This is a genomic window from Lysinibacillus sp. OF-1, assembly GCF_028356935.1.
GTDB lineage: Bacteria > Bacillota > Bacilli > Bacillales_A > Planococcaceae > Lysinibacillus > Lysinibacillus fusiformis_D.
Genome location: NZ_CP102798.1, coordinates 3,229,176 through 3,286,846, shown reverse-complemented (window position 1 = coordinate 3,286,846; position 57,671 = coordinate 3,229,176). Strand labels below are relative to the sequence as shown.

The window sequence follows — 57,671 nt, the reverse complement described above, 5'->3', positions numbered from 1 at the left end:
ACCTCATGTAAAACTCACTTCACATATATGGATATTTCATTTAGATGCTATTGACCAATGGTTGCAAGGGGAGTGGAAAAAGGAAGGGTGTGAAACCAAATGAACACAACCAACCTACAATGGCTAGCAATGTCGGGTGAGGATAAGCAGGCTGAGTTGAATAAGCGAGTGAAAAGGAGGTCATTAAGGTGAATCCAGTGAACATTAAATCAGTTCCAGTTGCATTGGTTGGTGAAGCATTAACATGCAACGTTAGCCCGCTGTATGAATTACACCAAATCGCCTATGAGTTACCTTTAAACGTTTTATCAGATGTGAAACAGCGTATAGGCGATTGGCTTGCCAGCGGTGGCAAAGAAACAGATCCATACATTAAGCAACAAGTGGCCTATGCCAAAAATGTTTACCAAGCCCTGAAAGGCGGTGGGATTAATTGCGGAACACATTAGGAGATTTAAACAACCATTTATTTGCACAGCTTGAACGCTTAAATGATGAAGATTTAAAAGGTGATCAGCTAGTAGAAGAAATTAATCGTGCGAAGGCTGTTACAGATGTAGCTAACCAAATCATTGCTAACGGTTCATTAGTTTTAAAGGCTCAAACTGTATATGATGATCATCTTAACGCAGATGCCAAAAAACCGAAGCTATTGGAGGGGTAAAACGTGCATTGGTGGTCGAAAGAAGAGCTTGAATATTTAAGGGAACATTATGTTTCACATTCAAAGAAACAATTACTTGAAATGTTCAATACTCATTTTAATTTAGCTATTTCAATGGGACAACTCACGGGAGCATTAAGTCGCTATCAGATTCTTAGCGGAAGAACTGGATGTTTTAAAAAGGGTCATGTTCCAGCTAATAAAGGGTTGAAGGGCGTTACAACAGGTGGCATTGAAACTCAATTTAAAAAGGGCCATCAGCCGAAAAACTATAAGCCTGTGGGTACTGAGCGAGTTGATCGAGACGGTTATGTACTAATTAAAGTTTCGGACAAAGGTGCTTGGCATGAACGTTGGCGCCATAAACACAAAGTCATTTGGGAAGAAGGGAATGGGCCAATACCGAAAGGCAGTGTCCTGATTTTTCTTGATAGAGATAAGCAAAATATTACTTTAGAGAATTTACAATTGATTACTCAAGCCCAGTTGGCAAGAATGAACCAAAATAAATTATTCTATCAAAATCCAGAGCTAACTAAGACTGGTGTCGTAATTGCAAATATTTATGCAAAAATGGGAGCTCTAAATCGAAAGGGGAAAGCAAAATGAAATCAACAGGTATTGTTCGCAAAGTAGACGAGTTAGGTCGTGTGGTTTTACCAAAAGAATTACGCCGCACATTAGGTATTGAGGAAAAGGATCCAGTAGAAATCTACATTGATGGTGACAAAATCATATTAAAAAAATATCTGCCAAATGCTGAAAAAGAGGATGTAATTTCATCTTTAGAAAAAATGGCGGCTGGTGCAAAAAATCCAAATGTTATTGATGTTATTGATCGCGCTATTAAATTAATTCGGTAGGTGAAAAGAATGAATGATTGTCTTTTAGAAGTCTTGGGAGATTACTTTGTAAAACATGATCTGGTCAATAAAGGATGGGAGTTTCATGAATTTGTTGCCGAATGGCAACGAGGAACCATCGTGTTGGACCAAAAATAAAAGCCCATTACCGCAGCAACGGTATTAGGCTCAAAGGTAATACACCAATATCAACATTATAACATGAAAAGAGGTAATAACATATGAATTTTACATTAACTATCCAAGCACCTGGTCTTGAAAAGGCCCTAAATAACTTAGCTTCTGCACTACAAGGGAATAACCTTGTAAATAGTGCATCTGTGGTTAGCGAACCTCAAACGATGCCTCAACAACAGGTAATGCCTGAACAAATTCAACAGCCTGCAGCTGTTCCAACTTCTATGCCGCCGGTACAGCAACCAATGCAACAGGTTCCACATCAGCAACAACAACCTTTGGCTCAAACAGCTCAACCTGTACAGCAACAACAGCCAATGCCTCAACAACCTGTACCAACAACTCAAACAGCGTATTCGATGGATCAATTGGCTGTAGCTGCAACTCAACTTATGGACGCAGGAAAACGAGATCAATTAATGCAACTGTTAGCTTCATTTGGTGTACAAGCTTTAACGGCTTTACCGCAAGAACAGTATGGCGCTTTTGCAACAAAATTACGTGAGTTAGGTGCAAACATATGACAACAGCAATTAAGCACGCTGAGAGGGCGCACGCGTTACTCTCAGCCTCCGCATCGTCTCGTTGGTTGAATTGTACGCCTAGCGTTCGTTTGGAAGAACAGTTTCCGGAATCAACTTCTACTTATGCAGAAGAAGGAACGCTTGCCCATGAAATTGCCGAACTAAAGCTTCGAAAATATTATACCGAGCCTATGAGTCAACGTACTTTTAACACTCGCTTGAACAAGATGAAAAAACATGAATTGTACCAGGAAGAAATGTTAAAGCATACAGACACATACTTGGAATACCTGCAGGGCCTAACAATTGGCATGAAATCAACGCCATATGTAGCAGTAGAAAAAAGGATTGATTATAGCGCCTATGCACCGGAGGGCTTTGGTACGGTTGACTGCTTAATTATTAGTAGTGACACGCTTTATGTAACTGATTTTAAATACGGCAAGGGTGTTTCAGTGAGTGCCGAAAACAATCCTCAAATGAAGCTTTACGCGTTAGGTGCTTTGATTGAATATAGCTTTTTGTATCCAATTAAGTCTATTAAATTGGCAATTATTCAACCCCGTTTAAATAGTATTTCAGAGTTTGACCTTACAGCTGATGAATTGCTTGCATGGGGCGAAGAAATAAAACCGACTGCTCAACAGGCTTTTGAAGGTACAGGAGAATTTGTACCAGGTGAACACTGCAAATTCTGCAGGGCTAAAGCACAATGCCGAGCAAGAGCAGACCAATACAGCGCCCTGGGCGATTTTAAACAGATGAAACCGCCATTGTTGAGTAATGATGAAGTTGGCCACATCTTAGAAAAGGCACAGCATATTGAATCCTGGGTCAAAGCTTTAAAAGACTATGCGCTAACGGAAAGTTTAAAAGGTACAGAAATAGCAGGATGGAAAGCTGTTGCTGGCCGAGGTTCAAGATCCTTTACAGATTTAGACTCAGCATTTGCTTACTTGAAAGACAATGGCATTGATGAAGCATTGCTTTATGATCGTGTTCCATTAACTGTTTCACAAATTGAGAAAATCTTAAAAACTGAACAATTTAGAAGTTTGCTAGAAGAACCTGGTTTTGTTCAAAAGTCTGCAGGTAAACCAACACTTGCGCCAATAGGTGATAAACGAAAGCAGATCCTCAATGCCCCAGATGCTTCGGAGGATTTTGCTAATGGGTGAAATTGCAGATTACCATGTTGAACAGTTTACCTCTGGTAGATGGGGCATGAACACAAATGAAAATAAAAGGAGAAATGAAATTATGACAAATCAAAATCCAACTCGTGTTGTTACAGGTGAAGTTCGTTTAAGCTACGTGAATTTATTACGTCCTCGTGAAAATCAATATGGAGGCGAACCAAAATTCAGTACGACGATTCTTGTTCCGAAATCTGATTTCGCTACTAAACAAAGTATTGATGCCGCAATTGAAGCTGCAAAACAAATCGGGAAATCAAAAGTTTGGAACGGTGTAATTCCTCCTATGGTAGCTATTCCAGTTTACGACGGTGACGGAGTAAAACCTTCAGATGGAATGCCGTTTGGTGAAGAATGCAAAGGTCACTGGGTATTTTCTGCATCATCAAAAGTAGATCAACCACCTAAGATTGTGGACCTTAATTACAATCCGATTATCGACCCTACAGAGGTGTATAGTGGAATGTATGCTCGGATTGCTGTTAACTTTGCGCCTTATGCTCAAGCAGGAAAAAAAGGTATTGGTTGCTACCTAAGTACGAATGTACAAAAGACTCGTGACGGAGAGCCGTTAGGGGCGTCAGCACCAGCTGCTCAAAATGATTTCGGCCCAAGTGTTGGTGGACAGGCACCTTATGTTGATCCAGCGCAATTACCTTTTAACCAACATCAATATGGTCAACAGCAACAACCGATGCCGCAACAGGGATATGGCCAGCAACCACAATATCAACAACAGCCGCCAATGCAACAAGGGTATGGTCAACAGCAACCAATGCCGCAACAAGGATATGGCCAACAACAGCAACAACCTGCACCTCAGCAACAGCAATTTGATCCAATCACTGGCGCACCAATCGGTGGCGTTTATGGACTATGATTCAAACATTAAATATCGACATTGAGACGTTTAGTAGCGTTGATATTAAAAAGGCGGGATTGTACAAATATGTGCAATCCCCAGATTTTCAAATACTGCTTTTTGCGTACTCAGTGAACAGTCAACCTTCTCAGATTATTGACTTAGCGCAGGGAGAAACGATTCCGCAAAACATTATTCAAGCTTTAGCAGATCCTTATGTGACAAAGAACGCCTATAATGCAGCCTTTGAATGGTACTCATTAAGTAAGTTCTTTAAAACGCCTTTAGAACAATGGCGCTGTACGATGTTTCACGGCTTGTATTGTGGGTTTACATCCGGTCTTGGGCCAACAGCTGTCGCGCTGGGATTACCGCAAGATAAAAGGAAAATGACTGCAGGTACGGCCTTGATTAAACTGTTTTGCACACCGACAAAGCCAAACAAGAAAAACGGAGGACGTACTCGCACGTTACCACATCACGAGCCAGAAAAATGGTTGCTTTTTAAGGATTATTGCTTGCAGGACGTTGAAGTTGAGAAAGAAATTGCGAGGCGGCTATATCGTTTTCCAGTACCGCAAGCCGAACAGCAACTTTGGGAGTTAGATCAACGAATAAACTTGCGAGGTGTAAAGATCGACCAAGAGCTAGTAAATGGCGCTTTGTATGTTGATGATTTAACAACCTCGGCATTAACAATTGAAGCTTCAAATATTACAAAATTATCGAATCCTAATAGTACACAGCAGTTAACTGAATGGCTTGAAAGTAAAGGAATCCAAGTTGAAAACCTTCAAAAAGAAACAGTTTCTAATTTAGTGAATGAAACTACTGGTGAAGTAAAACGAGTATTGGAAATACGACTAGAGCTTTCCAAAACAAGTGTTAAAAAGTATCAAGCAATGGTAGAAGCTTTGGGGGAAGATGGTCGAGTAAGAGGGCTGTTACAACACTATGGAGCCAACCGGACAGGAAGATGGGCCGGGCGATTAGTGCAGGTGCAAAACCTACCTCGAAATTACCTGGATACTTTGGGACTTGCTAGAGATCTTGTAAGTGCTAAGAAGGTTGAAACACTTAAACTCATTTATGGCAATGTGCCTGATACGCTTTCTCAACTTGTTCGTACAGCTTTTATTCCAAGTAAGGGTAATACCTTATTAATTTCAGATTTTAGCGCTATTGAGGCGCGCGTTATTGCCTGGTTAGCAGGTGAGCAATGGCGTTTGGATGTTTTCAATACGCATGGCAAAATTTACGAGGCCTCAGCTTCACAGATGTTTGGCGTTCCACTTGAACTGATTAAAAAAGGAAATCCGGAACATGAGTTACGACAAAAAGGGAAAGTGGCCGAGCTTGCTTTAGGGTATCAAGGGGGATCCGGTGCGCTTATACAAATGGGTGCCTTAAATAACGGTTTATCAGAAGACGAGTTACCGGACATTGTAAGGCGCTGGCGGTCTTCAAACAAAAGAATCGTAGATTTGTGGTACTCATTAGAAAATGCTGCTCTTGCAGTATTACGAACAGGGCAACCGGTGGGCGTGAAAGGCTTACTATTTGCCAGGGAAAGTGATATTCAAAACGGATTAGATTTCTTAACTGTCTTACTACCAAGTGGCCGCAAATTGTACTATGCAAAGCCTTTTCTTGCTGAAAATGATTTTGGTAAAGAAGCTATCCATTATTGGGGCATGGATCAAACAACTAAGAAATGGAGTAAGGTTTCCACTTATGGTGGCAAATTAACCGAGAACATTGTTCAGGCCATTGCACGCGATTGCTTGGCTGAAACATTAAAACGTTTAGAAATATCAGGCTATGAAACCGTAATGCACATTCATGATGAGGTTGTGCTTGATGTACCGGTGCATTTAGCTGATTTAGACAAAGTAGCAGCCATTATGGGCCATCCTATAGCATGGGCGCCCGGATTACCGTTAAATGCCGATGGATTTATTTCGGCTTACTATATGAAAGATTAGGAGGGTGAAAGTATGTCCTATGAAGATCATTTTAATTCTATCGTTAAAAAATTACGATCAGAGGCACAAAGCATTAAAGGGAAATTAAGAGCGCAAAACATTGACCGTGATAAAAAATGGAGGTTAGAAAATCAATTGGTCAATCTTCAAAATACAATTTCACAGTTTGACACCAAGAAAGTACAACCTCGAAAACTTTCAAATGGATCTGTGGTAAACGTGTTTATTCTTGATGCTTTCTTGAAGAAATTAAAACAGTTTGACCACGAGTTAGTTGAAACAAGCGATGGGCTAGAATTGCGCTATTGGTCTAAAAAACATCCGGAGCAGTCAAAAGGGAAGATGACTTTTTATGCCCTGGATCGATACTTACTCTTTGAAATTCCTCTCTTAGAAGAAACTTATAGAGTGGTAAAGCTTGAAAGGGCCCTGGCATAAGGAAGGATGAATGCTGCTATGCAAAATAACAGGCAAATAACAATATCGGCAGCTGGCAGCAGGAAAGCGACTGTATGGCCTGCTCAAAAATTATATTGGTCTGAATTAGTTGAACGGTTACGTACACCAATTAGAGGCACCGAAACACTTGAAGAATATCTGAAAATGGCTAAGTCACAACAGGACGAACTTAAAGATGTTGGGGGTTTTGTTGCAGGTGAATTATTAAATAACAGACGTAAAGCCACTAATGTATTAAGCCGCGACATTTTAACACTTGATTTGGACAATATTCCTTCTAGCGGTACGCAAGATGTGCTAAGAAGGTTAGAAGGTTTAGGGTGCGCTTATGTAACGTATAGCACACGTAAACACCATGAGAGCAAGCCACGTTTACGCGTGCTTGTTCCATTTAGTAGAACTGTTACAGCTGATGAATACGAGCCTTTAGCACGTAAAATAGCATCAATTATTGGGATTTCTTTTGCGGATCCTACAACGTTTGAAGCTTCAAGGCTGATGTATTGGCCGAGTTGTTCAGCTGATAGCCAATACGTATTTCAGTTTGGGGATAAGCCGTTTTTAGACGCTGATGGTGTGCTTGCTATGTACGGTGACTGGCGCAACATTCAGGAATGGCCAGAAGTACCAGGGGCAGGGCAAACGCATGTCCGTTTAGCAGCCAAACAAGGGAATCCATTAGAAAAGCGCGGTGTAATCGGTGCCTTTTGTCGTCAATACGATATTCACGCAGCCATTGAGGCATTTTTACCCGGTGTCTATACACCAACAGATGATGGCAGTGGACGTTATACATTTATTGAAGGATCAACCGTTGGTGGTGCTGTTATTTATGAAGATGGGCTATTCCTTTACTCGCACCATGCAACGGATCCGTGTAGTGGGAAACTAGTAAATGCTTTTGATTTAGTGCGCTTGCATAAATACAGCGAATTAGATGATGGAGCAAAGGCAGATACGCCAGTAAATAAATTACCTTCTTTCGTGCAAATGAGTTCATTCGCTTTAAATGACGCCGGTGTTGCGGCCATTATGAACCAGGAACGCTATGAACGTGCAGTTGCAGACTTTGGCCAACCGCAGAATGCAGCAACGACAGAGGATGAAGTGAGTTGGATTCACAAATTAAAATTAAATCCTGCAAATGGTCAACCACAGCGAACGAGTGAAAATGTGCTAATTACTTTAGAAGGAGATACAAATTTACGTGGCCGGATCAGGCTTGATGAATTTGCAAATGCAATTGTCGGTTTTGCACCGATGCCCTGGGCGCCCCGCGATCAGGAACAAGGTTCATTTCAATGGGGTGAAAACGATGATTTCGGCCTAGCAATCTATTTGGAAAAAGTGTTAGGTTTTCAGTCTAGAGACAAGATTAAACCGGCTTTAAATCAGTGTGCTGCACGTAACCGGTTTAATCCTGTTACAGAATACTTAAACAATGTTACCTGGGATGGCGTGAAACGATTAGAGGCACTATTTATTGAATATCTTGGTGCAGCTGATACGCCTTATGTGCGTGCTGTTACACGTAAATCATTTGTTGCTGCAGTATCAAGGGCAATGGTTCCAGGTTGTAAATATGACACAATGCCAGTATTAACAGGGGCGCAAGGATTAGGGAAAACTACCTTAATTCAAATAATGGGGAAAGCTTGGTTCAGTAACAGCATTGAAACGTTTGAGGGGAAAGAGGCTGCAGAGTTACTACAAGGTACTTGGATTGTAGAAGTGGGTGAAATGAGTGCCTACAATCGATCAGATTTAACAACCATTAAAGGTTTCCTGAGTCGAACATTTGACCATTACCGGGCAGCTTATGCAGCTAAAACAGAAAAGCACCCTCGAAGCTGTGTTTTCTTTGGTACGAGTAATAGAAGTGATTATTTACGAGATTCAACCGGTGGTCGAAGATTTTGGCCAATTGATGTTGGCGTGCAGAAGAATTTAAAAAGCGTGTTCCAGCATTTAAGTAGTGAAGTGGACCAGTTATGGGCTGAGGCCGTGATGTATTGGCGGCTGGGCGAGTCGCTGATATTAACTGGCGACTTGTTAGAAGAGGCGCAACGTCAACAGGAAAGCCATTCAGAACAGGATCCACGTGAAAGTCTTATTCGTGAATTTGTAGAACGTAAAGTGCCTTTAGATTGGCAGAAAAAAGATGTTAGTGAACGAAAATTGTATTGGTCAAGTGAGTTTGGCAAGTCTGATATTCAATTAGTAGAACGTGATCGGATTTGCGCAGTTGAGATATGGGTTGAGTGTTTGCAAGGCGAGATTCGCAACATGAAGCGTACAGATTCAATATCGATAAATGATGTAATCGGAAAAATAGAAGGTTGGGAAAAGCGTTCTAATCCTTTTAGATTCGGCCCTTATGGATTAGTAAAAGGTGGATATGTTAAAGGTTGAATGGTCGATTTTTGTATACTTTCCATCTTAAACATGCGTATACTTTGGCTATTTTGTATACTTACCTAAAATTTGTGAAATGTATACCTGTATACTTTGGAATTGTTAGAAAGTATACAGCAAAGTATACGTAAAAACCATTGATGAATAAGCATTTATTAGTATTAGTATACCTTGTATACCTTAAATATAACTATATTCAATATTAGGCATATTAGGTGGATTAGGCGTATATACGTTATGCCTAAATAGCCTAATTATATATATAGGTGAAAATAGCAAAAGAAAGTAAACAAGGTAGACAAAGAATTGGAGGCTAATATTTTGAGAGAAAGAGATATAGAAACACATTTACGAAATGAGATAAAGAAAATCGGTGGCAAGGCTTATAAATGGGAATCACCAGGCAATGCTGGTGTACCGGATAGGATTATCTTTTTACCAAATGGCCGAGTGCATTTAGTAGAGTTGAAAGCGTCAGGTAAAAAGCCAACGGCCTTACAATTAGCACAGCATCGAAAATTAGCACTGCTTGGCCAACAAGTTTATGTATTAGACAGCAAGGAAGCTGTAAACGGATTTATTCAGGATGTGATGTAAGCATGACAAAGTTTGTGCCGCATAGCTACCAAAAGTATTGCATTAATAGAGTGCTAAATACGCCAGCACTTGGATTGCTTCTTGATATGGGATTAGGCAAAACTGTAATCACTTTAACAGCTATTAACGATTTAAAGTATAACCGTTTTGCCATACACAAGGTATTAGTCATTGCACCAAAGAAGGTTGCTGAAAGTACTTGGTCAAAAGAAGCGTCTAAGTGGGACCATTTGCAGCTGCTACGAATTTCAACAGTTTTAGGATCTGCAACAAAACGGATGCGAGCTTTAAATACACCTGCAGATATTTATATTATTAACCGTGAAAATATTCCGTGGTTAGTAGATTACTATAGGCAAGCTTGGCCATTCGACATGGTGGTGGTAGACGAGTTTTCAAGCTTTAAAAACCATAACGCTAAACGTTTTAAAGCTTTGAAGAATGTAAGGCCACACATTCAACGTATAGTCGGTCTGACAGGTACGCCAGCACCAAACGGCATGTTAGATATATGGGCACAAATTTATTTACTGGATGGTGGCCAACGCTTAGGGAAAAATATCACAGGTTTCAGAGAAAGATATTTTGAACCGGATCAACGTACAAGAGATCGAGTATTTTCATACGCACCTAAAGCCGGTGGAGAGGATGCGATACAAAATTTAATAGGCGATATATGCGTTTCCATGAAAGCTGAGGATTATCTTGAATTGCCGGACATTACATATAACACAATTCCGGTAATGCTGGATAGCAAAGCACAAAAGGCGTATGAGAAGTTAGAGAAGGAAATGTTACTAGAAATCGATGAATCAACAATAGATGCAGGATCGGCAGCTGTTTTGACTAATAAACTACTACAACTTTGTAACGGAGCTGTTTATGATGAAGATCGAAAAATTGTTGACGTTCATGAATGTAAAATTGAAGCCTTTAACGAGTTAATCGAAGGACTAAACGGTAAACCGGCACTTGTCTTTTATAACTTTCAACATGACAAGGACCGGATCCTGAAAGCACTTAGCAAAACCGGTTTAAAAGTAAGAGAGTTGAAGACGCCACAAGATGAGACAGATTGGAACAATCGCCAAATTGATATTTTGTTGGCACATCCTGCTTCTGCAGCGTATGGCCTTAACTTACAACAGGGAGGGAATCATGTTGTATGGTTCGGCCTAAATTGGAGCCTGGAATTGTATCAGCAAGCCAATAAACGTTTACACCGACAAGGGCAAACAGAAAAAGTAATCATTCACCACTTAACTGTTTCAGGAGGCGTGGACGAGGATGTTATTTCTGCACTTTTAGATAAATCGAGTACACAAGATCATCTAATGAATGCCCTTAAAGCAAGGATAGAGAAAGTTAAAGCAGAATAAAGAGGTGAGGCAATGAAACAAGCTAAATTAATCGAAGAGGTAACACAAATCGCAACCTTAAAAGCTATCGAAGTGTTTAATGCCCAGAAGGAAGAAGAGCTGGAACGTGAAAAGGATAAACGGTTGCATAACACCAAGTTGTTACTGAAACATTATACGAACTTCCAAATATATGTCGAAGAAGAAATCGTGAACGATATGATAAATGATGAAGAGGATATACCGATTCACCAGTTAGTATTGAACGAAAGGGACATTGTTTCTTCTATCCGCATGTCAAAAGGTCGAACAATTGAGATGTTAAACCATTTAGACAACGCACTTGAAACTATGAAACAAATTTGCGAACAAGATGGCAGCAAGCATTACGACATCTTACAAAAAAGATTCATTGACGGCGAGTCGATTTCTAAGCTGGCAGAGGAATATGAGATTAACGAAAGATCGGTTTATAAACTGATTGATGCTGCTGCATCTCGACTTTCTGTCCTTCTTTTTGGCATCTATGGTCTAAAAATTGAGTAAGGGCAATTTTGGGACATTCACGAGGGCAATATGACCGTGTTAATATGATAGTATCGACAATTTATGAAAAGCACTGATCTCCCCTTGGTCAGTGCTTTTTTTAGCTTACAGTTTACTATACAATTACAATATGTTAGAATGGGAACATAAGTTCTGTGGTGCATTTGGTTGATTCCTTTGGAATATCTAGTATAATTTTGTATAAAATTGTCGATAATCAGGGGGACTAAGCATGACAACAGAAACTAAACAAGCATTTATAGCAAATTTTAACTGCACCTTTGGAAAAAACAATGAACCTATGTTAAATCATTTTTTTGATGTGATTCTTCCAGCATTCAGCCAAGAGATACAAGGTAAACCCAAGTCATTCTTTTTTGAAAATGTGAAATTAACAAATGTTAAAGGGGAATATGCACTAGCGGGATTAATCGTTAAAAGAACGGTTTTGGAGATTAAATCTCAATACATTAATGGAGAGCTAGTTAAAACTGATGAAAGTTATCCCTCAGCACCATATTCTTATTTTGTAATTAATTTACAAAACCACAGAATGGTTCTAGTTAAAAACCAAAAAGGAAGCCCTACCCTAGCGAATTTTTCAAGTTTAGCAAGAGATGTTTTGAAAAGCTTCATTAGTGTAAAAAACACGAACTTACCGGAGGAAGAAAAGATTCCACAGGTTCTCCTTAATGTAGTAGCAATTCCGTTCCAAGGAGCGATATTAGAGGAATTAAAGAAGGTAAAAAAAATAAAAAATGTTACATTAAGATTTTATCCGTTAAATGGGGATATTATGGATAATGAAACAGTAGAGCATTTAACAACAGCACTCAAAAGTTTAGGAAGTAAAACAGGTGCGGTTAGTTTCAATACGCCAACAGAAAAGGAAAATGTAGCGAAAGTGATTGAAGACACAAAAGGTTTAATGAAACCGACAATTAAGGTAGAATATAAAAATGGAACATCTGGAACATTAAAGGACGGATCTTTTACAGAAGTAATGAATATACAAGTAGAAGAAACAGAATCGTTTGGTAAAAACATAGATACCATTACAGGTAAAGTAATAAACAAACCTGAATTCAATGAATTAAGTGAAGAAAACAAGACTATATATAATAGAGTCTATGGAAAGTTAGAGGAGTATTATAAAAAACTTTTTAAATAAAAATAGATAAAGGTGGTATTAATGAATAACAAGGACAAATTAATTAATAATACCTTGAGTTTATTGGAATTAAAAAAGCTAGGATCTACTGCACTTTACAAAAAAAGCGTAAAAGCTAATTTTAAGTTATCTTACAAAAGGATTTTTTTCCTTATCTTTTTGTTTGTTTTATGCTTTTATATTTTATATACTCTTGCTTTTAAAGAAACAGCAGCTTTAACGATTATTTCAGATTTAACAGTAAATTTTAATGCTGTGATGATACCTATTTTTGCAGTACTAATAACGGGTTATGCAATATTTCAAGCGTTAACTAATGAAAATACAATTAACACGATGCTAACTGTAGTAAGTGAACGGGAAAACGTATCGAAATTTGCCTCCTATAATTTGTACTTTTTTGGAGTTATATGCACATATTTGATTTTAATTATAGGTAATTTTATTATATTAATTATTTTTAAATATTTGCCACCAGATTGGGAAAGTCAATTATTCACTACTAAAATAAATGAAATTATTGCGGCAGTATTGATAAGTATATATGTGATTATACTTGTGAATTTTATAATAGAAGTAAAAAGTTATGTATATAATTTATTTCAAGTATTTGTTACAAATGCCACTACTTCAGCGATTGCAAAAATTGAAAGTTCAAAAGAAAGTATTTCGACAGAAAATAATAATGATAGAAAAAATATACGGCCAAAGAGAAGAAGAAAAAGAAACCGATAGGTGTTATTAAGTCACGTTTTTTTTGTAGTGAACCCCAAACTTTAGATTTTTGCTCTAACTTTTGGGGGTTCAGTGCAATTTAGCGTGGCTTTTTATTATTTTGTAAAAGCAACTAGCATAATGGGGTGATGCCATTGGGAAAGTAAAGAAATTAAACCTGAAGCAACAAGCGTTTGCAGATAATTATATTGAATTAGGAAATGCAGAAGAAGCAGCACTACAAGCTGGATATAGCAAAACTTATGCAAGAGGTCAATCATACAAATTGTTGGCAAATGTCGGCATAAAAGCCTATATAGACAATCGCCTTGAAGAACTAAAATCAGAACGTGTAGCAGATCAGCAAGAAGTCATGGAATATTTGACAGCAGTAATGCGCGGAGAGCACACAGAAGAAACGCTTCGAGGTATTGGTGAAGGAGCTCAAACGATTGACGATATCGATGTATCTGCAAAGGACCGGATCAAGGCCGCAGAGCTTCTTGGCAAGCGATACCGCATGTGGATTGACAAGCAGGACATTACGGCTGTTGTAACGCCAGTATTCGTGGATAACGTGCCAGAAGATGACTAAGCGACCACACGTTGATGTCGCAAAAGCGATAGGCGGCGGATACAATCGTTTCTGGCATAATAAGCAGTTTTATCGAGTTGTAAAAGGATCCCGAGGAAGTAAAAAAAGTAAGAATACGGCATTGAATTTTATTTACCGTATTATGAAACACCCTTGGGCAAATTTACTAGTGATCCGCCGTTACTCAAATACAAATAAACAATCCACATATACTGATTTGAAATGGGCGTGTAACCAGTTAAAGGTTGCACACCTTTTTAAATTCAATGAATCACTGCCAGAGATAACCTACATTCCAACTGGCCAGAAAATCCTATTTCGAGGTTTAGATGATGAGCTGAAGATTACATCGATCACAGTAGAGATTGGGATTTTATGTTGGGCATGGTTTGAGGAAGCGTACCAAATTGAAACAGAAGAAAAATTTCGCACCGTTGTTGAATCGATCCGAGGTAGCTATGAAGCTGAGGACTTTTTCAAGCAAATTACAATCACGTTTAACCCTTGGTCAGAACGCCATTGGTTGAAGCGTGTTTTTTTTGATCCTTCAACAAGAGAAAAGGATACGTTTGCTACTACAACTACATTCCGTGTAAACGAGTGGTTAGATGACGTTGATAGAGCTCGCTACACAGATTTATACCGCACTAATCCACGACGAGCTAGAATCGTATGTGATGGCGAATGGGGCGTAGCTGAAGGGCTTATTTTCGATAATTTTGAGGTTAAAGATTTTGCTCCTTTAGAAAAAATTAAAAGCTTGCAAAAAACTGTTCATGGTATGGACTTTGGTTTCACAAATGACCCAACAACATTAGTAAGTGCAGCTGTAGATAAAGCAAATAAAGAGATATGGATTTATGACGAGCATTACGAAAAGGCTATGCTTACTAAGGATATCTACAACATACTTGAGCAAAGAGAGCTATTACGTACTCGAGTTACAGCAGATAACGCTGAAAAACGATTGATTAAAGAGCTAAATAATTTGGGGGCTCGCGGCGTGAAGGCAGCTGCTAAAGGCAAAGGCTCTGTAATGGAGGGTATTAACCTTTTACAAGGTTATAAAATTTATATTCACCCTTCTTGTGAAAATACGATCGAGGAATTTAACACGTACACATTCAAACAAGATAAAGAGGGACGTTGGCTGAATGAACCGATCGATGCAAATAACCATATTATCGATGCCTTACGTTACGCAATGGAAAACATGAAAGCGACGATGGGCGTATTAAAGTAAAGGAGGGTTGCTATGTTAGATCGAACGCACACTGATGAATTAATTGCACATGTTAAAGCTAATACACCTGCACCAACAGAAATTATTAAAGAGCTGTATGACGCGTTTGACAGTAGCAAGATGCTTGAAGGTGTTAAGTATTATGGGGTCAATAATAAGATCAACGAGCGCAAGATTTACACATACCAAGACGAGAAGAAAGTTGAAGATCCAGACGCTATCAACTCAAAAATTCCTTCAGGGTTTCATAAGATCTTAGTGGATCAAAAGGTTGCTTATTTAGTTGGAGAGCCAATGGTGTTTGGTAGTAAATCTGATAACAAGCAGCAACTACAGTTACTAGAGGAAATCATAGGTGAGCAGTGGGAGGACACTATTACCGAAATTGTCAAAGGTGCTTCTAATAAAGGTATTGAGTGGCTGCACGCCTTCGTAAATGAGGATGGCGATTTTGATTATATGGTTGTGCCAGCTGAAAATTTCATCCCAATCTACGACTATAGCAAACGAAAAAAGCTTGCTGCAGGTATTCGATTCTATGCATTGGGAGAGATCATCAAATTAGAGGTCTACGATGATGAAATGGTCACCTATTACGAAATGATTGACGATGAAGTTTATCTGGATGTAAATGTTGAAGTGAATCCATCAACACATTTTACGGACGCTGAGGGTATTTCGGGGATGGGATGGGGAAAGGTTCCGTTTATTCCTTTTCTAAATAACAGCGAAGAGATGAGTGATTTACATTTTATTAAAGAGAATATTGATAACTATGACCTGCTTGTCTCTGATGCGCAAAATACGCTCTTAGATATGCAGGCTTTAATTTGGGCATTGCGAGGATATGATGGTGAGTCTTTAGCCGAGTTTATGACAAATCTAAAACGGTATAAGGCTGTCAATATAGATGCAGAGGGCGGTATCGACACAGTTCGTGCGGAGGTCCCTGTTGAAGCCTATAAAACGCAGTCGGACACATTAAAAGAGAATGTGTATACATTTGGCCAAGGTGTTAACCCTTCGCCAGACATTATTGGGAACGCACCTTCAGGTGTTGCATTGGAGAATTTATATTCTTTACTGGACATGAAAGCGTCTATGTTTGAGCGCAAAGCCACTCTTTCATTGCGTGAATTTATGTGGTTCATTCAAACGTATTGCGAACTTGCCAAAAAAGGTAATTTTGATGCACGTGATATTACGTTTACATTTAACAAGCTGCTACTTACTAACGAAGCTGAAATTGTCCAGATGGCCCGAGATAGCGAAGGCGTCATTTCTAAAACGACCATTTTAGAAAATCATCCTTGGGTAAAAGATGTGGCTCAGGAACAAGAGCGATTAGAACGTGATGAAAAATTATATGGTAAAGATTTAGAGCTCTTAGACGAGGATGATGACGATGAATCAACAGGAGATTAATCGTATTTTAGATGAGCTTGAATCCAAAGCCGAAAAGGACATCGAAAAAGTATTTAATAAGCGCCTTAAGTCAATCCTGAATCAAATGCTTAAGGTGCATCAAAAGTTCGGTAAGAACGGTCAAGCTACCTGGACTGATGTAAATAAGTACAATCGCTTTAATCAAGAAATGAAGTTGATCGCTCAACAGCTTAATGCTGATTACAAAGCTATTATTAAGCTCATACGAGAGTCGGAGGAACGGCTTTACATTGAGAGATACTTATTGATGGCTTATCTATTACAACAGTCTACAGGTGAGGAAATGGGCTTTAAGATACCATCTATTGAAGTGATTCAAGCAGCAATTACTAATCCAGTTGAGTTTCTGACGTTACCGAAGATATTTGAAGCTCATAGAAACGAAATTATCAGGCGTTTGAACATCGAGATTGCACAGAGTTTACAAGCTGGCGAAAGCTACACTGACATGGCAATTAGAATAGAAAACGCTATGGGATGGACAAGAAAAAAAGCCATCCTTGTTGCTCGTACAGAGGGTGGCAGAGTGAGGTCAAGGGTTGATTTAGCTATCGAGGAACAGGCGAGTAAATCAGCACGGCTAACTAAGGTGTGGATGTCCTCGCTTGATACTAGGGTCCGTAAATCACATCGTAAGTTAGATGGTCAGAAAGCTGATAAGGATGGTTATTATCACTATGGAAAGTGGAAGTCTAAAGCTCCGAGACTATGGGGCATCGCTTCAATGGATATTCAGTGCCGATGCCACACGATTTACATGGTGAATGGTAAGTTACCTGAATACCGACGAGGCAGGGACTGCATGGACGATACCTACCAAAAAACACTGGCTGCTCGTATTGATGCTTACATGTCTGATTTAGGGCTTACTTACAAACAAGCTTTCAATAAAGCGTACAAACAAGTAAAGCCACCAAGTGTTGTGGTTCCGTTCGTGAGTTATGAAGAGTGGAAGAAAAAATTTAGTGGTGAAGGATAGCTGTAGTCATACGGCTTTTTATTATGCCTAAAACCCGTCTTTTTGGCGTTTGCAGACGTTAAAGTAACAAACCAAAACCCTATCGTGCGTACTACGATAATGCGAAATAGGAGGTATATCACATGAAAAAAGAAGATTTAATTGCATTAGGTTTAACAGAGGAACAAGCAGATAAAGTAATTGAAGGTTATGGTCAGATGGTTCCCAAATCACGTCTTGATGACAAAATACAGGAACTTAAAACAGCAAACGAAACTATTGCTGAACGAGATACACAGTTAAAAACATTACAGACAAAGGCAGCAGGCAACGAAGAGTTGCAAACTGAAATTACTCGCTTGCAACAAGAAAATGCAAATGCAAAAGCAGATCATGAAGCTGAATTACAAAAACGTGATTTTGAGCATGCATTAGATAGCGCGTTACGTGATGCAAAAGCAAAAAACGTTAAAGCTGTTAGAGCAAATCTAAATTTAGAAGCTATAAAGTTAGATGGTGATAAGTTACTTGGCCTTGATGAACAATTAACAGCATTAAAAGCATCTGATGATTACCTATTTACACCTGAAGGATTGAAGGGGTATACGCCTCCAAATCCAGGGGGAGGTGGTAAGCCAAAAGTGACCAAGGAACAATTCGATGCCATGAGTATTAGTGAGAAAACTGAGCTATATAACACAGACTATGAGCTCTATAAATCATTGAAAGAATAGGAGAATGAATATGAAGAAAGTAATTGGTTTACAATTTTTGAACAAACAATTTCAAAGCTTAAACATCCAGATGTTTGCTCAAACAAAAGCTGCTGATCTAATTAATCCAGAGGTTTTAGCAGATGCAATTTCAGCAAAACTGCCTAAAGCTATTCGTTTTGCACCATACGCAACGACTGACAATACGTTAGTAGGTCAACCAGGTGATACGATTACTCGCCCAAAATACGGGTATGTTGGTCCAGCTGCTGATTTACAAGAAGGTGTGCCAATGGACACTACAAAGCTCAGCATGACTACTTCCCAAGTAACGGTAAAAGAAACAGGTAAAGCAATCGAAATTACCGAAAAAGCGATTATTACAAACGTTAAAGGAACGTTAAATGAAGCTGAAAAACAACTACTTTTAGCAATGAAAGATAAAGTTGAAATCGATTATCTAGCTACTTTAAATACTTCCTTGTTATCTCATAATGCTGCACCTGTCACTCCAACTGCTATTATTGATGCTAAAGATGTTTTTGGTGATGAAGGAGAAGTTGAATGTGTACTATTTATTCACCCTAAAGACTATACAAAATTAGTGAAATCTTTATTTACTGTAGGTGGTAGTATTCAGGAAACAGCAATAGCTAAAGGCAAAGTTGCTGAATTAGTTGGTGTTAAAGATATCGAACGTTCTAATCGTTTAACTGAAGGTACAGCATTTTTACAGAAATTCGGTGCAGTTGAAATTGTGAATAAAAAAGAAGTTGACGTGAAAAAGGACGAAGATATTCTAGCTCGTACAGTTGTTGTAGCAGCCAACGCACACTATACAACTAACCTTTACAACGATAACGGTGTTGTGAAAATCGCCACTACTTAGAGAGGATATACACCTCTCTTTTTATTTGTGAAAAGGAGGGAAGAGTATGCTTTTGCGCCGTTATCATAATGTAAAAAAGGAATCTACAGAAGAGAAAGTCAATAGTTCACTAAAACAAGAAACGTCCCCAAATCTTGAAGAATTAACTGTTAAAGAGTTACGAGATTTGTGCAAAGTGCGTGGTATTAAGGGGTATTCAAATAAAACAGAAGAAGAGCTAATTGAAATGCTCTCAGGTGGTGTTGTAAATGTGGAATCCGACAAATGACGAAATCAATGAAATCATTTCATTAAATAACGATAAATCCACTACCCAATTAGTAGACCATTACACAGCACTAGCGCCTGTTCTCTACGACATTGGCTGTTCATGGACCAATAACATGTTTGACATGTCAAAGGGTGCAGATAGGCAGAAACAAAGTGCTATGAAGCTATTCATTGCAAAGGGATGTAAGTTTTTCGAAACTACTGAGTTAGGTTTAGTTAGTAGATCCATGGGGACGGTGGCTTATTCATTTTCAGACGAGATTCCAGCAACAGTTTATAAGCCATTAAAGCCATATAGAAAGCTGAGGTGGTAGCATGAAACAATTTCCTCATGAGGTTGAAGTAGTTCAGAAACGTAAGGTATCTGATGGTGCAGGGGGCTCTATAACAGAGTGGTCTCTTGTTGATACCATTGAGGCATTCGTTGATACACCAACATCTAAAGAGAGGTTATTAGCGCATCAGGTTCAAAACCCACTTGATCGTTTTATGTATTACCCTTATCGCACAGATTTAAAATCTAATATGCAACTACGATTTGATGGTGAAATTTATGCTTTCGCTGGCCGTCCTGAAGATCAAGGGGGACAACATGAAATCATGCGTGTGGCGTTAAAGTTGGTGACTGAATAATGGCTAGGATTACATTCAGTGGACGACGATTACTAAGGGCAGCACAAAGGTTTGAAGAAGGTTTACTAGATAAAGTATCAGACATCATATACGAGACGGCGAGGCTTATTCAAACGCAGGCTAAAGCTTTAGCTCCTGTAGATGACGGTAGCTTACGTGATTCAATCGAAATGAAGATGTTAGGTAAATACAATGCGGTCGTTTCAGTAGGGGTCCATTATGCAATTTATGTGGAGCATGGGACCGGTATTTATGCTGAGAATGGAAATGGCCGTAGAACACCATGGACGTATTTCAGCACAAAACTAGGTCGATATGTAACTACTGAAGGTATGAGAGCTCAACCATTTTGGGGTCCTGCTGTAGATGCTGGTCGAGAATACTTCGAAAGAGAAATGAGGCGATTAGGCTTATGAGTAATTACTATGCCTTGCCTTTCTTTGAATTGCAGAAAGCTATTTTTCAAAAGTTAACGGCTAGTCAAGCTCTAACATCCATTACACGAAAAGATGAAGATGATCTTGGTGTTTATGATGCAGTCGATGAGAATACACCGTATCCATATATAACAATCTCAGAGCCTTACACGAGCCCATTTAATACCAAAACCAGTAATATCGAAACTATCACATTTACGATACACACTTGGTGGAAGGATAACGATGATTACAGCGGCAAGCGCGTAGTATACGAGATGTTATCAGCTTGTCAACAGGCTCTTATGGGTCGAAACTATCCAATACCAGGTGCGAGAGTATTAAGTGTCACAATACGTGAATCTCGTGTTATTGACGATAATAGCCCAGGTGTAAAACATGGCATTTTAACAATTCAATATAAAGTACAAAACATCTGACAGTCCTAAATGGGCTGTTTTTATTTTAGGAGGGAAAATACTTATGCAAAACGGTAAAGACACGGTCTTGCTCGTACAATTAGCAGATGCAGCACTTGGCTCAGATGGTTTCTTAATCGGAAATCTTACTGAAAATAGTTACTCGCTTGAGAGTGAATTAGTAGATGAGCAAACTAAATTTGGACGTATTTTAGCTTATGGGCAATCCAGTGAGTCATTCGAAATCACAGCTTATGGTGATAAAAATGATCCTGGACAAAAAGCAATTCTCGATGCCATTCGAAATGAAAAGCAATTAAAAGTGTGGGAAGTTGATTTAAAAGTAAATGATGATGATACGCATGACGCGAATTTTGCCTACACGTTAGTTGAATCGGTGGAGAAGTCATCTCCAGGCGATGGCTTCCAGGAGTTGTCTGCAACATTACAAGTCATTGGTAAATCACAACAAGGTAAATTGCCTAAACTTCCGCAAGAGGTAATTGAATTTGCAACGTACGGCTTCGAAACACCTGGTGAAAAGTCGGGCGAATTTGGTAAGGATCAAACGGAAAGTGTAGTAGTGGAGAGTGTATCAGTAACACCACAAACAACATCGGTAGTAGTAGGCAGTACTCGTCAACTTACAGTGACTGTTCTTCCAGCGGAGGCAGCCAATAAAAACGTTACATTCGTTTCAAGTGACGAGGCTGTTGCTACGGTGACATCCGCTGGATTAATCACAGGCGTGGCAGAAGGTTCAGCAACAATAACGATTACAACGGTAAGTGGTGGTAAAACAGCAACTGTCGCTGTAACAGTCACAGAATCGTAATCAAAGCACTCTCAGGGGTGCTTTTTCTTTTACTTAAAAACATTAGGAGGGCTATATAACATGGCTACATTAACAATTGCAGGTAAACAACACGACGCGAAATTTGGTTTCGCATTTAAAAATTTAGCAGATAAAAACTACAACCAAACTGACAAGGATGGTAATGAAGTGGGTGGTTTTAGTTCTATTTATACAGGATTACTACAATTTGATATAGACGCATTAAAAGCTTTTTGGGATTGCGGTTTAGCTCACTTGGGGACTAAAGGACGCCCAACAATTGCTGAAATCGAGAAAGGTTTAGAAGCACGAATTGATGAAGACGAAGGTACAGAAGAACTGTTCAAAGAGGCGTTTCGTGAAATTGATTCTTCGGGTTTTTTCAAAAGAGATGCCAAGATGTTTTGGAAGAACTTAGAGCTATTCAAAACGATGGGCAAGACAGACGAGGAAAAAGCCGAGAACGAGAAGGGCATTCAAATATTTATGGACGCCAAGGCGGAGTTGTTGGGCGAAACCGAGTTGACGGACTAGAATGGCTCGAAGTTTTAACCGATGCAGCGCAAAACATGGGTATCTATGAAGTGGATCTAATCATGTCATGGACGCCTAATGAGTACAAAGCATTTAAAAAGGGAGCTCTTCTCCAAGATGTTGACGACTTAGAAAACATGGCTCGTATGGCTGTATTTCATCGTATCGCTGCTAATAAGAAAAAGTTGAACATAGAGAAGGACTTGTTTGACGCTAGAAGTGCTCGTAAGCGAATTATTGACGGTGATAACGCTTGGAAAGAATCAAAGAAAATTGATACTACACGTCATGCTAAGGCACAAGAAGCCATGAAGAAATGGGCTGAGAACTTTAACAAGAAGAGGTGAAGTAGATGAACGGGAACTTTACAGCGCGTATTGGTGCACGTATCACTGAGTTTATGGCTCGTATGCGACAAGTCCAGAATACGATACGAACTACTGCAAATGACGTTCGTGTAGACATTGGTGCGGACGTTAGTGAATTTCGCCGCCGCATGGCTGAAATACGTGCTCGTATAGCTGCATTAGTGCGAGAGAAAGTCGTCATTAAGATAGAGGCACGAATACAAGAATTCCAGAACAGTATAAATCGTATAGCGACAAACATTCGGGCATTTGGCGAGCTAATGCAACACACGCTTATGGGTACGTTAATGGCGGTCTTCCCTGCTATATCTCCATTGATCGCTAATTTAGGGGTAGCAATTGCGAACTTAGGTCCAATGATTGGGACTGTTGCAGGCTCTACTTTTGCTTTAGCAGGAGCATTTGTTAGCGCAGGTGCTGCAGCTGGCGCATTTGCGATTGTAGCAATACCAACCATCAAAAAATTATTTGACGAAAATGCGAAGTTAAACGCCACTCAAAGTAAAGCAAAACAATCCTTTGATGCAATGAAAAAAACATATCAGTCCTTAGTAAAAGAGACTGAAAAACCAGTCCTGCAAGCTTTTACAAGTGCTATGCAGTTCACAAATACATTACTTACTAAACTAAGGCCCTTATTTTTATCTAGTGCTCAAGCAGTTGCAAAATTAATGGATCAGCTTAATCAATCACTAGACTCTCCACCAATTCAAAAGTTTTTGGAATACCTGAATACTTCTGGTGGTCCAATGCTCGAGACATTTGGACGTGCATTTGGCAACGTGTTTAAAGGTTTGTTATCCATGCTTACAGCGTTTGCTCCATTAAGTGCAAGTACTGCAAAAGGCTTCGAGGATATGACTGCTCGTTTTGCGGAGTGGGCGAACGGGTTAAGTGGTAGTGCAAAGTTCCAAAAATTTATGGATTACGTAAATGAAAATATGCCAAAGATTAGAGCAATCTTCAGAGATGCTACAGCCGGCATAGTTTACTTTTTTAGCGCATTTGCTGGTTCATCATCAGGTATGATGGACGGTCTGGTAGCAATGATGGCTCGATTTAAAGAATGGTCAGCTAGTCTTTCGCAAAATCAAGGATTCCAAACATTCTTATCCTATGTACAGCAAACAGCGCCGAGTGTATTGCAACTAATTGGTAATCTCACTAAGTTTCTTGTGAACTTGGGTATCGGTATGGCTCCTCTTGGTGCAGCTATTATTAACATTGCTAATAAATTTTTAGAGTTCACTAACTCTGCAATGGAAGGTAATCGTGCTATAGGCGTGATTCTAGCTGGACTAATTTCATTAGGTGGTATCTTACTAGCAGTAGTGCCTAATGTTATTGCTTTTAGTAAATTATTTAAAGGATTAGGTCCAACCTTAACAGCTGGCTTAGGAAAGGCCTTAAAGGTAGTGGGAGGTTTATTCACAAATTTTGGTGGGACCATGGCAACTCTAGGTACTAAAGTGATGGCTTTTGCAACAAGGTTTGGAAGTGGTTTAGGTTTAATTACAAATCCAGTTGGTTTAGTTGTCATCGCTATAGTAGCTTTCATTGCGATCTTGGTACGCCTGTATCAAACTAACGATAAATTTAGGTCACAAGTTCAAACTGCTTGGGAAGTAATTAAAACAGGGATATCCATGGCCGTAACAGCAATTAAAAACTCGATCATGTCAGTTTGGACACAGATAACGTCATTTTGGAATGAAAACCAAGAAAGCATTAAGGCAACTGCCTCTACAATTTGGAAGTTTATTGGTGATGTAGTGACAACAGCCATGACAGTCATAGGAGATATCATGAAGTTTGTGTGGCCTGTTGTGAAAGCTTTAATTGTCTCTACTTGGGACGCGATAATGAATGTCATTAAAGGTGCAATTGATATTATTCTAGGCATTGTAAAGGTGTTCACATCATTGTTCCAAGGAGATTGGAAGGGTGTATGGGATGGAGTTAAGCAGATCTTAGGTGGAGCATTACAAGCTATCTGGGGTGCTGTGAATCTTTACTTTGTAGGTAAATTACTTGGCCCACTCAAAGCTTTTGGCTCCACTGCTAAGACATTCTTACAAGGCATTTGGACAGCTATTAAAGGAATATTCACGAATACTCTAAATACGATTAAAAATACTGTTACGACTATTTTTAGTGGTATTAAATCTACGATTATGTCGATTTGGAACAGTATAAAATCTTTCTTTAATACGATTCTAAACGGTATCAAATCAATTTTTATGAGTATTTGGCGTAGTATTGCCTCATTTTTAGATAATATGTTTACAAGCATCTCTGGTCTTGTCCGGTCAGTTTGGAATGGGATTAAAAATTTCATTTCAACCGTATTGAATGCTATTGCTAACGTTATCAAAAGCATTTGGACAGGCATTAAGAACACAGTTTCTACAATACTGAATGGCATTAAAAACGTGATTGAAACGATATGGAACGGATTTAAAACCACTGTTTCAACAGCGATGGAGAATGTCAAAATGGCTGTCGTTAATGGATGGAATGCAGCTAAATCATTCCTAGAAAACATTAGTCTAGTGAAGATTGGGGAATATATTGTAGCTGGTTTAGTGACAGGGATCAATAACTGGTTCGGCAAGGTAAAAGCAAAGGTTATGGAGCTAGCTGAATTATTACCAGAATGGCTACGAAACAAACTAGGTATTCACTCGCCATCTCGCGTCATGATCGCTTTAGCTAAATGGATTCCCATTGGCGTTGCTAAGGGTATTGAATCTGCTACTAACGTAGTTCAAAAGGCGACAAATACCATGGCTGGCAAGGCTATCCCTGATTTCAGCAAGTCTATTACAACAACGAAATCAGCGATGGATAACATTAATTATATTGTTAAAAATACAACCTCCAATACAAGCGCTAATGCTCTTGCCATTCAAAAAGATTATGCTAAGAAACGTGCTGATCTTGACCGTAAAACTGAACAACAAATTTCAGTTATTAAAGCATCGGCATCAAAAAAGACTCAAACAAATACGAAGGCTCAACAACAACGCATTAATAACATCTTGGCTGATGCTGCAGCTAGTCGTCAAAAATTAGCCAAACAAGAAGCTGAAGCACTAGCTAAAGCAAGAAGTAAGTCACAAGCTGAAACGTTAGAAGCTTTAGAGCAGTATGTATCTAATAAAGAATCACTTGAATTATGGTCTACTGAACAACAAGCAGGGTACTGGAAGTATGCAACTACTCTGTTTAAGGAAAATACAAAAGAGCGTATTAAAGCACAGAATAATTACAACAAAGCAATGGCTGAACTTGCCAAAGAGCAGTTTGAGAAAGAGAAAAATTACATTGATCGTAAAAAGAATTTCAATCAATTGTCACTTACTCAGGAACTGGCTGCTTATGAAAAGTATATGAAGCAATACAAAGCAGGTAGTGAGGAACGTATTTACTACGAAGAAAAGGTGGCACAAACAAAGAAAGAAATTCATGAAAAGTTGGTATCTCTCAATGAAGAATACACATCCAAGATTCAAGAGGCTAATCAAAAACTCATCGATGGATCCAAAGCACTTACACAAGAATATGAGGATGCAGTTAAATCACGAACGCAATCATTATATAGTGTTGCTGGTATCTTCGATGAAATGGAAGAGAAGGCAGCTGTATCAGGTCAAAAGTTAATCGATAACTTGAGAGGGCAGAACGAGGCATTTAAAGAGTGGGCAGCCAATTTACAAGCACTAGGGGCTAAAGGCATTGACCAAGGTTTGTTAGCCGAACTACAAGCATTAGGACCATCTGCATCTGCTGAAATCGCAGCCTTAAATACTTTGAGTGCTACGCAGCTTGCCGAATATGTAGCATTATGGCAAGAGAAATCTAACCTAGCACGTTCCCAAGCTGAATTAGAGCTAACAGGAATGAAAGAAGATACTGCTAAAAAGATTGAAGAATTAACAGCTGAAACGGCTACGCAGTTAGATACCTATAAAACGGAATGGGCCAACAAAATTAAAGAAGTGCGTACAGGTACCGTCAATCAATTCAATGCTATGGTTGCTACAATGCCTCAGATTGGCCGTAATGTGATTAAAGGTATGCAACAAGGATTATCAGAATTAACGCCTGACCTTCTCGCACAAGCTCAATCCATTGCCGAGAGTATCAAAGCCACTATCCAAAGTGCTTTAGACATTCATAGTCCGAGCCGATGGGGTAAGAAGATGATTGGCCATAACTTGGTGAAAGGAATTATTATCGGTCTAGCTGACATGAAATCGGATGCCATTAAAGCTGCTGAAAGAGTAGCTGAATGGATTCAACCGCACGTTGAAGTTAGCGATATTATTAACGACATTAATGGTGCCATCGATGCCATACAAACGGAAATTGAACACAAAGTAAAAGTAGATGTTGATGTGAACGGTGAAGGTGGACAAGGTACAAATGATAAAGGTGTACATCAAGAGGTGCATTTACATTCACCAACACCTTTAAGCCCATCAGAAAATGCACGTCAATTAAAACGTGTAGCACAACAACTAGCATTCTAAAGGAGGTCGTCTTGTGGAGACAGTCACATATACCAATCGTTTTGGAGAGTCCGTCACATTTGGCGGTCCTCCTTTTTATTTGCAAGAAATTATCGGTCTTGGTGATGTGCCAGCCAATTTACAAACACAACGGGTACCATACGAAGACGGAAGCACCTTAATTGATGTATTGCTAGAGGAACGATCAATTGATATTACATTTCTTATAGTTAATGCAGTAGACGATGGTGGATATGAAACCGTGTCTAGGCGGAGAACAGAGGTGGCACGTATCATCAATCCTAAGCTTGGTCCTGGTACTCTACGTTATGAAAATGATTACTTAGTACGCGAGATTTTAGTAGTTGCATCTAGTGTACCTATTTTCCCTGATGGTGAAGGCAGAGCTAAAACATTACAAAAAGGCATGATCAATTTCGTGGCACCAGACCCGTATTGGCGAAGTTTGAAAATCGACGAAGAACCAGCTTTCAAACCGTTATTTCAGTTCCCATTTAGTGGTCCTTTTCAGATGGGGATGCAACGAGATAGACGAATCATAAACAATGATGGAGATGTTGCGGCACCACTTTATATAGAGTTTTATGGACCTGCAACCAACCCGAAAATCGAAAATATAACAACTGGTGAGTTCATTAAGGTCAACCAAACACTCGCTGAAGGTGAAAAGATGGTGATCGATACAACACCAGGAACAAAATCGGTTGAATTCGTTGATGAAGATGGATCTCGAAGAAACGTTATAAACTGGCTCCATTTAGACAGTGTGTTTTTCAAACTTCAGTTAGGAGAAAACGACATCAATTATACGGCTGATAATGACGTCCAAGGAGCAATTGTAAACATCAGCTACCATAAGCGATATAACGCAGTATAGGAGGGATGAAAGTGGCAGAAATATTTAAGTTTTTTAACTCAGCACCAGGCGATGAACGATGGCACTATGCGAGTGATTTTGCCGATTACTTTGGCAACGTGCTGTCTAGTGGGCTGTTACATAAGAACGGCACACCTAATCTACAAGTAAAGGTAAATGCAGGCACCATGCAGACGTACGTAGAGGCTGGCGAGGCATTGATACAAGGGTATCAATATCAAAATACAACACCATTATTCTTAACACACGGTTTACCAGAACCAAGCTTAGACCGAATTGACCGTATTGTTTTGCGATTGGATAAACGAAACAATGCACGTCACATTAAATTATTCGTGAAAGAAGGCGTATCGGCTACCAACCCTGAGCCTCCTGCCTTACAACGAGATCAGTACGTATTTGAATTATCATTAGCACAAATAAGACTAACCAAAAATACATCTTCCTTAGAGCCTTTAAAGTTAATTGATGAACGTATGAAAGAAGATTTATGTGGTATCGTTTATTCGCTTATTAGCGTGCCTACAAGCGTGTTTCAGCAACAGTGGGATTATTGGTTTAATCTCAAGAAACAGACGCTTGAGGATGATTTAGTAGCATGGCAACTGCAACAGAAAAATGATTTTGAGACATGGCAAGCGATTCAGGAACAAGATTTTTTAACTTGGATTGAATCGATTAAAGATATATTGGATGAAAATGTAGCAGCAAATTTAGCAGCTAAAATAGCAGAGTTAGAGCAATCAGTTGATACTTTAGAGCAAACTGTTAATTCGAATTCCTTAAAAATAGATAACCATATCAAAGACGATTTAGGGCATGTTTGGTATGTTGGTGCCGGCGGTACATTAAACGCTATAAGTGTTACGTCTGATAAAATAATTTTGGATAACGCTAGTCCGCCTAAGCCAAAACAAGGTTCTGCTTATAGAATTTTTTCTAACTTCACCAATACAGGCAACGTCACTTTAAAAGTCAGTGACGGGGTCAAGGTTAGTAACGCGATTCCTTTACTTAGAAGTAACGGTACTCAAATCCCTAGCGGTGCTATGATTTCGGGTGGTATATATACTGTAGCGTTCAATGGCACAAATTTTATCTTACAGGGTGAAGGAGGTGGTTATGGTGTAAGTGAACAAATACCACTGGATAAATTACAATGTGAGCTTGTGAACGCGTCAGTCACACTAGTATTTAATGATTTGACAGATGCACCGTCATTTTCGCCCGCACAATCTATATATTACGATTATAATAATTTGGAATATCATGTACTAGGGAATGGTGGGTATAAAACATTTGGTGGGAACGGCGCTCTAAAGCGGACATTAGCGCTTAACACAACGTCCTACGCGTTTGCGTTTGATGAAGAACACGGTTTTATCTACCTTTCGTACAGCAGTTATAGACTAGCGAAAGTGAACGCTAGGACTCAAGCAATCATATGGGAAACACCTTCGACTAGTAACCCCATAAACGTGGGGTCAGTGGCTTGTATACCCAACAATCAAGGAGTTGTTATCGCTGTTAGTTCTACTAACTCATTTGAGTTGACGGCTTACAATAAAGACGGCGGTCAAAAATGGAAAATAAACTACAATTATTATGTGGGCGTTCACCGAAGTATTTGTGTAGATAGAGCGGGAAATGTATACCTCGCAGTTCAAAATAATGATAATAACCAAACGGTTGTCTATAAATTCAACGGCGTAACGGGTGTGGCGATGGTCGGTCCTATAGTTCTTGCGCAAGGCTACTACACCGCGCATAGGATGATGGTTGATGAAACTAATGGGCGTGTCATTATACTTTTAAGTGACGGTAACATTAGGTCTCTTAGAACGTCAGATTTAGGCATTGTCTACTCTATGTCAAACACTATGTTAACATCGGGTGGCATGGCACTTGATATAGACAAGAAAGGCAATGTGTATATAGGTAATAGAAATGGTAACGTTAATTTGTACACCAACGTAGCGCCTGGTGTAGTGAAGTTTAGTCCTACACTTTCCTATATGTGGCGAATGGGTAATATAATCATGCAGTACCCAGGTGATATTTCCATAGCGCTAGACAAAAACCCAGCCATCGAATATCCAGACTTTGTTATAGCGTTGCCTAAAACTAGTGGTTATACCACTAGCACCGTACGTTACAGACAAACACTAACAATAAAATCATAGGAGGAAAAACATTGCCAATATTATTTTTAGACCTAATGAATCCAAACGTAACAAAGGTTCAGCGTACAGCCTATGACACAACAGGTTGGACAGAAGAAGATTTACGAGATGGTATCGTTGTCGATTCCATTCCTGAACCTGAAAACAGCGGGAAACTATCCATGTTACACATTAACAAGGACACGAAAGAAATGTGGTACGAGTACGAAGAAGTGCCGAAGTCTGAAATTGAGATTTTACGAGATGAAAACCGTGATTTGAAGCTAGCATTAGCTGAGTCGGTGGAGGCACAACAGCAAGATAAGATAGAGAATCAACTAGCTATCGCAGAATTAGTAGAGACACTAACAACTAAGGGGGTCTTATAATAATGGCCAAATTATATTGGGATTTAATTAAAATGAACTTGCGAACAGTTGACCAAGTGCCGTTATTGTGGCGTGAGGCTGTACAAGTATTACTCGATAACGAAAACAGGTAAACGCAGCATTAAGCTAGCGTTATTTTTATTGTCTAACAAAGAAGGAAATCATTACCTTTTGTCGAACTATAGTAGATGAAAGGGAGTGGATTATTAATGAGTTTGTTAAAAGAAATAGAGAGAAATAAAGCCAATGTAGACACGGTGTTTTCTAGATTTATGGAGCTACGTAAAGTAGAGGTCAAAGAGCATGATAATTATCGTTTCTTTCAACTTTTGTGTGAAACGATTATGTGGATTGATATTACAAATGAATGGTTCTTTAAGAATGATAAAGAGGATTATACTCAGAGAAGACTTAAAGAAACCACAAGTATTAATGGAAAAGATATTTCATATGAAAATTTATTGCTTGGAATTAGGTTTCTGTTTAATACAATAAAACACAATATGAAAATCACAAATATTAGTAAGCCAAGCATTAATAATGGATTTTTATCTATCAGATTTGTACCTAGTGATGAAATAGATATGGAAGATAAATATAAATACGAATTTCCATTTAAAAAACCGTACGAGGCATATAAAGCTTATGTTGAAAACGAAAAAGTAATGGATATATTAAGACCAATTGTAGATTTTTTAAGAGATTACTTCCATGAATATGAAGAAATAACTATTTCATAGTTCCATATTGTTCAGTAACAAAGAAGTTAGATATTCTTAGCCTTTCACCATTGTGGAGGGCTTTTATTATGCAAAAGAAGGTGGCTATATGCAAAACATTCCCTTAAGAATCATTGATGATGAATTTAATTTACTTGGTGAGGTAGATCGATATACATCAGCTCAAATTGGTATCTCATGGTCAGGTATTGGGGAGCTAGAGCTTCAAATCAATCGCTACCTACAACATGCCGACAAGCTAGTCAAAGGCAATATCATCTTCCCATACAATCGATTAGACCAAGCATATATCATTAGGCATCGTGAAATTGAGTTAGATGAAAACGGCAAGCAAACGGAGAACTGGAGTATTAAAGCCTTATCTTTAAAAACTTTCACGTCTCAGCGCCTTATATATCCAGCTACAGGTAAGACCCATGAAAGCGTGACAGGTAATGTAGAAACAGTAATGCGTCATTTCGTGAACACACAGATGATTAATCCTAGTGATCCTGCTCGTATCTTTCCACGATTAGTGCTAGGTGCTAACCAAAATAAAGGTCCAGCCATTGAAGAAAACTCAAGGTATGACTCATTAAGTGAAAAGCTGACCGAACTATCAGAGCTTCATGGTCTAGGTTGGAATATTGAGCTTGATCTGAAAAATAAACGTTTTGTATTCGTTGTGAAAGAAGGAAGAAACTTAGTAGCCAATCAAACGGGGCTGCCACAAGCTATCTTTAGTACAGAGTTTGAAACCATTGAATCCCTCGAATACACTGAGAGTGATTTGGATTATAAGAACTTCGCAGTCGTAGCAGGTCAGGGTGAAGGCGTAGAACGCAGAATTATCTCCATTGGTGACGCTGCAGGAGCTGACCGATATGAAATGTTTGTGGATGCCAGGGATGTATCAGAGGAAGATGATGAAGGAAATCCACGTCCGGTTGAAAAGGTTGTAGCTGATTTAAATAAGCGTGGAAACGAAAAGTTATCAGAACATGCTCAAGAGATTTACTTAGGTGGTCAGATACTTACTACATCAAGATTAATTTATGGCAAAGATTTCAGCGTAGGTGATGTGGTTACCGTTCGTGATAAAGGATGGGGCGTTACGATGGATACTCGGATAACTGCAGTAAAAGAAGTATACGAATATGGCAAGCGAAAGATTGAGGTAGTGTTTGATAATGATAAGCCTACCTTTATCAGTAAAATGAGGCGTGAAATAGATGCATTGAAGTATGAATTGAAGAAATGAAGAAGGCAATATAGTATTCTATGAAAAAGGAAAAATCATTCTTAATAGAGAACATAAAGACAAGAGAGGATGATTTGATGAATTATTTTTCTAAAGATAGATTTGAATGGAATTTAGAAGCCGCAAAAATCACATGTGTTGAATTAAAACGGGGAATCTCTAAAGGGAATGAATTTGATGTATACAAAACTTTAAGTGAATCTCTTCTATGGATATGCATTACTGACGAGTGGTTATTCAAAAATTTTAGTGGGTATAAGGAAAGAAAAGCGAATGAAAAAGTGGAAAATTTATTCTCATCCCTTCGGTATGCTTTCAACTCTATGAAACATAATAAATTGATTTTTAAATTTACTCAAACTGAAGGTGGTTTTGAGCTGCCGTGTGAATTTCCAATTGAAATTAAACCAATTACATTCAAATGGAATTCTTTTGAGTCGGATAAAAATGATTATGAATCCCAAATAAAGAATTATGAAAAGTATTTAGTAGGAAAAGATATTTTACCAACTATAGAACTAGCTTTAGATTTTCTACAGAATGAATATTTTGTAACAAGAAAGTGAATGTGTGGCAATCTCATTATATGTGCTTGTTTGTGTCAAATAGAGAAGGAAAACATTACCTTTTGTCGAATGTGTATTAGTATAATAACGAAAGGAAGGTTTTTTATGAGTAAATTTGGAATAGATGAATTAATACAAGGTGCAATTAAAACATTCGAAGGTCAGGCTTATCATTTTGATAATTTTTTTGAGCAAGGTAATACGTTAGAAATACTAAGTAATAGTGGTAAAAACTATATCGATACATCGATTTTTACAACTATTCAATCAGCACTTAACGATGCGAGAGAAACATCAAGAAAATTATTAATAGAAAAAAATATAGTTGCTAGCTTGGAGAAAAAAGGGAGGTTTGGAGAAGAAATTAATAAAAATTTAAGTGAAAGAGCAAAGAAACTTCAAGTAGAGTACGAAGAAAGCTATAAAGAAGTATCAAGATTAGAAAATTTACTGTTTAATTATGAAAAATAATTTGTATCAGCACTCTCAACCGGGAGTGCTTTTATTATGCTATGAGACTAATCGAGATGGGCAACGGTATAAGCTACCGTATCTCGATACGTCTCATGGCTTTTTATTTTCACTAAAAAGGGCAAAGGAAGTGGATAAATGGAACAATCATTTAAATTTTTACTTAGCACAGTAGGTGGAGTAGTGTCGTGGCTTGTAGGCGGTTGGGGGTTATTAATGACGGTACTTCTAATTCTTAATGCAATCGATTTTCTATCAGGTATGGCAGCCAACTGGGGAACAATCAGTAGCAAACGTGGCTATCAAGGCATCATTAAGAAAGGCATGATGTGGGTTTGGATTGTAGTAGCTAATTTAATTTATTTAGTACTGCAAGACCAAGGCTTTTCAATTGGGCAAATTATTCCTGATGCCGTGGTATTGATGTTCATCTTAAACGAATTGGTGAGCTTAGGGGAAAATTCAGCCAAACTAGGAGTGGACATGCCTGCACCAGTAAAAAAAGCTTTAGAAATCTTCAATTCGAAGGAGGAAAAAGTGAAATGACGTATGCATTCAAACAATCATTTTTACCTTCAAGCAAGTATTCAATCAAGGCGCCATATACAATGGTGCCTCAATATATTACTGTACACAACACAGCTAATGACGCACCTGCAGCTAATGAAATTTCGTACATGATTGGCAATAACAATCAGGTGTCTTACCATGTTGCCGTGGATGATAAAGAGGTTATTCAAGCAATTCCTTTTAACCGTAGCGCTTGGCATTGCGGGGACGGTGGAGGTAGTACCGACCCTAATGCTTTAAAGAAAGGTAACCGTCTTTCTATTGGAATTGAAATTTGTTACAGCAAGAGTGGTGGTGTTCGGTATGGAGTGGCTGAAGAAAATGCTGTCCAATACATTGCGAAGCTTTTAAAACAATATGGTTGGGGTATTGAGCGAGTTAAGAAACATCAGGACTGGAACGGTAAATATTGCCCTCACCGAATCTTAAGTGAAGATCGTTGGGGTAGTTTCTTAAAACGAATTGAAGAAGCAATGAAACCAAAAGAATCCGATAAACCAACAGAAAAGGATGATGACACAATGAAATTTACGAATGAAACAACTAAAACTGCAGTGCGTGATTACATTAAACAATCAGTTGATAAAGAGGTAATCAATAAATCTTGGTTGGAAAAATTCGATAATGGCACTATGACAAGTGGAGATTTTGAAGGATTGAAGATTATCATTGCACAAAGATAAAATATTGAAGACCAGTGAAGCTAATTGAACTGGTCCTTTTTGTCTTATAAACAAAAAATTATTCAATTAATAATAATCTAATTTGTGAACTTTTTACAAAAAAATATTATTGTTGTTCGGACATTTTTTTTTACAAATGTCAATAACAATTGTCTGTTTTGTTACTTTTTATCTACATTAGTATAAAAATACCGCCAAAAAATGGCGTGATGAGTTGGCGGGATAAGGCGTGAATTATTGTAAAGTAGAATATTACCGCCAAAAAACGCTATTAAGACCGCCAAAAAAGTGGCGTCAAATTTCCATTGAATTGGTTCCGCTGGGAATGATAGTATGAAGTTACCTCGAGGGTAAGACTTTTAAATTTTAATTTTCAGAAATGATTTTCGAAAATAATAGCATTACTAACATCGGAATATAAGGTTTTAAATTATAAAAAAGAAAAAGAGGGTTACCAATAATGAGCAAAATAAAATTTTTAGCAGCAACTTGTTTATCTACTTCACTACTACTTTCAGCAGGTTTTACAAACGTAGCACAAGCTGAAGAAATTAATCAAGAAAGTCAAGAAAAAATCCAACTTCCTCAAGAGCAAATTGATTATATGAAATCATTTTTTAATGAATACAATGTTGATAATGAAACACAACTTCAATTAATAGAAAAAGTGGAAAATGGTATTTTAATGGATTGTTATTTAGAAAACAAACAACCAATCGATACTTATACAACAGAATCTGGTAATGTTACAGAAACTGTAGATGTTTATGAAGATGGTTCAATTATTGTAACTGCACTTGATTTGTCAGAAGCAATAGTAGAGGAATCTCAAGAAGTAGAAAATAACAATAAACCTAGTATAACTCCATTTGCTATTGACATAAGTGATGGCAGTGTTACCTCAGGAAGTGGATATACAAACTACAAAAATGCTTTTATTACTGCAAAATCAGCAACAATCCCAAAAGCCGGATTCTATGCAGATTTCACTGTAGTTAATGGAGGTTATAGTTACATTTCGTATGTTAATCAATCTTATTATCTTACTCTTTTTGGAGGCTATGCAAATAATGAGAGTCTAACAACAATTAATGCAAAAGAAACAGGCAGTGCACCAGCTGAGGCTATATTAAAATGGACATTCGTAGCTTGGAATGGTGGTGCAAGTACTACAGGTTGGTTAAAATTGCACATTCAAAATAGTAGAGTTACTACGCCGAACTTCTTATAAACAAAAAGTTAATTTGAAATAAGAACAACAAAAAATGATACGAAGATAGACTTCGTATCATTTTTTTATTAATACAACGAAAGTTGCTTTAACTAATTTTTTAGTCAACTTCTTTTAACATTTTTTCTATAATAACTAATCGTTCATTTAATTCATCTAATCTTTTGTTTAACAAGATTGAATTTTCTTTTTCGAATGCTAATCGTTCTTCATTTTGTTTTTCAAATTTTTTAGCTATCTTTGAAAGGATAAGCCAAGCTAGTAAAGCAATTATAACTATCGGTACTAATTGTAATAAGAAATTCATGAATAAACTATTAATTAAAATATTTGTTGAACTCATAATCTTACTCCTTTAAATAATTTTTCTTTTTAATTGTTAAAGATGAAATAAGTGAATAGATCAGTTCTGAATTAATATTCAATTCAAATGGATTTAGCATATAAAATTTCGCTGCTTTACCAGTTTCTAAAATTTCCATTTCACTTGTAATAAGTTTCGCCTCCTCTAATTTTTGAAGATGCAAGTAAAGCAAAGGTCTGCTAATTCCAATTTCTCTTGCTAACTGACTTACATATTGTTTTCCTTCATATAACACACTTATTATCTTTAATCGATGGGGATTAGAAAGAGCCTCAAGAACTAAAAGCAAATCATTTCCAGAATTTAAATATTTCATATGTAAGTATTTTATTACATATTTACTTAATTGTATATAGGTTTACCCAAAAAAATGAAATCATAAGGGAAAAATTATTATTATTATTAAGTCACTAAAATAAAGACATGGCGCTCATAAAATGTGAGTGCTTGTTCTTTTGTGGTTTCGGAATCTATTCAAGATCACTGTATAAAAAGTGACCAAAAAAGTGACCAAGTAAATAACTTTTATAAATTCTGGATAAATCAAAGCAATTACAAGTCTTTTAAAAACCCACTTAAATAAGTGTTTTTAATATGTTTTGCGTCTAAAAAATATCAAGTAACTTCTATATTAATAAACGCCTCGATCGTTCATCCCAGGGAAATTGTGCGCCCATAAGGGTTTATAAGGAATCTGCTTTCGCATAGCAGTAGGGACATATCACAAGCTTCACCCTATCATCAGCCAACTTATCTGAAAGGGAAACCGGACAGGGAGTGTAGCATGTTGGAAAAGCCATAAGTTACTTAATGACCGAAGTACGACTGAATGGCGAGATGAATTGTATAAATAAGGATAAAGGCTAAACTGCTTGAATGACAGCTCAAGGGGGACTACGGGGACCTTTAGCGGGAGGTCATGATTTACGCTATTTGAAATGTGCATTGTCCTTAAAGATTTCGAGGTCAATGATGTGATACCATTTCACCCAACTTTCGTATAAAAGTAACGAGCGAACGTCATATCCGACATTATACATGCGACAAGTCTTTATAAATCTAAATGGGGATTACCTAAGTCAGAATGCCTTTGGGCTATGTGTATAGACACTGAATATCTGATATGGTAACGGAGCTCTCGTAGTAGTCCGAGCTAGGGAAAGCCTAGTACATGGCGAAGGGGAGCAGTTTACAACGTTAATACAAAATTGGGAAGGAGCGGAGGCTCTATGAGAATTCCAAAAGTAGTATTAAATCGTCTAACTGCCAAAGCAAAAGATAAGAATTATGTATTTGAACGGCTATATCGTAACTTATACAATAAAGAGTTCTATTTTGAAGCTTACGCAAAATTGTATACAAACAAGGGTAGTAATACAAGAGGGATCAATGAAGATACGATTGATGGTATGAGTATAAAACGTATTGAAAAGCTCATTGAAAAATTAAAAACGCAAACGTATCAACCAAATCCAGCACGACGGACGTATATCCCAAAAAAGAACGGGAAAACAAGACCGCTTGGCATTCCTACCTTCGAGGATAAATTAGTCCAAGAAGTTGTCCGGCGATTACTTGAAAGTATTTATGAACAGCATTTTTCCATACACTCTCATGGATTTAGACCAAATCTTAGCTGTCATACAGCATTGAAAGAAATCCGCAATACTTTTACGGGGACAAGATGGTTTATTGAGGGGGATATTAAAGGCTTCTTCGATAATATAGACCACCATGTATTAATAAATATTTTAAGAAAACAGATTCAAGATGAAAAATTCATCAATTTAATCTGGAAGTTTTTGCGAGCAGGCTATGTGGAAGATTGGGTATTTCACAAAACTTATAGTGGTGCACCACAAGGCGGGATTATTAGTCCTCTGTTATCGAACATTTATTTAAATGAACTCGACAAATATGTGGAGCAATATATAGAAAGCTATAATAAAGGTGATAAACGTACACACAATCTTACTTATCATAACTTAGCATCAAAAATTGCGAAGAGAAAAAGTAACAATAAACGTGATTGGTCTAAATTAAGTGAAGAACAAAAGAAAGAACGGTTAAAAGAATTAAAAGCGCTTTATGAAGAATTACAAAGCCATGATAGTAAAGACCTTTTTGACCCAAATTACCGACGCTTAAAATATGTGCGGTACGCAGATGATTTTATACTAGGTGTCATCGGTAGTAAAAAGGAAGCCGAACAAACTAAGCAAGACTTGAAAATGTTCTTAAAAAAACAACTAAAGTTAGAGTTAAGCGATGAAAAGACCTTAATTACTCACAGTAAGAAAAATGCGCGTTTTCTTGGGTATGATATTCGTGTTATGAGAGATTGGCATAGAATGAAAATGCCAAATGGAACAAAAAAGCGTAAGTTCAACTATCAAGCAAAGCTTTTCGTTCCACATGAAAAATATATCCAAAAACTTCTACAGTTAAATGCGTTAAAAATAGGAGCAAACAATGGTTGGAAACCCATTCATCGCCCGTATTTGGTGCATAATGATGATCTTGAAATTTTACGTACGTACAATGCGGAAATAGAGGGCTACTACAATTACTATCGTCTAGCGAGTAATGTACATGTTTTACAGTCTTTCCGTCAAACGATGAAATACAGCATGATTAAAACGTATACGAATAAATATAAAAGTACTGTCAGCAAAATTATCACTAAATATAAGATTAATGGGAAATTGGGTGTTCGATATGAAACCAAAGAGGGTCTAAAAATTGCTTATTTTACAGAGCAATGAATGGAAAAGAACGATACGATTAAACAGCCAACAGTTGATATAGTTGAAAATACATTAATTTATACAGGGCGAACGAGTATGATTGACCGATTACTTGTCGAAAAATGTGAATGGTGCAGTATAGTGGGAGTACCACTTGAAATGCATCACATCCATAAACTAAAAGGTTTAAAAGGCAAGAAAATGTGGGAACAAAAAATGATTGCCCGAAGAAGAAAGACAATGGCGTTATGTACATCGTGTCATCACGATTTACATAACATAATGGTAAGTTAGATTAAAGTAAATGGAAAGCCGTATACTCTGAGAGGAGTACGTACGGTTTGGAGGGGAGTTCTTGGAAACCTAATATAGAAATATATTAAGGCGCTGGGTTCTCACCCTACTTTCGAGAAGCTGTTAAACGGTCTGCCGCTTCCATTATTTGTGCTCATAATCATCCAAGTGGTGTGCCAACACCTAGTACGGAGGATATTGAGGTAACGAAGCGAATTGTTGAAGCCGGTTATATTATCGGTATTGAATTAATTGATCATGTGATCATTGGTGATCATCAATTTATTAGCATGAAAGAAAAAGGGTATTTTTAACTCTGCATGAAGCATGCAGAGTTTTTTTATGTTGAGCCAGCAAATGCTTTTTATACAGAAAGTTAAACATCTTCGTTAGGCAGCTATAAAATTTTTGTATTTTTTTGTGGTTTATTGGCGAACCTTTTTCATTACAAATCGTTAATGTATTCATAGAAACGCTATTATCTTCACAAAAATTGGTAGCCTGATACACGTTGTCTTATGAGAATAAAAATTATATGCTAATCTATACGTACTATTTTTAGTTTAAGAGGGAATTAAAATAGTATCTTTTCTGTGAGATGTAGTATGTGACACTACAAATTCTTGCGCTTTTCCGTTATAATGAACGGTATGAATTTTATCTTTATTCAGGAAGGACTCCCATCGAAATTGGTGGTGAGGTGAATGAGTGTGTAATTTTTTCGAGGTGTCAATCACCAACTGATGAAGATAAAAGCTTTGACAGGTGTGATAGGCTTTGAGAGGAGTCAATTGTGTTTTTTACACAATTAAAGTTCCTGCACATTGTCGTCAAAGATAATGGATATCAACGAAAGTATGGCTTATATAGAAAGGGAGTACACAATTTGTTTGGACTAGGAAGCAAAGATGTCGGGATTGACCTCGGCACAGCGAATACATTAGTGTTTATTAAAGGAAAGGGGATCGTTTTACGTGAACCTTCAGTTGTAGCAAAAAATACAAAAACAGGAGATATCGTTGCCGTTGGTAATGATGCGAAAAATATGATTGGTCGTACACCTGGCTCAATCGTAGCAATTCGTCCAATGAAAGATGGCGTTATTGCTGACTTCGATATTACAACAGCAATGATCGAATATTACTTAAAAGAGGCATGTAAAAACTCTGGAGGCAACTGGAAAAAACCGAATGTGATGATTTGTGTGCCTTATGGCATTACATCAGTGGAGCAACGTGCGGTTATTGATGCAGCACGACAAGCGGGTGCAAAAGAGGCGTTCACAATTGAAGAGCCATTTGCAGCAGCAATCGGTTCAAATCTTCCTGTATGGGATCCTACTGGCTCAATGGTTGTTGATATCGGTGGTGGTACAACAGAAGTTGCCGTTATTTCTTTAGGTGGTATTGTAACGAGTGAATCCGTACGTGTTGGTGGGGATGCGATGGATCAATCCATCATTTCGTATATTCGTAAAACATATAATTTAACAATTGGTGAACGTACTGCAGAAGCTGTGAAAATGGAAATTGGTACGGCATTGGCAGAAGGTCCAGAGAATAAAATGGATATTCGAGGACGTGACCTATTAACTGGTTTACCAAAAACAATCGAAATTTCTTCACAGGAAATTTCTGAATCATTGCGTGAAGCGGTTGCCTCTATTATTGACGGCGTTCGCAAAACATTAGAACAAACCCCTCCTGAATTATCTGCTGACGTAATGGAACGTGGTATTGTATTAACTGGTGGTGGTGCGCTATTAACAAACTTAGACAAAGTTATTAGCCAAGAAACAAACATGCCAGTCTTTATCGCAGAAGATCCGTTAGACTGTGTAGCAATTGGCACAGGTAAAGCATTAGATCATATCGACTTAATTCGTCAACAACAAGTAAAAGGGTAAGGAGGTTGAGGCAATGCCACACTTTTTCTTCAATAAGAAAGTAATTTTGCTGCTCGTAGGTATGGTTTTTCTTGTGGCATTGATTAGCTTCTCATTACGTGATCGGACGAATGCAACTTTACCAGAGCAAATTATTAAAGATACTGTCGGCGTCGCACAATCGATTGTTGCGAAGCCGGCGAATTATATTAATGGTATTTTTAATAGTATTGACTCCCTCTTAAACACGTACGAAGAAAATAAACGTTTAAAAGCACGCTTAGAAGATTTTGCAGTTGTACAAGCTGAAGCTACGGATTTAAAATCAGAGAATAACAAGCTACGAGAGCTATTGGATAAAACCGAGAGCTTGAAGGCATTTAATCCAATTCATGCAACAGTGATTGCTAGAAATCCAGACCAGTGGGAAGAGAAAATCATTTTAGATAAAGGGTCTTCTCATGGTGTCCAAAAAAATATGGCAGTTATGACGGCGAAAGGTTTAGTAGGGAAAATTATACTAGTAACACCTTTCACATCTGAGGTAGAGCTTTTATATACAAATAATCCAAACTATCGTGTTTCTGCGATGGTATTAGGAGAAAAAGAAGCATACGGTTTAATCGAGGGCTTTGATGAAGAACGTAATAAACTCATTATGAAGCGAATCGATTCTAGCTTAACGGTGAAAGAAGGCGAGCAAGTAGTTTCTTCAGGGCTTGGTGGTATTTTCCCAAAAGGTGTCCCAATCGGAGAAATTACAGAAGTTAGTACAGATGATCATGGCTTAACAAAAATGGCTTATGTCAAACCATCTGCTGATTTTTCAATTTTAGAACATGTTGTCATTGCTAAACGTACATCAACAGTTATTGATGGCTCAGACGGCAATACAACAAATGAAGATTTATCGAATCCGCAAGAGGCGAGTGAAGAGGAGGCGGAATGATGGTTCGATTTCTCATCCCCTCTGTAGCGGTTTTACTATTCTTATTAGAGCCAGAATTTGCTATGCTTTCCCCGATTGAAATTAAAGGGGAAGTCTATTTTCTGGTACCACGTTTTTTAATCTTATATTTAATTTTTATATCCATCTATTACAGCCGTAAACGTGCGGTAATGTATGGAGTTTTTTTTGGTGTCTTGTATGATGTGTTTTACATTGATATTATTGGATTATATTCAGTGCTTTATCCACTTATATGTTTTTTAGCAGGCTCTATCGTGAAAGTTATCCATCAGCACTTAGTTGTGACAACGACAATTTCAGTTGTACTAGTAGCCATTTTAGAATTCATACTATATCAATTTTTCTTCCTAATTGATTTTACAGCAATACCTTTAGCGGATTTCTTACGTTCACGACTACTACCAACAATTATTGCTAATGCTTTATTTTTAATGATTCTTGGTTGGGCCTTCAAATATCTAATTAATGCGCGTGTCTTACAGAGAGCACGTGAAGTTTCTTAATAAAGAACAACGTGAGGTGAGGCATTCATGAAAAAACAGTTAGTTAATATGAAGGGAACGAAGGACGGTTTTGTACTACGTCTAGACGATCAATGTTCGTATAGCGAGTTAGTAGAAGAATTGAAGAAGAAAGTGTTAGAAGGCGGTATCGATGGTAAAGTAGATGTACAATTATACTTAGGCTATCGATACTGTACTGATGAACAAATGAATGAGCTGATAAAAATTGTAGAAGAAACGGAGCAACTTATTGTATCTAAGGTGCAAAGTGAAGTACTGACTGTCCAAGAAAGCAACCAGAAAATGATTGAAGGTCAACAAGATACATATATTGGTGTGGTCAGATCAGGACAAGTTCTGCGTTCATCAGGGGACATTATCATTGTAGGCCATGTAAATCCAAACGGTCGAGTAGAGGCTGGCGGTAATGTATATGTCCTAGGTAGACTAAAAGGAATTGCACATGCGGGTGTGCATGGCAATAAAGAAGCAATCATTGCAGCATCTCGATTTGAAGCCACACATATCATGATTGCTGATCAAGTTCAGGCAATGTCAGATGAACATGTAAACGCGATCAATCAGGCAGAAATGACTTGTGCATTTCTTGGCTATGATGGACGCATTACGTACGATCAAATTCATGCCTTAAAAAATATACGACCATTGTTAAATGTGTCTAAGGGAGGAAGCTAGTGTGGGAGAAGCGATCGTCATAACTTCAGGTAAGGGCGGTGTCGGTAAAACAACGACAACGGCTAACCTTGGGACTGCATTGGCTCTACAAGGTAAAAAAATATGTTTAGTTGATACAGATATCGGCCTACGCAATTTAGATGTCATTTTAGGTCTCGAAAATCGTATTATTTATGACCTAGTTGATGTGGTGGAAGGACGCTGTAAAATCCATCAAGCATTAATTAAGGATAAGCGCGTAGATGAGAAACTATTTTTATTACCTGCTGCTCAAACAACGGATAAAAACGCTGTTACCCCTGAGCAAATGAAGAGCTTAGTAGAGGAATTGAAAAGGGATTATGATTATGTATTAATCGATTGCCCTGCCGGTATTGAACAAGGCTATCGTAATGCTGTCGCTGGTGCAGATCATGCGATTGTTGTGACAACACCTGAAATCTCCGCTGTTCGTGATGCAGATCGTATCATTGGTTTACTTGAACAAGAAGAGATTACAGCACCTAAACTCATCATTAATCGTATTCGACAGCATATGATGAAGAGCGGTGATACATTGGATGTCAATGAAATTACTACACATCTTTCTATTGATCTATTAGGCATTATTGTCGATAGTGAGGGTGTCATCTCATCTTCCAATAAAGGTGAACCAATCGTCATGGACCCATCAAATAAAGCATCATTGGGCTATCGCAATATTGCCCGTCGTATTCTTGGTGAGTCCGTGCCATTGATGGCTATTCAAAATGAGCAAAGAGGTATGTTTTCAAAACTTAAGGCTCTATTTTCAAAATAAATGACAACCTTTTCGTACAAATGTACGAGAAGGTTTTTTCTTGTGCATGTTTGGACATGCAATCTCATATAGTGTGGAAAAAAGGATGAGAGCTTGTTTAAAAAATGGAAATGGTTCGTCACGATACTACTTGTGGCAGCAATCATGCTTGTAATTCGTTTAGAAGATCAAGGCGTAGTAGATACACCCGTTCGAAAGCTTGTAACAACCTCTGCAGATTTAACCTATTTAAGTGAGCTCGGACAAAGTTGGTTCGAAAAAGAAAAAGAGACCATCATGGTATCAAGTGATGTAGGGCAGGCCGATCTTCTAACATTTGCTAATGCCCAAGTTTTTAAAGAAGGTTATTTATTGCAGTATGATGTTGGTTTACCGATCTATGCTGGGCAGAATGGGTTGGTGGTTTTTACTGGTCATACAAAGTATACGGGCAAGACTATGACAATCAGCTATGAGGACGGGACAACGGTATCTTATGGTATGTTAGATAGTTTAGCGCAGCTCCCTTATACATCGATTCAAGCTAATGATTTAATTGGTATGAAAGAAGCTGGTCAATTATATATGTCCATTGAAAAGGGAGATACTCATTATGATTTAGAGCAAATTGTACAATGGCTTGAATCGACGGAGACCAATGAGGATTAAATTACATCTTCTATGTATCCCTCTGGTATTTGTCATGATTTTTAGTGGACAATTAGCTTATTACGCCATCATTTTATTTTCTTTGCTGTGGCACGAGGCAGGTCATTTAGTAGCAGCAGTATTGTGCGGAGTGAAGGTGAAATCATGCGTTATTACACCATATGGGGGAGAAATTCAATTTGAAAATCCAGCGGTTGTGCAAGCTTCGTCACTCCTATGGATTGCATTAGGAGGACCAATCGCTACCATTATTGGGATTGGCCTCGCTTTTTTTATGCCTGATCTGCTCGCCACTAAGCTAATAACTGTACAATTAGTGTTACTGGCTGTAAATATTGTGCCCATCATACCGTTAGATGGTGGCAGGCTAGTATTAGCCTGGCTATTTTTAAGTTATCCAAGAGCTCAAGTGGTGGAAATGTATTATTGGTTGTCTTTCATCATTGCCACTACACTATTACTAGTCACTTTCAAGTTCTTGCCACAGTCTATTTTTTTAGCCATCATTAATTTATTCATTTGGCTGCAAGCATTGAAAGAATGGCGCTATCGAAAATATAGAGTTGCTTTTGAAAAATATGTTATGAATAGATTGACTTAAAAAAAAACGTATGGTAATATTTTAATGTTATTGTTTGTAGCACCCGTGCTACTACAACCGCTCTGGAAAGGTTTAAGTATCTAATAAGATCACCTTTTAAAACAGGCGAGTCTGAGTCTAAGAGGAGGTGCAGTAAAATGTACGCAATTATTGAAACTGGTGGTAAACAAATCAAAGTAGAAGCTGGTCAAGAAATCTATGTTGAGAAATTAGGCGTAGAAGCTGATGAGGTTGTTACTTTTGATAAAGTATTATTCGTAGGTGGCGAAAACGTTAAAGTTGGCGCTCCATTCGTAGAAGGCGCTACAGTAACAGCTAAAGTTGTTAAAGAAGGCCGTGCGAAAAAAATCGTTGTTTTCAAATTGAAAGCTAAAAAGAACTACCGTCGTAAACAAGGTCACCGTCAACCTTACACAAAATTAGTTGTTGAAGCAATCAACGCTTAATTGTGAGGTGTAGCGAATGATACAAGTTACGATTCATCACAATGAAAATAGACATGTGTCAGCATTTGAATTTTCAGGACATGCTGGGTACGATGAATCTGGTAAAGATTTAGTGTGTGCAGGAGCATCTACTATTGCCATTGGTACAGTAAATGCTATTTATGCATTATTACAAATTCAACCAGAAGTCGAACAAGCTGCTGAAGGTGGAGGCTATCTTAAGGTAGATTTACCATCAGATTTAGAGCCTGAAGTAGATGCAAAACTACAGTTAATTGTTCAAGTAATGACTGCCCAAGTGTATTCTATGGTGCAAAATTACGGACAATACATCCAAATCAACTACAACCAAGTAGGAGGTGGAACTCGATGAAATTATTATTAGCATTAGATCTTCAACTTTTCGCATCGAAAAAAGGGGTAGGTTCTACTAAAAACGGACGTGATTCTGAGTCTAAACGACTTGGTGCTAAACGTGCTGATGGCCAATTCGTAACTGGTGGTTCAATTCTTTACCGTCAACGCGGTACAAAAATTTACCCAGGTACAAACGTAGGTCGTGGTGGTGACGATACACTATTTGCTAAAGTTGACGGCGTTGTTAAATTCGAACGCTTAGGTCGCGATCGCAAACAAGTATCTGTATATCCAACTACACAAGAAGCTTAATCTTTTATAAGATAACATAAAGCGGAGGACTGCATTTATTGCAGTCCTTTTTTTGGCTAAATTTCAACAATGCCGATTCTGGTCTCAATTAAGCTGAGGCATAATTGATTAAAGAATTAAGGGAAAAATAGAGCAAAACTTGTTATACTAGTAAGGATAACTTTATTGGAGTGAATGGGATGAACAATCAATCACTAACCATTAGTGAAGTATTACGTTTTGCAAATCATGATTATGTGAATCAACTGCAACTGATTCGCATGAATTTAGATTTAGGTAGAATTGATGAATCAAAGAAACTTATTCAACATTATTCAGAACAATTACGCGTGTTTTCTATCCTCAATCGACTACAATTACCACAAACAATTGAGTGGCTACAAACAGCAGGATGGCGTTATCCATCACTAGCATGGAAGCTAAGCGGTGAGATAAAAAAGCCAGTGACCAACAATATTGATCGGGAAGTTGTAGATTATTTAAACAAAACAGTTATGCATGTTTATGATACATTAGATCCATTTACAGAGCAGATCCTAACGCTTGATGTACGTGTTGACGATCATACATTTGCCGTGACATTCACGCTAAATGGGTTATGGAGTGCTGATGCATTCACCGAAAAAGGTTTGAAACAATTCGACATTCAAACAATTGAGCAGACAACTACGCGCTGGCAATATGTCTTGAGTGCAAATAGGGAGTGAACTAAATGTTTGTCGATCACGTAAAGATTTTTGTTAAAGGTGGCGACGGTGGAGATGGTATGGTTGCCTTCCGTCGAGAAAAATATGTACCAAATGGTGGTCCAGCTGGTGGAGATGGTGGACATGGCGGTAACGTCGTATTTGAAGTAGAAGAAGGCTTACGAACGTTAATGGATTTCCGCTATAAACGTCATTTTAAAGCGCCTCGTGGTGAACATGGGATGAGTAAAGGCATGCATGGTAAAAATGCAGAGGATTTAATCGTTAAAGTTCCACCAGGCACAGTGGTTATGAATGAAGAAACAAATGCAGTTATTGCCGACTTAGTGGAGCATGGGCAAAGAGCCATTATTGCGAAAGCTGGCCGAGGTGGACGAGGAAATTCTCGTTTTGCCACTCCTGCCAACCCAGCGCCAGAACTTTCTGAAAAAGGTGAGCCAGGACAAGAATTAAATGTTATATTAGAGTTAAAAGTTTTAGCAGATGTAGGATTAGTTGGTTTCCCAAGTGTTGGTAAATCAACGCTTTTATCAGTGGTTTCTGCTGCTAAGCCAAAAATTGGTGCATATCATTTTACGACAATTGTACCGAACTTAGGCATGATTGAAACGGAAGATCACCGAAGCTTTGCGATGGCAGATTTACCTGGGCTTATTGAAGGGGCACATGAAGGGGTAGGATTAGGCCATCAATTTTTACGACATATTGAACGTACACGCGTTATTGTCCATGTTATTGATATGTCAGGAATGGAAGGTCGCGATCCATATGAAGATTATTTAACAATCAATGAAGAGCTAAAACAATATAATCTTCGTTTAACAGAGCGCCCACAAATAATTGTAGCCAATAAAATGGATATGCCAGATGCAGAAGAAAACTTAGCAGCATTCCGCCAAAAGGTAGGAGAAGATGTTCAAATTTTCCCAATTTCTGCTGTTTCACGTCAAGGGTTAAAAGAGCTGTTGTTTGCCATTGCGGATCTACTGGAAGTAACGCCTGAATTCCCACTATATGAAGATGTAGAGGAGCAATCAGACGCAACTGTCATGTACAAGCATGAGGCAAAAGGTGAAGATTTCGAAATCACTCGTGACGATGATGGTACATTTATTATTAATGGTTATGCCATTGAGCGTTTATTTAAAATGACGGACTTTAGCCGTGAAGATGGTATTCGTCGTTTTGCTCGTCAATTGCGTGCAATGGGTGTGGATGAGGCTCTGCGTCAACGTGGAGCACAAGATGGCGATACAGTACGCCTACAAGAGTTTGAATTTGAATTTGTCGATTAAGACATGAGTTTTAGGGGGAAGCGTATGAAGAATGTTGCGAATCAGCGATATTATTTAGTTCGTGAGGATGTTTTAACGGATGCAATGCAAAAAACTTTGGAAGCGAAACACTTACTATCAAGTGGTTCAGTATCTTCCATTTGGGATGCGGTAAAGCAGGTGGATTTATCGCGAAGTGCGTTTTACAAATATCGTGATGCGGTTTTTCCTTTTCATTCAATTGTGCAGGAACGCATTTTAACAGTCTTTTTACAGCTTCAAGATAGAAAAGGAACACTTGCTAAGCTTTTAGAAACTGTGACAATTACACATTGTAATGTATTGACAATTCATCAAACGATTCCGATTCAGGGACGTGCCAATGTTACTTTATCATTAGATGTAACAAGCATGACCTGTGATCTTGATGACCTCATTCAGCAATTAAAGCGCTTAGATTTTGTAGAATCAGCAGAAGTAATTAGTTCTGGAGCATTATAATAACAGTACAGTGTTCAATCCTTTAATTTTTGACAAAAATGAATTATCGTGTTTAATAAGACTGCTAGGTCAGAATGCGATAACAAGCTCAAATAAGGAGCTGTCCCAACAGTGAGTAATCTCGCGGGACTGCTCCTTATTGTGCCATAAAGGAGGTATTTGCAATGACAAAGCAACAATGGGAAAATAGAATCGCCTATTTAGGACCAGAAGCATCATTTACATATTTAGCAACAAAGGCTACTTTTCCAAATGAGTGGCTTGTACCGTGTGCGACGATTCCAGAATGTATAGAGGCTGTCGCGGAGGGAAAGGTGGATTTAGCCGTCGTTCCGCTAGAAAATGCCTTAGAGGGCTCTGTAACATTAACATTAGATTATTTATTCCATGAGGCAACACTCTATGTGACAGGTGAATTATTGCTAAAAATCCAGCAGCATTTAATGGTGAATAAAGCGCAAAAGGATCATTGGCAGTCTATCGCAGGTGTTTATTCCCACCCACATGCACTAGCTCAATGTCATAAATACTTATTTTATCGTTTCAGTCATGTGCCATTACATCAAACAACTTCCACAGCGGCAGCAGCGAAATATGTATCAGAAAATCCACAAGAATGTATAGCCGCAGTAGGCAATGCAGCAGCAGCCGAAAAATATGGCCTTGACATAGTTGAATCGAATATCCATGATTTCCATTTTAACCATACACGTTTCTTTGTACTGTCCAAGCAAAATAAACGATTGCCGCAAGAGCTATCTGAAGGGCAAGCTAAGACAACGTTTATGATTACATTGCCAACGGATCGTTCAGGGGCATTGCATCAGGTGCTTTCTGTTTTTGCATGGCGTCAACTGAATTTAAGTAAAATTGAATCACGTCCACTTAAAACGGGCTTAGGTGATTATTTCTTTATGATTGATGTATTAGCAGATGAAAAAGAACCGATGATGCGTGGCGCCATGGAAGAATTAGCTGCACTAGGCTGTAAGGTAAAATCTTTGGGTACTTACTTCACTTATGTTACATCAGACGAGGCAGAATAGCTGTAGGGAGGAATGGTAATGGCTGGCATCATTTTATTTGATGGTATCTGTAATTTTTGTGATAGCACTGTTCAATTTATTATCAAACACGATGAAGCTGGCTATTTTCAATTTGCGTCACTTCAAAGTGATATCGGCCAAGCATTGCTCAATCAGTACAATATACCAAAGAATATAGATAGTGTGATTCTGATTGAACAAGGGAACGTCTCGCTGGAATCTACCGCAGCATTAAACATATGCAGGAAATTGGATGGACTGTGGCCTTGCTTCTATGCCTTGATTCTTGTTCCCCCCATTATCCGTAATGCGCTGTATCGATTATTTGCTAAACAACGCTATCGTTTATTTGGTCAAAAAAGTGAATGCTTATTGCCCACACCTTCTCAACGGCAACGATTTCTTTCCTAGTAGCGCACGGGTTTATAATATCCGCAGAGAGTGGAAAAATACTTTCGCTCAGGATCAAAATGCTCGCGAAGAGAAAAGAAATACCGTCGCTCAAGCGTCCAATCAGAAGCATAACATTTGCAATCAAAACAGAAAGCACCGTATGAAAAAGGATATCATACGGTGCTTTTGCTATTTATTGATCTGACACTAAGTAGCTCTTTTTTTGTAAGGCTTGTTCAATTAAAGTTAAAACTTCAACAGAGGGTGCAGAGATGACATGCAGATGAATGCCACCAGTAAGGGCGGATAAATAATTAGCCTGTGTGGCATTGACACGTTCGATAAACTGTTTCACCTCATGGCGATTTGATACCATAATGGAGGCAGTGAGTTCACCATATATTGGATGTTCTACAATAACATTTTTGACAGTACCACCACAATCGACAATGGTCATTAATTCATCCTCTGTTTGCTCTGAGGTATGCAAGCAAGGGAACGTACGTTCAACGGTTTGCTGTAATTGTTCCTGATGCATATAAAGATAGCCCTGGCTTGTGGCAATAATGGGCTCATTTCTTGCCTTTAATAGAGTCATATCATTGACGATAACTTGTCTAGAAACATTGGCGAACTTAGCCAAGTCTGTCCCAGTTATAGGTGCTTTACTGTTTTTTAATTGCGCTAAAAGTTGCAGTCGGCGTTCTTCGCCTAACATTTTTTTCATAAGAGTTCACCTCTGCTCATAATAAAGGAATCAGCATTCCTTATGTTTTAGTGTACCATGAAGCATTTCTAACTTGCTGAAATTTTTGTATCCAAATGAAACATTGAACATATGATACGTAGAGAGGAAGGGAGGAAAAAATTGCGTATTCATATTGTTCAAAAGGGAGACACCTTGTGGAAGATTGCGAAAGAGTACGGCATTTCGTTTGAAGATTTGAAGCGGCTCAATGTCCATCTTGCCAACCCAGATTATATTGTTCCAGGTATGGAAATTATATTGCCTGAAAAAATAAACAAAGAGCCGCATAGAGAATCACATAAAGAAATGCCGAAAAAGGAAACACAAGTGCATAAGGAGGCACCGAAGGAAAGTCCTAAAAAAGAGGTACAGCGACCGATGCCACCACCGCCGCCTATTGTACCGCCACCACCAGCTCCTATGCCAATGCCAGAACCACAAATGATTCCGATTCCAATACCGATGCCAATGCCTATGCAAATGCCACAACAACCGATGTGGGTACCGCAGCCTGTGGAAATGAATTGGCACCAACAATTGGTGATGCCACAAATGGAGCAAAATGTTACAACACCACCTGTACAAATACAGCCACCACCACCGCCAGCACCTACACCACCACCTGTAGCTCAACCGAAGCCAATGCCACAACCAGCGCCACAGCCACCGATGCATATCATGCCACAAATGCCTGCTGTCCCACATTGCTCAAGTTGTCATCAACCGATCTATCATCAAATGTGGTGGCCGATGATGCCAATGCAACCTCAGGTCGAGCATTATACGATGCCACAACAGCCAATGTCTTGTGACATGCCAGATCATAAAGTAGGTGGGATGGAAGACTTTTTAGAGTCTACATCACCATTCTTCCATACACAGGATCAGCAAATGAAGCCACAAATGGATATGAATATGGGTCAATCTTGTGGCTGTGGTACACAGCCAATGATGATGCCTGATATGAACATGGGTCAATCCTGTGGCTGTCATCAACAACCAATGATGATGCCTACATGGCAAATGGATCCTTGTCATTGTCCGCCACCACCATGTCCGACACATTGTCCACCGCCGTGCCCACCAGCAGGGGGACAATGGATGTCACCGCACTATTTCCCAGGCGGGATGACGCCTTATCGATGGTGAAAAAGCGTATATTGTAGAAGAGTTAAAGTCAAACATTTGGAAATATAAGTATGAATCGAATCATTATTTTGTCAAACGAGCGAAGCAAGTGGAAATTGCAGAGAAGGTGAGAGCAATTCATCGCCAGTTAGGACGCATGGAGCCTTCTCTAATCTTACCATTGGTCCAGAGTGATGATGAGCAGTTAATTGTGCAAGTATGGCAAGAAGGAAGCCATGGTGCTAACTTTGCATATAAAAAAGATCGTGAAGAATCTCTTAAATTATTAATAGCTTTACATGATACACATAAAAAAATAGCTTGGCAGCGAATGCCAGGCTTGCATACCTACTCGCAGCTTTTAAAATGGCAAATGCGTCATATGCGTTTTAAAAGTAGAAGAAATGAGTTTCGAGCTTTTTTAACAAAAGAAGAAATCGATCAAATTGTGCATTATAGTGATAAATCTTTACAACTGATTGCATTAGAGGATGCGCCTGAAAAAGAAATCACACTATTACATGGGGATGTGGTTCATCATAATTTTTTATGGTGCTCTGATGGCCAATTACGTTTAATTGATTTTGATTTAGCACATCTTGGCGAAGCAGATGATGAATATATTTTATGGTTGCATCGTGTATTACCTGCTGTTGATTATGATCTTGGGAAAATTTTTGCCGAATTACCTGAGCTGAAACGACTGGATAAAAGAAAGCTCCATCGTTTGAAATATCCGAATGAGCTATTACGAGAATGGCTTTTTGCAGTGGATTTACCACTAGAGCAACAGCTAGTATTTTTAGATTATTTAGTGCCATTCACAAAACGAGCCCTCACCTATTGGCCAAAACTGTGGTACGATATTGATAGATTTGTTAAAAAATGACCGTCATTTGGCGGTCATTTTTGTTTGGCAACAGCGCTTTTGCCACTACTTTTTGTCGAGCATTCGTTCGCTATATGCTATAATCGAAGACGATGATTGTGAGGGATTATAGATGTATGATTATTTAAAAGGACAAGTAACTCGTATTACACCTGAGTTTATAGTATTAGAACAACAAGGTATTGGCTGGCAACTTCATACGCCCAATCCGTTTGCATTCCGCACATCAGCCCTGGAGCAACAGATATATGTTCATTTGCATGTACGAGAGGATGCACAAGTTTTATATGGTTTCCCTAATCTAGATCAACGTGAGCTATTTCGAAAGCTAATATTAGTATCTGGCATAGGGCCAAAGGGGGCTCTAGCGATTTTAGCTACTGGGAATCCGCAACAGGTTATTAGTGCCATTGAGCGGGAGGACGAAGCGTTTTTAGTGAAGTTCCCTGGGGTTGGGAAAAAAACGGCACGTCAAATGATTCTTGATTTGAAGGGCAAGCTAGGCTCGTTATTAGATACATTGGAGCTTCCTAGTGCAGAACATGAGCTACCATTGTTTGGTGTGAATCCTTATAAGCATGAGCTAGAAGAAGCTATACTGGCGTTAATGGCACTTGGTTATTCTGAAAAAGAGCTCGAAAAAATTCGTCCACAGCTTGAGGACAACGACAAGCTGGAAACGACAGATGCCTTTATGAAACAAGCGTTGCAACTATTGCTAAAAATAAAATAAGGAAAGGAGGGAAGGTGCATGTCTGAACGTATGATGGCAAGTGAGGCAGGTAGCTATGATGAGCAGTTTGAATTATCTTTACGCCCTCAAAAATTAACGCAGTATATTGGGCAACATAAAGTGAAGGAAAACTTACAAATATTCATTGAAGCGGCAAAGCTTCGCCAAGAAAGTTTAGACCATGTGCTGTTATATGGACCTCCGGGACTTGGTAAAACGACATTAGCTGCTGTTATTGCGAATGAGATGAATGTCAATGTACGCATGACGAGTGGCCCTGCAATTGAGCGCCCAGGGGATTTAGCAGCTATTTTAAGTTCACTTGAGCCTGGGGACGTTTTATTTATAGATGAAATTCATCGACTCTCCCGTGCCATTGAAGAAGTGCTATATCCAGCAATGGAGGACTTCTGTTTAGATATTGTGGTGGGGAAAGGTCCAGAAGCACGTTCTGTACGCCTTGATTTACCTCCCTTTACCCTTGTAGGTGCTACAACAAGAGCTGGCGCCTTATCAGCCCCTTTAAGGGATCGCTTTGGTGTGTTACTACGCTTAGAATATTATGATGATCGTTCACTTGCTGAAATTGTGGTGCGAAGTGCTCATTTATTTGAGGTGAAAATTGAGCAAGTAGCGGCAATGGAAATGGCGAGACGCTCACGCGGAACACCTCGAATTGCGAATCGTCTATTAAAACGAGTACGAGATTATGCACAAGTGCTTGGAGATGGTATGATAACGGAGGGTCTTGCACAGCAAGCGCTAGAGCTGTTACAAGTTGATCCTAGAGGGCTTGATCATATCGACCATAAACTTGTAACGAACATGATTGAGCGCTTCCAAGGCGGTCCAGTGGGCTTAGATACGCTTGCGGCATCGATTGGTGAGGAACGGGTTACGATAGAGGATGTATATGAACCTTATTTGATGCAAATTGGCCTTATTCAACGTACACCACGGGGAAGAGTTGCCACACATTTAGCCTATGAACATTTTGGATATGAGTATCCACAACAAACATAAAGAAGGAAGTTTTTTCATGCGTGTAGAAGATTTTGATTTTGAATTACCGGAGGAGCTTATTGCTCAAACGCCATTAATTGATCGTACTGCGAGCCGCTTAATGGTTGTTACACCTGGCGCTACTAAAGTAGAGCACCACCATTTTGCTCACGTTTTAGATGAGCTACATGCTGGAGATTGTCTCGTATTAAATGATACAAGAGTCTTACCTGCTCGCTTAATGGGTGTGAAAGAGGAAACAGGTGCACATATAGAAGTATTGTTATTAAAGCAATTAGCTGGTACAGATGAGTGGGAAACACTTGTAAAACCAGCTAAGCGTGTAAAAGTAGGAACTGTTATCACATTTGGTGAAGGTTTATTAACAGCTACTTGTACAGGAGAGCTTGAACATGGCGGACGTACATTTGACTTTCATTATGATGGCATCTTTTATGAAATATTAGAGCAACTTGGTGAAATGCCGTTGCCTCCATATATTCGTGAAAAACTTGAGGACAAGGATCGTTACCAAACGGTTTATGCCAAAGAACGTGGCTCAGCTGCAGCACCAACAGCGGGACTACATTTCACGGAGCAATTATTAGAGCAGGTAAAAGCGAAAGGTGTAGAAGTGGTCTTTATCACGCTACATGTGGGTCTCGGCACTTTCCGTCCTGTTAGTGTGGATTCGATTGAAAACCATGAAATGCACGCTGAATTCTATAGTGTGACCGAACAAGCGGCAGATACGATTAATCGTGTTAAGCAAAACGGCGGCAAGGTCATAGCTGTTGGGACAACCTCTACACGTACATTGGAGACAATTGGCTCTAAATATGAGGGGGAAGTGCGAGCAGAACAAGGTTGGACGTCTATTTTCATTTATCCAGGCTACAACTTTACGGTGGTGGATGGGTTAATTACAAACTTCCATTTACCGAAATCAACACTTGTCATGCTTGTTAGTACGCTAGCTACTCGAGAAACTATTTTAAGTGCCTATCAGCAAGCAGTGGAGGAAAAATATCGCTTCTTTAGTTTTGGAGATGCGATGTTTATACGTCCGAAAAAATAATAGTGGATACAATCGAAGTACTGTTTTTACTTCAGATAAGAGAGGATTTTTAGTTTATGACACAACCAGCAATTCGATATGAATTACTTCATACTTGTAAACAAACAGGAGCACGTCTTGGCATCGTCCATACACCACATGGCTCCTTTGAAACACCAGCATTCATGCCAGTGGGCACACAAGCAACTGTTAAAACGATGTCGCCAGAGGAATTAAAAGAAATGAATGCTGGGATCATTTTGTCCAATACGTACCATTTATGGCTTCGTCCAGGCAATGATATTGTCAAGGAAGCAGGCGGACTCCATAAATTTATGAACTGGGATCGTCCTATTTTAACGGATTCAGGTGGTTTCCAAGTGTTCTCCCTAAGTCAATTCCGTAAAATTGAGGAGGAAGGCGTTCATTTCCGTAATCACCTTAATGGAGATAAGCTATTTTTAAGCCCTGAAAAAGCAATGGAAATTCAAAATGATTTAGGGTCTGACATTATGATGGCGTTCGATGAATGTCCACCATTTCCTGCGACACATGATTATATGCTGCAATCAGTTGATCGTACAACACGTTGGGCAAAACGCTGTAAAGAAGCGCATAAGCGTCCAGAGGAGCAAGGTTTGTTTGGTATCATCCAAGGCGGAGAGTATGAGGATTTACGCCGTCGTTCAGCAGAAGCATTAGTGGAATTAGATTTCCCAGGCTACGCAATTGGTGGATTATCTGTTGGTGAACCGAAAGATGTGATGAACCGAGTGTTAGAATTTACGACGCCAATGATGCCTGAAAATAAACCACGTTATTTAATGGGGGTTGGCTCACCAGATTCTTTAATTGATGGAGCAATTCGTGGGATTGATATGTTTGACTGTGTGCTGCCAACACGTATTGCACGTAATGGTACACTAATGACATCTGAAGGCCGTCTAGTGGTGAAAAATGCTAAGTATGCACGTGATTTTGGTCCAATTGATCCGAATTGTGATTGCTATACATGTAAAAACTATTCTCGTGCCTATGTTCGACACCTTATCCGTACGGAAGAAACGTTTGGTATTCGTTTAACGTCTTATCATAATCTACATTTCCTATTGAAGCTGATGGAACAAGTGCGTGAAGCCATTCGTCAAGACCGCCTTGGTGATTTCCGAGAAGAATTCTTTGAAAAATATGGCTTCAATGGGCCAAATGCTAAGAACTTTTAAGCCATTACGTCTTTCATTTTATGTTACTGAATCG

General features: G+C 38.6%; 66 protein-coding genes, 2 pseudogenes and 1 other annotated feature (1 of these 69 only partly in view). Of the genes and pseudogenes, 65 read left to right on the top strand and 3 right to left on the bottom strand.

Translation table 11 applies throughout. The annotated features are described in order from the left end of the window. From NV349_RS16110 to NV349_RS15905, 42 genes are all read left to right on the top strand, one after another. A protein-coding gene (locus NV349_RS16110) for a helix-turn-helix domain-containing protein (protein ID WP_271910578.1) crosses the window boundary here: on the top strand, nucleotides 1-103 show its 3' end. The gene continues 116 nt to the left of window position 1, outside the view; the window shows 103 of its 219 coding nt (coding positions 117-219); its start codon lies off the left edge, out of view; its stop codon occupies nucleotides 101-103. 85 nt (nucleotides 104-188) lie between these two features. Next, the gene (locus tag NV349_RS16105; protein WP_271910576.1) at nucleotides 189-449 is read left to right on the top strand and encodes a DUF6877 family protein; all 261 of its coding nucleotides are present in this window, start codon (nucleotides 189-191) and stop codon (nucleotides 447-449) included. Next, nucleotides 434-664: a hypothetical protein gene (locus tag NV349_RS16100; RefSeq protein WP_058844896.1), complete on the top strand. Its 231-nt coding sequence runs from the start codon at nucleotides 434-436 to the stop codon at nucleotides 662-664. Before NV349_RS16105 ends, NV349_RS16100 begins: the two co-directional genes overlap by 16 nt. Nucleotides 665-667: 3 nt before the next feature. After that, nucleotides 668-1,273: an HNH endonuclease signature motif containing protein gene (locus NV349_RS16095; RefSeq protein WP_271910574.1), complete on the top strand. Its 606-nt coding sequence runs from the start codon at nucleotides 668-670 to the stop codon at nucleotides 1,271-1,273. Beyond that, nucleotides 1,270-1,527, top strand: a complete 258-nt coding sequence (locus NV349_RS16090; RefSeq protein ID WP_058844898.1) for an AbrB/MazE/SpoVT family DNA-binding domain-containing protein — start codon at nucleotides 1,270-1,272, stop codon at nucleotides 1,525-1,527. The genes NV349_RS16095 and NV349_RS16090 overlap by 4 nt, the downstream gene beginning before the upstream one ends. A gap of 221 nt (nucleotides 1,528-1,748) precedes the next feature. Beyond that, nucleotides 1,749-2,228, top strand: a complete 480-nt coding sequence (locus NV349_RS16085) for a hypothetical protein (RefSeq protein ID WP_271910573.1) — start codon at nucleotides 1,749-1,751, stop codon at nucleotides 2,226-2,228. After that, nucleotides 2,225-3,406 (top strand): DUF2800 domain-containing protein, encoded by a 1,182-nt coding sequence (locus NV349_RS16080; protein WP_271910572.1) that lies wholly within the window; start codon nucleotides 2,225-2,227, stop codon nucleotides 3,404-3,406. Before NV349_RS16085 ends, NV349_RS16080 begins: the two co-directional genes overlap by 4 nt. After that, nucleotides 3,399-4,304 (top strand): DUF2815 family protein, encoded by a 906-nt coding sequence (locus NV349_RS16075; protein ID WP_271910571.1) that lies wholly within the window; start codon nucleotides 3,399-3,401, stop codon nucleotides 4,302-4,304. The genes NV349_RS16080 and NV349_RS16075 overlap by 8 nt, the downstream gene beginning before the upstream one ends. Then, nucleotides 4,304-6,271: a DNA polymerase gene (locus NV349_RS16070; protein WP_271913609.1), complete on the top strand. Its 1,968-nt coding sequence runs from the start codon at nucleotides 4,304-4,306 to the stop codon at nucleotides 6,269-6,271. Before NV349_RS16075 ends, NV349_RS16070 begins: the two co-directional genes overlap by 1 nt. A gap of 12 nt (nucleotides 6,272-6,283) precedes the next feature. Continuing rightward, entirely contained in the window at nucleotides 6,284-6,709 is a 426-nt protein-coding gene (locus NV349_RS16065; protein WP_271910570.1) for a hypothetical protein, read from the top strand. 18 nt (nucleotides 6,710-6,727) lie between these two features. Next, on the top strand, nucleotides 6,728-9,142 hold the full coding sequence (locus NV349_RS16060) for a virulence-associated E family protein (protein WP_271910569.1): 2,415 nt from the start codon (nucleotides 6,728-6,730) through the stop codon (nucleotides 9,140-9,142). 324 nt (nucleotides 9,143-9,466) lie between these two features. Next, nucleotides 9,467-9,742, top strand: coding sequence for a PDDEXK family nuclease (locus NV349_RS16055; RefSeq protein ID WP_271910568.1), 276 nt, complete (start codon nucleotides 9,467-9,469; stop codon nucleotides 9,740-9,742). A gap of 2 nt (nucleotides 9,743-9,744) precedes the next feature. Next, the gene (locus NV349_RS16050; RefSeq protein WP_271910566.1) at nucleotides 9,745-11,121 is read left to right on the top strand and encodes a DEAD/DEAH box helicase; all 1,377 of its coding nucleotides are present in this window, start codon (nucleotides 9,745-9,747) and stop codon (nucleotides 11,119-11,121) included. A 12-nt stretch (nucleotides 11,122-11,133) separates the two neighbouring features. Next, nucleotides 11,134-11,646 carry a hypothetical protein gene (locus NV349_RS16045; RefSeq protein ID WP_271910564.1) on the top strand — a complete coding sequence of 171 codons (513 nt, stop codon included), beginning with the start codon at nucleotides 11,134-11,136 and terminating at the stop codon, nucleotides 11,644-11,646. 232 nt (nucleotides 11,647-11,878) lie between these two features. Continuing rightward, entirely contained in the window at nucleotides 11,879-12,817 is a 939-nt protein-coding gene (locus tag NV349_RS16040; protein WP_271910562.1) for a hypothetical protein, read from the top strand. A gap of 21 nt (nucleotides 12,818-12,838) precedes the next feature. After that, entirely contained in the window at nucleotides 12,839-13,552 is a 714-nt protein-coding gene (locus NV349_RS16035) for a hypothetical protein (RefSeq protein ID WP_271910560.1), read from the top strand. 133 nt (nucleotides 13,553-13,685) lie between these two features. After that, nucleotides 13,686-14,126, top strand: coding sequence for a terminase small subunit (locus NV349_RS16030; protein WP_271913607.1), 441 nt, complete (start codon nucleotides 13,686-13,688; stop codon nucleotides 14,124-14,126). Continuing rightward, nucleotides 14,119-15,369, top strand: coding sequence for a PBSX family phage terminase large subunit (locus NV349_RS16025; RefSeq protein WP_058844910.1), 1,251 nt, complete (start codon nucleotides 14,119-14,121; stop codon nucleotides 15,367-15,369). The genes NV349_RS16030 and NV349_RS16025 overlap by 8 nt, the downstream gene beginning before the upstream one ends. Nucleotides 15,370-15,381: 12 nt before the next feature. Beyond that, nucleotides 15,382-16,794: a phage portal protein gene (locus tag NV349_RS16020; RefSeq protein WP_271910558.1), complete on the top strand. Its 1,413-nt coding sequence runs from the start codon at nucleotides 15,382-15,384 to the stop codon at nucleotides 16,792-16,794. Beyond that, the gene (locus NV349_RS16015) at nucleotides 16,775-17,794 is read left to right on the top strand and encodes a phage head morphogenesis protein (RefSeq protein WP_271910557.1); all 1,020 of its coding nucleotides are present in this window, start codon (nucleotides 16,775-16,777) and stop codon (nucleotides 17,792-17,794) included. The genes NV349_RS16020 and NV349_RS16015 overlap by 20 nt, the downstream gene beginning before the upstream one ends. 122 nt (nucleotides 17,795-17,916) lie before the next feature. After that, nucleotides 17,917-18,507, top strand: a complete 591-nt coding sequence (locus NV349_RS16010) for a phage scaffolding protein (RefSeq protein ID WP_271910556.1) — start codon at nucleotides 17,917-17,919, stop codon at nucleotides 18,505-18,507. A gap of 10 nt (nucleotides 18,508-18,517) precedes the next feature. Next, nucleotides 18,518-19,375, top strand: coding sequence for a N4-gp56 family major capsid protein (locus NV349_RS16005; RefSeq protein ID WP_271910554.1), 858 nt, complete (start codon nucleotides 18,518-18,520; stop codon nucleotides 19,373-19,375). Nucleotides 19,376-19,421: 46 nt separating this feature from the next. Beyond that, on the top strand, nucleotides 19,422-19,643 hold the full coding sequence (locus NV349_RS16000; protein ID WP_058844914.1) for a hypothetical protein: 222 nt from the start codon (nucleotides 19,422-19,424) through the stop codon (nucleotides 19,641-19,643). Then, the gene (locus NV349_RS15995) at nucleotides 19,624-19,959 is read left to right on the top strand and encodes a head-tail connector protein (protein ID WP_271910553.1); all 336 of its coding nucleotides are present in this window, start codon (nucleotides 19,624-19,626) and stop codon (nucleotides 19,957-19,959) included. Before NV349_RS16000 ends, NV349_RS15995 begins: the two co-directional genes overlap by 20 nt. A 1-nt stretch (nucleotide 19,960) precedes the next feature. Beyond that, complete coding sequence (locus tag NV349_RS15990; RefSeq protein WP_271910552.1) at nucleotides 19,961-20,278, top strand: phage head closure protein; 318 nt, start codon at nucleotides 19,961-19,963, stop codon at nucleotides 20,276-20,278. Further along, nucleotides 20,278-20,694, top strand: a complete 417-nt coding sequence (locus NV349_RS15985; RefSeq protein ID WP_271910551.1) for an HK97-gp10 family putative phage morphogenesis protein — start codon at nucleotides 20,278-20,280, stop codon at nucleotides 20,692-20,694. Before NV349_RS15990 ends, NV349_RS15985 begins: the two co-directional genes overlap by 1 nt. Beyond that, nucleotides 20,691-21,134 carry a DUF3168 domain-containing protein gene (locus NV349_RS15980; RefSeq protein ID WP_271910550.1) on the top strand — a complete coding sequence of 148 codons (444 nt, stop codon included), beginning with the start codon at nucleotides 20,691-20,693 and terminating at the stop codon, nucleotides 21,132-21,134. Before NV349_RS15985 ends, NV349_RS15980 begins: the two co-directional genes overlap by 4 nt. Before the next feature lie 43 nt (nucleotides 21,135-21,177). Beyond that, a complete protein-coding gene (locus NV349_RS15975) occupies nucleotides 21,178-21,948 on the top strand; it encodes a phage major tail protein, TP901-1 family (protein WP_271910549.1) in 771 nt (256 codons plus the stop codon). Between the two features lie 60 nt (nucleotides 21,949-22,008). After that, on the top strand, nucleotides 22,009-22,482 hold the full coding sequence (locus tag NV349_RS15970; protein ID WP_271910548.1) for a tail assembly chaperone: 474 nt from the start codon (nucleotides 22,009-22,011) through the stop codon (nucleotides 22,480-22,482). A 62-nt stretch (nucleotides 22,483-22,544) separates the two neighbouring features. Beyond that, entirely contained in the window at nucleotides 22,545-22,829 is a 285-nt protein-coding gene (locus NV349_RS15965) for a hypothetical protein (protein WP_271910547.1), read from the top strand. Between the two features lie 5 nt (nucleotides 22,830-22,834). Continuing rightward, nucleotides 22,835-27,385, top strand: a complete 4,551-nt coding sequence (locus NV349_RS15960; RefSeq protein WP_271910546.1) for a phage tail protein — start codon at nucleotides 22,835-22,837, stop codon at nucleotides 27,383-27,385. Between the two features lie 13 nt (nucleotides 27,386-27,398). After that, on the top strand, nucleotides 27,399-28,262 hold the full coding sequence (locus NV349_RS15955) for a phage tail family protein (protein WP_271910545.1): 864 nt from the start codon (nucleotides 27,399-27,401) through the stop codon (nucleotides 28,260-28,262). 11 nt (nucleotides 28,263-28,273) lie between these two features. Further along, nucleotides 28,274-30,445, top strand: coding sequence for an NHL repeat-containing protein (locus tag NV349_RS15950; RefSeq protein ID WP_271910544.1), 2,172 nt, complete (start codon nucleotides 28,274-28,276; stop codon nucleotides 30,443-30,445). Nucleotides 30,446-30,456: 11 nt separating this feature from the next. After that, nucleotides 30,457-30,813: a hypothetical protein gene (locus NV349_RS15945; protein WP_271910542.1), complete on the top strand. Its 357-nt coding sequence runs from the start codon at nucleotides 30,457-30,459 to the stop codon at nucleotides 30,811-30,813. A gap of 2 nt (nucleotides 30,814-30,815) precedes the next feature. Continuing rightward, a complete protein-coding gene (locus tag NV349_RS15940; protein ID WP_271910541.1) occupies nucleotides 30,816-30,926 on the top strand; it encodes a CD1375 family protein in 111 nt (36 codons plus the stop codon). 96 nt (nucleotides 30,927-31,022) lie between these two features. After that, nucleotides 31,023-31,553, top strand: coding sequence for a hypothetical protein (locus tag NV349_RS15935; protein WP_271910540.1), 531 nt, complete (start codon nucleotides 31,023-31,025; stop codon nucleotides 31,551-31,553). 88 nt (nucleotides 31,554-31,641) lie between these two features. Beyond that, nucleotides 31,642-32,793 carry a siphovirus ReqiPepy6 Gp37-like family protein gene (locus tag NV349_RS15930; RefSeq protein ID WP_271910538.1) on the top strand — a complete coding sequence of 384 codons (1,152 nt, stop codon included), beginning with the start codon at nucleotides 31,642-31,644 and terminating at the stop codon, nucleotides 32,791-32,793. A gap of 20 nt (nucleotides 32,794-32,813) precedes the next feature. Next, a complete protein-coding gene (locus NV349_RS15925; RefSeq protein WP_271910537.1) occupies nucleotides 32,814-33,359 on the top strand; it encodes a hypothetical protein in 546 nt (181 codons plus the stop codon). A 105-nt stretch (nucleotides 33,360-33,464) separates the two neighbouring features. Next, nucleotides 33,465-33,830, top strand: a complete 366-nt coding sequence (locus NV349_RS15920; RefSeq protein WP_271910536.1) for a hypothetical protein — start codon at nucleotides 33,465-33,467, stop codon at nucleotides 33,828-33,830. Between the two features lie 138 nt (nucleotides 33,831-33,968). Next, the gene (locus NV349_RS15915) at nucleotides 33,969-34,376 is read left to right on the top strand and encodes a phage holin family protein (RefSeq protein ID WP_031417102.1); all 408 of its coding nucleotides are present in this window, start codon (nucleotides 33,969-33,971) and stop codon (nucleotides 34,374-34,376) included. Next, on the top strand, nucleotides 34,373-35,083 hold the full coding sequence (locus NV349_RS15910) for a peptidoglycan recognition protein family protein (protein ID WP_423791697.1): 711 nt from the start codon (nucleotides 34,373-34,375) through the stop codon (nucleotides 35,081-35,083). The genes NV349_RS15915 and NV349_RS15910 overlap by 4 nt, the downstream gene beginning before the upstream one ends. 460 nt (nucleotides 35,084-35,543) lie before the next feature. Beyond that, nucleotides 35,544-36,314: a hypothetical protein gene (locus NV349_RS15905; protein ID WP_058844930.1), complete on the top strand. Its 771-nt coding sequence runs from the start codon at nucleotides 35,544-35,546 to the stop codon at nucleotides 36,312-36,314. Nucleotides 36,315-36,414: 100 nt separating this feature from the next. Here NV349_RS15905 and NV349_RS15900 read toward each other — a convergent pair whose 3' ends face one another. Then, nucleotides 36,415-36,657, bottom strand: a complete 243-nt coding sequence (locus NV349_RS15900) for a hypothetical protein (RefSeq protein ID WP_058844931.1) — start codon at nucleotides 36,655-36,657, stop codon at nucleotides 36,415-36,417. A 4-nt stretch (nucleotides 36,658-36,661) separates the two neighbouring features. Continuing rightward, entirely contained in the window at nucleotides 36,662-36,994 is a 333-nt protein-coding gene (locus tag NV349_RS15895; protein ID WP_058844932.1) for an ArsR/SmtB family transcription factor, read from the bottom strand. 913 nt (nucleotides 36,995-37,907) lie between these two features. On the opposite strand from NV349_RS15895, the pseudogene NV349_RS15890 reads away from it, so the two are divergent. From NV349_RS15890 to NV349_RS15810, 17 genes and pseudogenes are all read left to right on the top strand, one after another. After that, nucleotides 37,908-39,719, top strand: a pseudogene (locus NV349_RS15890) (reverse transcriptase domain-containing protein). Between the two features lie 110 nt (nucleotides 39,720-39,829). Next, nucleotides 39,830-40,033: pseudogene (locus NV349_RS15885) on the top strand (JAB domain-containing protein); the annotation flags it as partial. A 572-nt stretch (nucleotides 40,034-40,605) separates the two neighbouring features. Beyond that, nucleotides 40,606-41,625, top strand: coding sequence for a rod shape-determining protein (locus NV349_RS15880; RefSeq protein ID WP_058844000.1), 1,020 nt, complete (start codon nucleotides 40,606-40,608; stop codon nucleotides 41,623-41,625). 13 nt (nucleotides 41,626-41,638) lie between these two features. Then, nucleotides 41,639-42,553, top strand: coding sequence for a rod shape-determining protein MreC (gene mreC, locus NV349_RS15875; protein ID WP_036124096.1), 915 nt, complete (start codon nucleotides 41,639-41,641; stop codon nucleotides 42,551-42,553). Further along, complete coding sequence (mreD, locus tag NV349_RS15870; RefSeq protein ID WP_080717089.1) at nucleotides 42,553-43,077, top strand: rod shape-determining protein MreD; 525 nt, start codon at nucleotides 42,553-42,555, stop codon at nucleotides 43,075-43,077. Before mreC ends, mreD begins: the two co-directional genes overlap by 1 nt. Before the next feature lie 27 nt (nucleotides 43,078-43,104). Then, nucleotides 43,105-43,773 (top strand): septum site-determining protein MinC, encoded by a 669-nt coding sequence (minC, locus tag NV349_RS15865; RefSeq protein ID WP_058843996.1) that lies wholly within the window; start codon nucleotides 43,105-43,107, stop codon nucleotides 43,771-43,773. A gap of 1 nt (nucleotide 43,774) precedes the next feature. Next, complete coding sequence (gene minD / locus NV349_RS15860; protein ID WP_036124107.1) at nucleotides 43,775-44,572, top strand: septum site-determining protein MinD; 798 nt, start codon at nucleotides 43,775-43,777, stop codon at nucleotides 44,570-44,572. A gap of 93 nt (nucleotides 44,573-44,665) precedes the next feature. After that, entirely contained in the window at nucleotides 44,666-45,220 is a 555-nt protein-coding gene (locus tag NV349_RS15855; protein ID WP_036124111.1) for a peptidoglycan DD-metalloendopeptidase family protein, read from the top strand. Then, a complete protein-coding gene (locus tag NV349_RS15850) occupies nucleotides 45,210-45,821 on the top strand; it encodes a zinc metalloprotease (protein WP_036124114.1) in 612 nt (203 codons plus the stop codon). The genes NV349_RS15855 and NV349_RS15850 overlap by 11 nt, the downstream gene beginning before the upstream one ends. A gap of 45 nt (nucleotides 45,822-45,866) precedes the next feature. Then, nucleotides 45,867-45,944 (top strand) — a sequence feature (ribosomal protein L21 leader region). 14 nt (nucleotides 45,945-45,958) lie between these two features. Further along, entirely contained in the window at nucleotides 45,959-46,267 is a 309-nt protein-coding gene (gene rplU / locus NV349_RS15845) for a 50S ribosomal protein L21 (RefSeq protein ID WP_036124117.1), read from the top strand. 16 nt (nucleotides 46,268-46,283) lie between these two features. After that, the gene (locus NV349_RS15840) at nucleotides 46,284-46,640 is read left to right on the top strand and encodes a ribosomal-processing cysteine protease Prp (protein WP_036124121.1); all 357 of its coding nucleotides are present in this window, start codon (nucleotides 46,284-46,286) and stop codon (nucleotides 46,638-46,640) included. Next, nucleotides 46,637-46,936, top strand: coding sequence for a 50S ribosomal protein L27 (gene rpmA / locus NV349_RS15835; RefSeq protein WP_016991892.1), 300 nt, complete (start codon nucleotides 46,637-46,639; stop codon nucleotides 46,934-46,936). The genes NV349_RS15840 and rpmA overlap by 4 nt, the downstream gene beginning before the upstream one ends. A gap of 179 nt (nucleotides 46,937-47,115) precedes the next feature. After that, nucleotides 47,116-47,643 carry a Spo0B domain-containing protein gene (locus NV349_RS15830; protein ID WP_036124127.1) on the top strand — a complete coding sequence of 176 codons (528 nt, stop codon included), beginning with the start codon at nucleotides 47,116-47,118 and terminating at the stop codon, nucleotides 47,641-47,643. Between the two features lie 5 nt (nucleotides 47,644-47,648). Then, nucleotides 47,649-48,938, top strand: coding sequence for a GTPase ObgE (gene obgE, locus NV349_RS15825; RefSeq protein WP_036124130.1), 1,290 nt, complete (start codon nucleotides 47,649-47,651; stop codon nucleotides 48,936-48,938). A gap of 24 nt (nucleotides 48,939-48,962) precedes the next feature. Next, complete coding sequence (locus NV349_RS15820) at nucleotides 48,963-49,418, top strand: ACT domain-containing protein (protein ID WP_004226679.1); 456 nt, start codon at nucleotides 48,963-48,965, stop codon at nucleotides 49,416-49,418. A gap of 164 nt (nucleotides 49,419-49,582) precedes the next feature. Continuing rightward, nucleotides 49,583-50,464, top strand: a complete 882-nt coding sequence (pheA, locus tag NV349_RS15815; RefSeq protein WP_036124134.1) for a prephenate dehydratase — start codon at nucleotides 49,583-49,585, stop codon at nucleotides 50,462-50,464. An 18-nt stretch (nucleotides 50,465-50,482) separates the two neighbouring features. Beyond that, complete coding sequence (locus NV349_RS15810; protein WP_036124137.1) at nucleotides 50,483-50,875, top strand: thiol-disulfide oxidoreductase DCC family protein; 393 nt, start codon at nucleotides 50,483-50,485, stop codon at nucleotides 50,873-50,875. Between the two features lie 175 nt (nucleotides 50,876-51,050). Here the strand turns inward: NV349_RS15810 and NV349_RS15805 are convergent, their stop codons facing one another. Beyond that, the gene (locus tag NV349_RS15805; protein ID WP_089934703.1) at nucleotides 51,051-51,584 is read right to left on the bottom strand and encodes a transcription repressor NadR; all 534 of its coding nucleotides are present in this window, start codon (nucleotides 51,582-51,584) and stop codon (nucleotides 51,051-51,053) included. Nucleotides 51,585-51,725: 141 nt separating this feature from the next. On the opposite strand from NV349_RS15805, the gene NV349_RS15800 reads away from it, so the two are divergent. The 6 genes from NV349_RS15800 to tgt all read left to right on the top strand — a co-directional run bounded on the left by NV349_RS15800 (nucleotide 51,726) and on the right by tgt (nucleotide 57,637). Continuing rightward, on the top strand, nucleotides 51,726-52,754 hold the full coding sequence (locus NV349_RS15800) for a LysM peptidoglycan-binding domain-containing protein (protein WP_036124142.1): 1,029 nt from the start codon (nucleotides 51,726-51,728) through the stop codon (nucleotides 52,752-52,754). Beyond that, nucleotides 52,744-53,622, top strand: coding sequence for a phosphotransferase (locus NV349_RS15795; RefSeq protein WP_334312335.1), 879 nt, complete (start codon nucleotides 52,744-52,746; stop codon nucleotides 53,620-53,622). Before NV349_RS15800 ends, NV349_RS15795 begins: the two co-directional genes overlap by 11 nt. Before the next feature lie 112 nt (nucleotides 53,623-53,734). Next, on the top strand, nucleotides 53,735-54,355 hold the full coding sequence (gene ruvA / locus NV349_RS15790) for a Holliday junction branch migration protein RuvA (protein WP_058843999.1): 621 nt from the start codon (nucleotides 53,735-53,737) through the stop codon (nucleotides 54,353-54,355). Between the two features lie 18 nt (nucleotides 54,356-54,373). Next, nucleotides 54,374-55,378 carry a Holliday junction branch migration DNA helicase RuvB gene (gene ruvB, locus NV349_RS15785; RefSeq protein WP_036124152.1) on the top strand — a complete coding sequence of 335 codons (1,005 nt, stop codon included), beginning with the start codon at nucleotides 54,374-54,376 and terminating at the stop codon, nucleotides 55,376-55,378. Nucleotides 55,379-55,394: 16 nt separating this feature from the next. Next, entirely contained in the window at nucleotides 55,395-56,435 is a 1,041-nt protein-coding gene (queA, locus tag NV349_RS15780; RefSeq protein WP_036124157.1) for a tRNA preQ1(34) S-adenosylmethionine ribosyltransferase-isomerase QueA, read from the top strand. Nucleotides 56,436-56,491: 56 nt separating this feature from the next. Continuing rightward, the gene (tgt, locus tag NV349_RS15775; protein ID WP_036124159.1) at nucleotides 56,492-57,637 is read left to right on the top strand and encodes a tRNA guanosine(34) transglycosylase Tgt; all 1,146 of its coding nucleotides are present in this window, start codon (nucleotides 56,492-56,494) and stop codon (nucleotides 57,635-57,637) included. Nucleotides 57,638-57,671: the final 34 nt, after the last annotated feature.

What these genes read in the sequence shown, in the direction of transcription:
- NV349_RS16090 (WP_058844898.1), top strand. Translation starts at nt 1,270, where the DNA reads ATGAAATCAACAGGTATTGTTCGCAAAGTAGACGAGTTAGGTCGTGTG.
- NV349_RS16085 (WP_271910573.1), top strand. Translation starts at nt 1,749, where the DNA reads ATGAATTTTACATTAACTATCCAAGCACCTGGTCTTGAAAAGGCCCTA.
- NV349_RS16080 (WP_271910572.1), top strand. Translation starts at nt 2,225, where the DNA reads ATGACAACAGCAATTAAGCACGCTGAGAGGGCGCACGCGTTACTCTCA.
- NV349_RS16075 (WP_271910571.1), top strand. Translation starts at nt 3,399, where the DNA reads ATGGGTGAAATTGCAGATTACCATGTTGAACAGTTTACCTCTGGTAGA.
- NV349_RS16065 (WP_271910570.1), top strand. Translation starts at nt 6,284, where the DNA reads ATGTCCTATGAAGATCATTTTAATTCTATCGTTAAAAAATTACGATCA.
- NV349_RS16060 (WP_271910569.1), top strand. Translation starts at nt 6,728, where the DNA reads ATGCAAAATAACAGGCAAATAACAATATCGGCAGCTGGCAGCAGGAAA.
- NV349_RS16050 (WP_271910566.1), top strand. Translation starts at nt 9,745, where the DNA reads ATGACAAAGTTTGTGCCGCATAGCTACCAAAAGTATTGCATTAATAGA.
- NV349_RS16045 (WP_271910564.1), top strand. Translation starts at nt 11,134, where the DNA reads ATGAAACAAGCTAAATTAATCGAAGAGGTAACACAAATCGCAACCTTA.
- NV349_RS16040 (WP_271910562.1), top strand. Translation starts at nt 11,879, where the DNA reads ATGACAACAGAAACTAAACAAGCATTTATAGCAAATTTTAACTGCACC.
- NV349_RS16035 (WP_271910560.1), top strand. Translation starts at nt 12,839, where the DNA reads ATGAATAACAAGGACAAATTAATTAATAATACCTTGAGTTTATTGGAA.
- NV349_RS16025 (WP_058844910.1), top strand. Translation starts at nt 14,119, where the DNA reads ATGACTAAGCGACCACACGTTGATGTCGCAAAAGCGATAGGCGGCGGA.
- NV349_RS16020 (WP_271910558.1), top strand. Translation starts at nt 15,382, where the DNA reads ATGTTAGATCGAACGCACACTGATGAATTAATTGCACATGTTAAAGCT.
- NV349_RS16015 (WP_271910557.1), top strand. Translation starts at nt 16,775, where the DNA reads ATGAATCAACAGGAGATTAATCGTATTTTAGATGAGCTTGAATCCAAA.
- NV349_RS16010 (WP_271910556.1), top strand. Translation starts at nt 17,917, where the DNA reads ATGAAAAAAGAAGATTTAATTGCATTAGGTTTAACAGAGGAACAAGCA.
- NV349_RS16005 (WP_271910554.1), top strand. Translation starts at nt 18,518, where the DNA reads ATGAAGAAAGTAATTGGTTTACAATTTTTGAACAAACAATTTCAAAGC.
- NV349_RS16000 (WP_058844914.1), top strand. Translation starts at nt 19,422, where the DNA reads ATGCTTTTGCGCCGTTATCATAATGTAAAAAAGGAATCTACAGAAGAG.
- NV349_RS15995 (WP_271910553.1), top strand. Translation starts at nt 19,624, where the DNA reads ATGTGGAATCCGACAAATGACGAAATCAATGAAATCATTTCATTAAAT.
- NV349_RS15990 (WP_271910552.1), top strand. Translation starts at nt 19,961, where the DNA reads ATGAAACAATTTCCTCATGAGGTTGAAGTAGTTCAGAAACGTAAGGTA.
- NV349_RS15985 (WP_271910551.1), top strand. Translation starts at nt 20,278, where the DNA reads ATGGCTAGGATTACATTCAGTGGACGACGATTACTAAGGGCAGCACAA.
- NV349_RS15980 (WP_271910550.1), top strand. Translation starts at nt 20,691, where the DNA reads ATGAGTAATTACTATGCCTTGCCTTTCTTTGAATTGCAGAAAGCTATT.
- NV349_RS15975 (WP_271910549.1), top strand. Translation starts at nt 21,178, where the DNA reads ATGCAAAACGGTAAAGACACGGTCTTGCTCGTACAATTAGCAGATGCA.
- NV349_RS15970 (WP_271910548.1), top strand. Translation starts at nt 22,009, where the DNA reads ATGGCTACATTAACAATTGCAGGTAAACAACACGACGCGAAATTTGGT.
- NV349_RS15965 (WP_271910547.1), top strand. Translation starts at nt 22,545, where the DNA reads ATGTCATGGACGCCTAATGAGTACAAAGCATTTAAAAAGGGAGCTCTT.
- NV349_RS15960 (WP_271910546.1), top strand. Translation starts at nt 22,835, where the DNA reads ATGAACGGGAACTTTACAGCGCGTATTGGTGCACGTATCACTGAGTTT.
- NV349_RS15940 (WP_271910541.1), top strand. Translation starts at nt 30,816, where the DNA reads ATGGCCAAATTATATTGGGATTTAATTAAAATGAACTTGCGAACAGTT.
- NV349_RS15935 (WP_271910540.1), top strand. Translation starts at nt 31,023, where the DNA reads ATGAGTTTGTTAAAAGAAATAGAGAGAAATAAAGCCAATGTAGACACG.
- NV349_RS15930 (WP_271910538.1), top strand. Translation starts at nt 31,642, where the DNA reads ATGCAAAACATTCCCTTAAGAATCATTGATGATGAATTTAATTTACTT.
- NV349_RS15925 (WP_271910537.1), top strand. Translation starts at nt 32,814, where the DNA reads ATGAAAAAGGAAAAATCATTCTTAATAGAGAACATAAAGACAAGAGAG.
- NV349_RS15920 (WP_271910536.1), top strand. Translation starts at nt 33,465, where the DNA reads ATGAGTAAATTTGGAATAGATGAATTAATACAAGGTGCAATTAAAACA.
- NV349_RS15915 (WP_031417102.1), top strand. Translation starts at nt 33,969, where the DNA reads ATGGAACAATCATTTAAATTTTTACTTAGCACAGTAGGTGGAGTAGTG.
- NV349_RS15910 (WP_423791697.1), top strand. Translation starts at nt 34,373, where the DNA reads ATGACGTATGCATTCAAACAATCATTTTTACCTTCAAGCAAGTATTCA.
- NV349_RS15905 (WP_058844930.1), top strand. Translation starts at nt 35,544, where the DNA reads ATGAGCAAAATAAAATTTTTAGCAGCAACTTGTTTATCTACTTCACTA.
- NV349_RS15900 (WP_058844931.1), bottom strand. Translation starts at nt 36,657, where the DNA reads ATGAGTTCAACAAATATTTTAATTAATAGTTTATTCATGAATTTCTTA.
- NV349_RS15895 (WP_058844932.1), bottom strand. Translation starts at nt 36,994, where the DNA reads ATGAAATATTTAAATTCTGGAAATGATTTGCTTTTAGTTCTTGAGGCT.
- mreC (WP_036124096.1), top strand. Translation starts at nt 41,639, where the DNA reads ATGCCACACTTTTTCTTCAATAAGAAAGTAATTTTGCTGCTCGTAGGT.
- mreD (WP_080717089.1), top strand. Translation starts at nt 42,553, where the DNA reads ATGGTTCGATTTCTCATCCCCTCTGTAGCGGTTTTACTATTCTTATTA.
- minC (WP_058843996.1), top strand. Translation starts at nt 43,105, where the DNA reads ATGAAAAAACAGTTAGTTAATATGAAGGGAACGAAGGACGGTTTTGTA.
- NV349_RS15850 (WP_036124114.1), top strand. Translation starts at nt 45,210, where the DNA reads ATGAGGATTAAATTACATCTTCTATGTATCCCTCTGGTATTTGTCATG.
- rplU (WP_036124117.1), top strand. Translation starts at nt 45,959, where the DNA reads ATGTACGCAATTATTGAAACTGGTGGTAAACAAATCAAAGTAGAAGCT.
- NV349_RS15840 (WP_036124121.1), top strand. Translation starts at nt 46,284, where the DNA reads ATGATACAAGTTACGATTCATCACAATGAAAATAGACATGTGTCAGCA.
- rpmA (WP_016991892.1), top strand. Translation starts at nt 46,637, where the DNA reads ATGAAATTATTATTAGCATTAGATCTTCAACTTTTCGCATCGAAAAAA.
- NV349_RS15830 (WP_036124127.1), top strand. Translation starts at nt 47,116, where the DNA reads ATGAACAATCAATCACTAACCATTAGTGAAGTATTACGTTTTGCAAAT.
- obgE (WP_036124130.1), top strand. Translation starts at nt 47,649, where the DNA reads ATGTTTGTCGATCACGTAAAGATTTTTGTTAAAGGTGGCGACGGTGGA.
- NV349_RS15820 (WP_004226679.1), top strand. Translation starts at nt 48,963, where the DNA reads ATGAAGAATGTTGCGAATCAGCGATATTATTTAGTTCGTGAGGATGTT.
- pheA (WP_036124134.1), top strand. Translation starts at nt 49,583, where the DNA reads ATGACAAAGCAACAATGGGAAAATAGAATCGCCTATTTAGGACCAGAA.
- NV349_RS15810 (WP_036124137.1), top strand. Translation starts at nt 50,483, where the DNA reads ATGGCTGGCATCATTTTATTTGATGGTATCTGTAATTTTTGTGATAGC.
- NV349_RS15805 (WP_089934703.1), bottom strand. Translation starts at nt 51,584, where the DNA reads ATGAAAAAAATGTTAGGCGAAGAACGCCGACTGCAACTTTTAGCGCAA.
- ruvA (WP_058843999.1), top strand. Translation starts at nt 53,735, where the DNA reads ATGTATGATTATTTAAAAGGACAAGTAACTCGTATTACACCTGAGTTT.
- ruvB (WP_036124152.1), top strand. Translation starts at nt 54,374, where the DNA reads ATGTCTGAACGTATGATGGCAAGTGAGGCAGGTAGCTATGATGAGCAG.
- queA (WP_036124157.1), top strand. Translation starts at nt 55,395, where the DNA reads ATGCGTGTAGAAGATTTTGATTTTGAATTACCGGAGGAGCTTATTGCT.
- tgt (WP_036124159.1), top strand. Translation starts at nt 56,492, where the DNA reads ATGACACAACCAGCAATTCGATATGAATTACTTCATACTTGTAAACAA.